Source organism: Streptomyces thermocarboxydovorans (assembly GCF_039524635.1).
Lineage (GTDB): Bacteria > Actinomycetota > Actinomycetes > Streptomycetales > Streptomycetaceae > Streptomyces > Streptomyces thermocarboxydovorans.
This window is the reverse complement of sequence record NZ_BAAAGU010000038.1, coordinates 1-56,110: the sequence shown is the minus strand read 5'-3', so window position 1 is coordinate 56,110 and position 56,110 is coordinate 1. Positions and strand designations below refer to the sequence as shown.

At 71.4% G+C, this 56,110-nt stretch carries 54 protein-coding genes, 1 pseudogene and 1 riboswitch (1 of these 56 cut by a window edge); of the genes and pseudogenes, 16 read left to right on the top strand and 39 right to left on the bottom strand.

All coding sequences use genetic code 11. The annotated features are described in order from the left end of the window. Together ABD198_RS18850 and ABD198_RS18845 are read right to left on the bottom strand one after the other, a co-directional pair. Nucleotides 1-468: the start of a polyamine ABC transporter substrate-binding protein gene (locus tag ABD198_RS18850; RefSeq protein ID WP_344002987.1), read on the bottom strand. It extends 780 nt beyond the left edge of the window; only the first 468 of its 1,248 coding nucleotides appear in the window; the start codon lies at nucleotides 466-468; its stop codon lies off the left edge, out of view. 49 nt (nucleotides 469-517) lie between these two features. After that, nucleotides 518-2,053, bottom strand: a complete 1,536-nt coding sequence (locus tag ABD198_RS18845; RefSeq protein WP_344002984.1) for a gamma-aminobutyraldehyde dehydrogenase — start codon at nucleotides 2,051-2,053, stop codon at nucleotides 518-520. 169 nt (nucleotides 2,054-2,222) lie between these two features. On the opposite strand from ABD198_RS18845, the gene ybiA reads away from it, so the two are divergent. Beyond that, complete coding sequence (ybiA, locus tag ABD198_RS18840) at nucleotides 2,223-2,822, top strand: riboflavin biosynthesis intermediates N-glycosidase (protein ID WP_344002981.1); 600 nt, start codon at nucleotides 2,223-2,225, stop codon at nucleotides 2,820-2,822. A gap of 111 nt (nucleotides 2,823-2,933) precedes the next feature. On the opposite strand, the gene ABD198_RS18835 is transcribed toward ybiA, so the two are convergent. Both ABD198_RS18835 and ABD198_RS18830 read right to left on the bottom strand, forming a co-directional pair. Beyond that, nucleotides 2,934-3,386, bottom strand: coding sequence for a DUF4190 domain-containing protein (locus tag ABD198_RS18835; RefSeq protein WP_344002977.1), 453 nt, complete (start codon nucleotides 3,384-3,386; stop codon nucleotides 2,934-2,936). A gap of 207 nt (nucleotides 3,387-3,593) precedes the next feature. Next, complete coding sequence (locus tag ABD198_RS18830; RefSeq protein WP_344002974.1) at nucleotides 3,594-4,334, bottom strand: DUF4190 domain-containing protein; 741 nt, start codon at nucleotides 4,332-4,334, stop codon at nucleotides 3,594-3,596. A gap of 169 nt (nucleotides 4,335-4,503) precedes the next feature. Between ABD198_RS18830 and ABD198_RS18825 the strand changes: the two genes are divergently transcribed. Both ABD198_RS18825 and ABD198_RS18820 read left to right on the top strand, forming a co-directional pair. Beyond that, nucleotides 4,504-5,565: an adenosine deaminase gene (locus ABD198_RS18825; protein ID WP_344002971.1), complete on the top strand. Its 1,062-nt coding sequence runs from the start codon at nucleotides 4,504-4,506 to the stop codon at nucleotides 5,563-5,565. Nucleotides 5,566-5,671: 106 nt separating this feature from the next. Then, nucleotides 5,672-6,391, top strand: coding sequence for a glycerophosphodiester phosphodiesterase (locus tag ABD198_RS18820; RefSeq protein ID WP_344002969.1), 720 nt, complete (start codon nucleotides 5,672-5,674; stop codon nucleotides 6,389-6,391). Here ABD198_RS18820 and ABD198_RS18815 read toward each other — a convergent pair. The 4 genes and pseudogenes from ABD198_RS18815 to ABD198_RS18800 form a co-directional block, all read right to left on the bottom strand. Then, nucleotides 6,354-6,878 (bottom strand): hypothetical protein, encoded by a 525-nt coding sequence (locus tag ABD198_RS18815; RefSeq protein WP_344002966.1) that lies wholly within the window; start codon nucleotides 6,876-6,878, stop codon nucleotides 6,354-6,356. The genes ABD198_RS18820 and ABD198_RS18815 overlap by 38 nt on opposite strands. A gap of 103 nt (nucleotides 6,879-6,981) precedes the next feature. Beyond that, a pseudogene (locus ABD198_RS18810) lies at nucleotides 6,982-7,116 on the bottom strand (HXXEE domain-containing protein); the annotation flags it as partial. Nucleotides 7,117-7,128: 12 nt separating this feature from the next. Next, nucleotides 7,129-8,307, bottom strand: coding sequence for a polyamine ABC transporter substrate-binding protein (locus ABD198_RS18805; protein ID WP_344002963.1), 1,179 nt, complete (start codon nucleotides 8,305-8,307; stop codon nucleotides 7,129-7,131). Between the two features lie 201 nt (nucleotides 8,308-8,508). After that, nucleotides 8,509-9,948, bottom strand: a complete 1,440-nt coding sequence (locus ABD198_RS18800; protein WP_344002960.1) for a gamma-aminobutyraldehyde dehydrogenase — start codon at nucleotides 9,946-9,948, stop codon at nucleotides 8,509-8,511. Between the two features lie 188 nt (nucleotides 9,949-10,136). On the opposite strand from ABD198_RS18800, the gene ABD198_RS18795 reads away from it, so the two are divergent. From ABD198_RS18795 to ABD198_RS18765, 7 genes are all read left to right on the top strand, one after another. Then, the gene (locus tag ABD198_RS18795) at nucleotides 10,137-10,655 is read left to right on the top strand and encodes an Lrp/AsnC family transcriptional regulator (protein WP_344002958.1); all 519 of its coding nucleotides are present in this window, start codon (nucleotides 10,137-10,139) and stop codon (nucleotides 10,653-10,655) included. Nucleotides 10,656-10,657: 2 nt separating this feature from the next. After that, the gene (locus ABD198_RS18790) at nucleotides 10,658-12,031 is read left to right on the top strand and encodes an aspartate aminotransferase family protein (RefSeq protein ID WP_344002955.1); all 1,374 of its coding nucleotides are present in this window, start codon (nucleotides 10,658-10,660) and stop codon (nucleotides 12,029-12,031) included. A 280-nt stretch (nucleotides 12,032-12,311) separates the two neighbouring features. Next, nucleotides 12,312-13,061, top strand: a complete 750-nt coding sequence (locus tag ABD198_RS18785) for an ABC transporter ATP-binding protein (protein ID WP_344002952.1) — start codon at nucleotides 12,312-12,314, stop codon at nucleotides 13,059-13,061. Beyond that, nucleotides 13,043-14,392 (top strand): hypothetical protein, encoded by a 1,350-nt coding sequence (locus tag ABD198_RS18780; RefSeq protein ID WP_344002949.1) that lies wholly within the window; start codon nucleotides 13,043-13,045, stop codon nucleotides 14,390-14,392. The genes ABD198_RS18785 and ABD198_RS18780 overlap by 19 nt, the downstream gene beginning before the upstream one ends. A gap of 120 nt (nucleotides 14,393-14,512) precedes the next feature. Then, the gene (locus tag ABD198_RS18775) at nucleotides 14,513-14,920 is read left to right on the top strand and encodes a VOC family protein (RefSeq protein ID WP_344002946.1); all 408 of its coding nucleotides are present in this window, start codon (nucleotides 14,513-14,515) and stop codon (nucleotides 14,918-14,920) included. Nucleotides 14,921-15,003: 83 nt separating this feature from the next. Then, entirely contained in the window at nucleotides 15,004-16,125 is a 1,122-nt protein-coding gene (locus ABD198_RS18770) for an LOG family protein (RefSeq protein ID WP_344002944.1), read from the top strand. Nucleotides 16,126-16,273: 148 nt separating this feature from the next. Continuing rightward, entirely contained in the window at nucleotides 16,274-16,990 is a 717-nt protein-coding gene (locus ABD198_RS18765; protein WP_344002941.1) for an LAETG motif-containing sortase-dependent surface protein, read from the top strand. A 108-nt stretch (nucleotides 16,991-17,098) separates the two neighbouring features. On the opposite strand, the gene ABD198_RS18760 is transcribed toward ABD198_RS18765, so the two are convergent. From ABD198_RS18760 to rlmN, 4 genes are all read right to left on the bottom strand, one after another. Then, nucleotides 17,099-18,130, bottom strand: a complete 1,032-nt coding sequence (locus tag ABD198_RS18760) for an ABC transporter ATP-binding protein (protein WP_344002938.1) — start codon at nucleotides 18,128-18,130, stop codon at nucleotides 17,099-17,101. Further along, nucleotides 18,131-19,792 carry an ABC transporter permease gene (locus ABD198_RS18755; protein ID WP_344002935.1) on the bottom strand — a complete coding sequence of 554 codons (1,662 nt, stop codon included), beginning with the start codon at nucleotides 19,790-19,792 and terminating at the stop codon, nucleotides 18,131-18,133. A 14-nt stretch (nucleotides 19,793-19,806) separates the two neighbouring features. Further along, nucleotides 19,807-20,931, bottom strand: coding sequence for a thiamine ABC transporter substrate-binding protein (locus tag ABD198_RS18750; protein WP_344002932.1), 1,125 nt, complete (start codon nucleotides 20,929-20,931; stop codon nucleotides 19,807-19,809). A gap of 78 nt (nucleotides 20,932-21,009) precedes the next feature. Then, nucleotides 21,010-21,115: riboswitch (TPP riboswitch) on the bottom strand. Between the two features lie 60 nt (nucleotides 21,116-21,175). Next, the gene (gene rlmN / locus ABD198_RS18745) at nucleotides 21,176-22,282 is read right to left on the bottom strand and encodes a dual-specificity RNA methyltransferase RlmN (protein WP_344002929.1); all 1,107 of its coding nucleotides are present in this window, start codon (nucleotides 22,280-22,282) and stop codon (nucleotides 21,176-21,178) included. A 326-nt stretch (nucleotides 22,283-22,608) separates the two neighbouring features. On the opposite strand from rlmN, the gene ABD198_RS18740 reads away from it, so the two are divergent. Further along, nucleotides 22,609-23,643: a hypothetical protein gene (locus ABD198_RS18740; RefSeq protein ID WP_344002927.1), complete on the top strand. Its 1,035-nt coding sequence runs from the start codon at nucleotides 22,609-22,611 to the stop codon at nucleotides 23,641-23,643. Nucleotides 23,644-23,860: 217 nt separating this feature from the next. Here ABD198_RS18740 and ABD198_RS18735 read toward each other — a convergent pair whose 3' ends face one another. The 5 genes from ABD198_RS18735 to rpsB form a co-directional block, all read right to left on the bottom strand. Next, nucleotides 23,861-24,991, bottom strand: coding sequence for a phosphatidate cytidylyltransferase (locus ABD198_RS18735; RefSeq protein WP_344002924.1), 1,131 nt, complete (start codon nucleotides 24,989-24,991; stop codon nucleotides 23,861-23,863). Next, a complete protein-coding gene (frr, locus tag ABD198_RS18730; RefSeq protein WP_167997729.1) occupies nucleotides 24,991-25,548 on the bottom strand; it encodes a ribosome recycling factor in 558 nt (185 codons plus the stop codon). The genes ABD198_RS18735 and frr overlap by 1 nt, the downstream gene beginning before the upstream one ends. A gap of 129 nt (nucleotides 25,549-25,677) precedes the next feature. After that, entirely contained in the window at nucleotides 25,678-26,436 is a 759-nt protein-coding gene (gene pyrH, locus ABD198_RS18725) for a UMP kinase (protein WP_344002919.1), read from the bottom strand. Nucleotides 26,437-26,623: 187 nt separating this feature from the next. Further along, nucleotides 26,624-27,460 (bottom strand): translation elongation factor Ts, encoded by an 837-nt coding sequence (gene tsf / locus ABD198_RS18720; protein ID WP_344002916.1) that lies wholly within the window; start codon nucleotides 27,458-27,460, stop codon nucleotides 26,624-26,626. 188 nt (nucleotides 27,461-27,648) lie between these two features. Then, entirely contained in the window at nucleotides 27,649-28,518 is an 870-nt protein-coding gene (rpsB, locus tag ABD198_RS18715) for a 30S ribosomal protein S2 (protein ID WP_344002913.1), read from the bottom strand. A gap of 321 nt (nucleotides 28,519-28,839) precedes the next feature. Between rpsB and ABD198_RS18710 the strand changes: the two genes are divergently transcribed. Beyond that, nucleotides 28,840-29,553, top strand: a complete 714-nt coding sequence (locus ABD198_RS18710; RefSeq protein ID WP_344002911.1) for a M23 family metallopeptidase — start codon at nucleotides 28,840-28,842, stop codon at nucleotides 29,551-29,553. 52 nt (nucleotides 29,554-29,605) lie between these two features. Here ABD198_RS18710 and ABD198_RS18705 read toward each other — a convergent pair whose 3' ends face one another. From ABD198_RS18705 to ABD198_RS18625, 17 genes are all read right to left on the bottom strand, one after another. Next, nucleotides 29,606-30,163, bottom strand: coding sequence for a TetR/AcrR family transcriptional regulator (locus ABD198_RS18705; protein WP_344003018.1), 558 nt, complete (start codon nucleotides 30,161-30,163; stop codon nucleotides 29,606-29,608). 138 nt (nucleotides 30,164-30,301) lie between these two features. After that, nucleotides 30,302-31,144, bottom strand: coding sequence for an RNA polymerase sigma factor WhiG (gene whiG, locus ABD198_RS18700; protein WP_344002908.1), 843 nt, complete (start codon nucleotides 31,142-31,144; stop codon nucleotides 30,302-30,304). A gap of 272 nt (nucleotides 31,145-31,416) precedes the next feature. Next, nucleotides 31,417-32,574: a DNA-processing protein DprA gene (gene dprA, locus ABD198_RS18695; RefSeq protein ID WP_344002905.1), complete on the bottom strand. Its 1,158-nt coding sequence runs from the start codon at nucleotides 32,572-32,574 to the stop codon at nucleotides 31,417-31,419. After that, a complete protein-coding gene (locus ABD198_RS18690) occupies nucleotides 32,571-34,196 on the bottom strand; it encodes a YifB family Mg chelatase-like AAA ATPase (RefSeq protein ID WP_344002902.1) in 1,626 nt (541 codons plus the stop codon). The genes dprA and ABD198_RS18690 overlap by 4 nt, the downstream gene beginning before the upstream one ends. A gap of 1 nt (nucleotide 34,197) precedes the next feature. Further along, complete coding sequence (locus tag ABD198_RS18685; RefSeq protein ID WP_344002899.1) at nucleotides 34,198-34,569, bottom strand: YraN family protein; 372 nt, start codon at nucleotides 34,567-34,569, stop codon at nucleotides 34,198-34,200. 110 nt (nucleotides 34,570-34,679) lie between these two features. After that, nucleotides 34,680-34,988, bottom strand: a complete 309-nt coding sequence (locus tag ABD198_RS18680) for a DUF2469 domain-containing protein (protein ID WP_344002896.1) — start codon at nucleotides 34,986-34,988, stop codon at nucleotides 34,680-34,682. A 56-nt stretch (nucleotides 34,989-35,044) separates the two neighbouring features. After that, the gene (locus tag ABD198_RS18675; protein ID WP_344002893.1) at nucleotides 35,045-35,569 is read right to left on the bottom strand and encodes an NUDIX hydrolase; all 525 of its coding nucleotides are present in this window, start codon (nucleotides 35,567-35,569) and stop codon (nucleotides 35,045-35,047) included. Next, the gene (gene lepB / locus ABD198_RS18670) at nucleotides 35,559-36,338 is read right to left on the bottom strand and encodes a signal peptidase I (RefSeq protein ID WP_344002890.1); all 780 of its coding nucleotides are present in this window, start codon (nucleotides 36,336-36,338) and stop codon (nucleotides 35,559-35,561) included. The genes ABD198_RS18675 and lepB (ABD198_RS18670) overlap by 11 nt, the downstream gene beginning before the upstream one ends. Nucleotides 36,339-36,565: 227 nt before the next feature. Continuing rightward, complete coding sequence (gene lepB / locus ABD198_RS18665) at nucleotides 36,566-37,543, bottom strand: signal peptidase I (RefSeq protein WP_344002888.1); 978 nt, start codon at nucleotides 37,541-37,543, stop codon at nucleotides 36,566-36,568. Next, on the bottom strand, nucleotides 37,434-38,522 hold the full coding sequence (gene lepB / locus ABD198_RS18660; RefSeq protein ID WP_344002885.1) for a signal peptidase I: 1,089 nt from the start codon (nucleotides 38,520-38,522) through the stop codon (nucleotides 37,434-37,436). The genes lepB (ABD198_RS18665) and lepB (ABD198_RS18660) overlap by 110 nt, the downstream gene beginning before the upstream one ends. After that, the gene (lepB, locus tag ABD198_RS18655; protein ID WP_344002882.1) at nucleotides 38,515-39,255 is read right to left on the bottom strand and encodes a signal peptidase I; all 741 of its coding nucleotides are present in this window, start codon (nucleotides 39,253-39,255) and stop codon (nucleotides 38,515-38,517) included. The genes lepB (ABD198_RS18660) and lepB (ABD198_RS18655) overlap by 8 nt, the downstream gene beginning before the upstream one ends. A gap of 51 nt (nucleotides 39,256-39,306) precedes the next feature. Further along, nucleotides 39,307-39,657, bottom strand: a complete 351-nt coding sequence (gene rplS, locus ABD198_RS18650) for a 50S ribosomal protein L19 (protein ID WP_344002879.1) — start codon at nucleotides 39,655-39,657, stop codon at nucleotides 39,307-39,309. Between the two features lie 132 nt (nucleotides 39,658-39,789). Beyond that, nucleotides 39,790-40,623, bottom strand: a complete 834-nt coding sequence (gene trmD / locus ABD198_RS18645) for a tRNA (guanosine(37)-N1)-methyltransferase TrmD (protein ID WP_344002876.1) — start codon at nucleotides 40,621-40,623, stop codon at nucleotides 39,790-39,792. Beyond that, complete coding sequence (gene rimM, locus ABD198_RS18640; protein WP_344002873.1) at nucleotides 40,620-41,171, bottom strand: ribosome maturation factor RimM; 552 nt, start codon at nucleotides 41,169-41,171, stop codon at nucleotides 40,620-40,622. The genes trmD and rimM overlap by 4 nt, the downstream gene beginning before the upstream one ends. A 109-nt stretch (nucleotides 41,172-41,280) precedes the next feature. Continuing rightward, complete coding sequence (locus ABD198_RS18635) at nucleotides 41,281-41,520, bottom strand: RNA-binding protein (protein ID WP_004924853.1); 240 nt, start codon at nucleotides 41,518-41,520, stop codon at nucleotides 41,281-41,283. A 2-nt stretch (nucleotides 41,521-41,522) separates the two neighbouring features. Beyond that, entirely contained in the window at nucleotides 41,523-41,942 is a 420-nt protein-coding gene (rpsP, locus tag ABD198_RS18630; protein ID WP_167997745.1) for a 30S ribosomal protein S16, read from the bottom strand. A gap of 863 nt (nucleotides 41,943-42,805) precedes the next feature. Further along, a complete protein-coding gene (locus ABD198_RS18625; protein WP_344002867.1) occupies nucleotides 42,806-43,402 on the bottom strand; it encodes a hypothetical protein in 597 nt (198 codons plus the stop codon). Nucleotides 43,403-43,940: 538 nt separating this feature from the next. Here ABD198_RS18625 and ABD198_RS18620 point away from each other — a divergent pair. Further along, nucleotides 43,941-44,789: a methyltransferase domain-containing protein gene (locus ABD198_RS18620; protein ID WP_344002864.1), complete on the top strand. Its 849-nt coding sequence runs from the start codon at nucleotides 43,941-43,943 to the stop codon at nucleotides 44,787-44,789. A 34-nt stretch (nucleotides 44,790-44,823) separates the two neighbouring features. Here ABD198_RS18620 and ffh read toward each other — a convergent pair whose 3' ends face one another. From ffh to ABD198_RS18600, 4 genes are all read right to left on the bottom strand, one after another. Beyond that, entirely contained in the window at nucleotides 44,824-46,380 is a 1,557-nt protein-coding gene (ffh, locus tag ABD198_RS18615; protein ID WP_344002861.1) for a signal recognition particle protein, read from the bottom strand. Nucleotides 46,381-46,460: 80 nt separating this feature from the next. Continuing rightward, nucleotides 46,461-48,938, bottom strand: coding sequence for a [protein-PII] uridylyltransferase (locus tag ABD198_RS18610; protein ID WP_344002858.1), 2,478 nt, complete (start codon nucleotides 48,936-48,938; stop codon nucleotides 46,461-46,463). A 23-nt stretch (nucleotides 48,939-48,961) separates the two neighbouring features. Next, a complete protein-coding gene (locus tag ABD198_RS18605; protein WP_344002855.1) occupies nucleotides 48,962-49,300 on the bottom strand; it encodes a P-II family nitrogen regulator in 339 nt (112 codons plus the stop codon). Then, nucleotides 49,297-50,574: an ammonium transporter gene (locus ABD198_RS18600; RefSeq protein ID WP_344002853.1), complete on the bottom strand. Its 1,278-nt coding sequence runs from the start codon at nucleotides 50,572-50,574 to the stop codon at nucleotides 49,297-49,299. The genes ABD198_RS18605 and ABD198_RS18600 overlap by 4 nt, the downstream gene beginning before the upstream one ends. A gap of 354 nt (nucleotides 50,575-50,928) precedes the next feature. On the opposite strand from ABD198_RS18600, the gene ftsY reads away from it, so the two are divergent. Then, nucleotides 50,929-52,134 (top strand): signal recognition particle-docking protein FtsY, encoded by a 1,206-nt coding sequence (ftsY, locus tag ABD198_RS18595; RefSeq protein ID WP_344002849.1) that lies wholly within the window; start codon nucleotides 50,929-50,931, stop codon nucleotides 52,132-52,134. A gap of 117 nt (nucleotides 52,135-52,251) precedes the next feature. Here the strand turns inward: ftsY and ABD198_RS18590 are convergent, their stop codons facing one another. Then, complete coding sequence (locus tag ABD198_RS18590) at nucleotides 52,252-52,917, bottom strand: bifunctional DNA primase/polymerase (RefSeq protein ID WP_344002846.1); 666 nt, start codon at nucleotides 52,915-52,917, stop codon at nucleotides 52,252-52,254. A 446-nt stretch (nucleotides 52,918-53,363) separates the two neighbouring features. On the opposite strand from ABD198_RS18590, the gene nsdA reads away from it, so the two are divergent. Continuing rightward, complete coding sequence (nsdA, locus tag ABD198_RS18585) at nucleotides 53,364-54,857, top strand: transcriptional repressor NsdA (RefSeq protein WP_344002843.1); 1,494 nt, start codon at nucleotides 53,364-53,366, stop codon at nucleotides 54,855-54,857. Between the two features lie 194 nt (nucleotides 54,858-55,051). Then, complete coding sequence (locus ABD198_RS18580) at nucleotides 55,052-56,023, top strand: LLM class flavin-dependent oxidoreductase (protein ID WP_344002840.1); 972 nt, start codon at nucleotides 55,052-55,054, stop codon at nucleotides 56,021-56,023. Nucleotides 56,024-56,110 lie beyond the last annotated feature (87 nt).

Here is a 56,110-nt window from a genome sequence, read left to right as displayed (position 1 = left end):
CACCCAGCCGAGCCGGATCAGCCGCGCGGCCAGCCAGTCGGTGAGGACGATGATGTCGCGGCCGGTGTCCTGGCCCGCGGCGAGCTGCGGCTTGATCTTGCCGAAGAACTCGGTGTTGTCGTTGATGTCCTCGGTGTACTTGACCTTGATGCCGGTCCGCTTGGTGAACGCCTCCAGCGTCGGGTGCTTGCTCCCGCTGTCGTCGACGTCCATGTACTCGGTCCAGTTGGAGAAGTTGACGGTCTTCTCCTCCTCGGAGTGGTCCTCCGCCGAAACGCCTCCCTCGGTGTTGCCGGCCGGAGGGATGCCGCAGCCGGTCAGCGCGGCGAGACCGCCGGCGGCGAGCGCGCCGCCCGCCGAGGCGCGCAGCAGCGACCGGCGGGTGAGGGCCGCCCGGCCGTTGCGGAAACTGCGCCGCATGGCGGCCACCTGGGCCGGGGAGAGGCGGTCTGGCTCGTACTGCTCCATGCGCGTGGTGCCCTTTCGGGAGGGGGCCGCGGGTCATGCGGCCTGGTTGCTAACGGTCCCCGAAGACGGTGCGGTGCCAGTCCTTGCGGACCACCGCGGTGTTGTCGAACATGACGTGTTTGATCTGCGTGTACTCCTCGAAGGAGTACGCGGACATGTCCTTGCCGAAGCCGGACGCCTTGTAGCCGCCGTGCGGCATCTCGCTGATGATCGGGATGTGGTCGTTGATCCACACACAGCCGGCGTTGATCTCACGGGTGGCCCGGTTGGCCCGGTACAGGTCGCGGCTCCAGGCGGAGGCGGCGAGCCCGTAGGGCGTGTCGTTGGCCAGCGCGAGGCCCTCGTCGTCGGTGTCGAAGGGCAGCACGACCAGGACCGGCCCGAAGATCTCGGACTGGACGACCTCGCTGTCCTGCGGCGCACCGGCGATGAGTGTGGGGCGATAGTACGCGCCGTTCCTCAGCTCGCCCAAGGGTGCTTCGCCGCCGGTCACCACACGGGCGTAGCCGCGGGCCCGGTCGACGAATCCGGCCACCCGGTCGCGCTGGGCGTGGGAGATCAGCGGGCCGAGGTCGGTGCCGGGGGCGAACGGGTCGCCGAGGCGCACGGTCTCCATCAGGGCGGCGGTGCGCTCGACGAACGCCTCGTACAGCGGGCGCTGCACATAGGCGCGGGTGGCGGCGGTGCAGTCCTGACCGGTGTTGATCAGTGCACCGGCTACCGCGCCGTTCACGGCGGCGTCCAGGTCGGCGTCGTCGAAGACCACGAACGGGGCCTTGCCGCCGAGCTCCAGGTGGAGGCGCTTGACGGTGGCGGTGGCGATCTCGGCGACGCGCTTGCCGACGGCGGTGGAGCCGGTGAAGGACGTCATGGCCACGTCCGGGTGGCCGACGAGGTGCTCGCCGGCCTCCTTGCCGGTGCCGGTGACGATGTTGATCACGCCGTCCGGGATGCCCGCGTCGGTGGCGGCCTCGGCGAACAGCAGCGAGGTCAGCGGGGTCAGCTCGGCGGGCTTGAGCACGACGGTGTTGCCCGCGGCGATCGCCGGGAGGATCTTCCAGGCGGCCATCTGCAGCGGGTAGTTCCAGGGCGCGATCGAGCCGACGACACCGATGGGCTCACGGCGGATGTAGGAGGTGTGGTCGCCGGAGTACTCCCCGGCCGACTGGCCCTGCAGGTGCCGGGCGGCGCCGGCGAAGAAGGCGATGTTGTCGATGGTGCCCGGCACGTCGAACTCGCGGGACAGCTTCAGCGGCTTGCCGCACTGCAGCGACTCGGCGCGCGCGAACTCCTCGGCGCGCTCGGCGACCACGGCCGCGAACCGGTGCATCGTCTCGGACCGCTCCGCGGGGGTGGCGTTCGCCCAGGCCGGGAATGCCTCGCGGGCGGCGGCGACGGCCGCGTCCACGTCCTCGGTGGAGGCGAGGTCGTAGGTGTAGACGCCCTCGCCGGTGGCCGGGTCGACGACCGTGTGGCTGCGCCCCGAGGTGCCCTTGGCGTACCGGCCCGCGATGAACTGCGCGCCATCGGCGAAACGGTCCTGGGCCGGGAATCGCTCCTGGGCAGCGTTGCCCGGTTTGTGCATGTCGCTCTCCTCCGTGTCCCCGTGAGGGGGCGGCGTGGCTCCAGCTCGATTTGACTGCCGATCCTGACAGAGCAACCGCACTGCAACAAGTGATTCCGTTGTTGCCTTTTGGTTACGCGACGGAATCTGTCGACCAGGTGTCGAGTGACCGCGGAAAAGGCCGGACGGAATGTCCGTGGCGCGTGCCACACTCGCGTGCATGGAGAGGATCAGGGGGGCCATCTCCTCGAGACAGGCGCTGATCGAGGCGCTGCGGTCCGGGGAGAAGGTCGAGTATCTGCACTTCTGGGGGCACCGCCCGCGGCCGGACGGCCGCATCGGGCCGAGCTGTCTGAGCCAGTGGTGGCCGTCGCCGTTCACGGTGGACGGCGTGGAGTACGCGACGGCCGAGCACTGGATGATGGCGGCGAAGGCCCGCCTCTTCCAGGACCGGGAGGCCGAGCGGCGCATCCTGGCGGCGGAGCATCCCGCGGAGGCGAAGAAGGCGGGGCGCCTGGTGCGCGGCTTCGACGAGGCGGTCTGGCGCGAGGAGCGCTTCGGCATCGTGGTGGAGGGCAGCATCCACAAGTTCGCGGCCCACGACGATCTGCGCCGGTTCCTGCTGAACACGGGCGAGCGCGTCCTGGTGGAGGCGAGCCCCGTGGACCGGGTGTGGGGCATCGGCCTCGCGGCGACGGACGACGGGGCGATGGACCCGGAGCGCTGGCGCGGCCCGAATCTGCTGGGCTTCGCGCTGATGGAGGCGCGCCGGCGGCTGCGCGGCGGCTGACCAGCGCCGGGAACCGCGTGACGCAAGGGCACAAGGGGCCGGGGCCCGCGCGGACCTCTCGTTGAGGTGTCCGCACGGGCCCCGGCCCCTTGCGACTGTGGCCGCGTCCGCTCAGCTCGCGGCGCCCATGAGGCTCGCGAAGAGCAGCAGGCCGAGCAGCGGCAGGATCACGGTGGCGACGATGCCGCAGACCAGCCCCGCCGTGGCCGCCCCCTTGTTGGTGGCCTCACCGCGGTTGGCCTTGCTGCGGCCGACGGCGCCGAAGATGATCCCGAGGATGCCCAGGATCACGCCGAAGAACCACAGGAAGAACGTGAGGCTGCAGACCACGCCGATGATGCCCAGCACCAGTCCGGCGGTGCCCATGCCGTTGCTGGGCTGGGCCGGCATCCCGTAGCCGCCCGACTGCGGGTAGGGCGCCGGGGGCGTGCCCTGCTGGCCCGGGGCGGCGGGGTAACCGTAGGACGGGGTGCCGGACTGCGGGTAGCCATAGCCCGGGGCCGGCTGCTGCGGGGGCTGGGACGGCGGCCCGAATCCTCCGGGCGTGGGATTGGTGCCGGACATGCAAAGATCTCCCCTCCGTTGAACGACCCTCGCATCCTAGTGATGCGCTCCCCCTCGTCGGAGGGGGTTCCGGATCCTGTTGCCCGGACCGGTGACGTGCCGGGACGGGCGCTTGTGTGTCGGTGTGCGGTGCGCGGGTGCCTCGGCGCGGCGGCGCGGGCGTCGCGGTGCGGCGTCGGGCGCCTCGGTGCGTGCCTCGGCGCGCGCTCAGTGGAAGGCCGGGGCGGTGACCGCCGGGCGGACGGCGCCGTAGTAGGGCTCGTCCTCCCAGCCGTCCGGCTCGCTGTTGATGGCCGCCGTGATGCCGATCGCTATCAGCACCACCACGACCAGGCCGAGGACCAGCCCGATGACGCCCATGATCAGACCGGCCTGGGCCTGACCGTGGTTGTCGGCGAGGCCCTCCTCGGCCTTACGGCGGCCCTTGACGCCGAAGACGATGGCGAGGACGCCGAGGACGACGGACACCACGCCGTACACGCAGAACAGGCAGCAGGCGAGGATGCCGAGCACCATCGAGGCGATGCCCAGACCGTTCTGCCGCTGGCCGGGCATGCCGGGCCAGCCGTAGCCCGCGGGGTAGCCGGGGTAGCCGTATCCGGTCGGCGCTCCGGGGCCGGTGGGGGCCACGGGCGGCGGAGGCACCGCGGAGCCCGAGCCGCCGTCGAACGGCGCGCTGCCGGCCGGGGACGTGGCCCCGGCCGGGGACGGCGGCGAGTGCGGCGGGGCGAAGCCGGCGCCCGGCATGGAGACGACGGTGGGCTGGTCGTGCACGGACAGCCCCTGCGGCGCGGGCACTCCGTCCGCCACGGTGGGCGTGCCGGACGACTGCGCGGGCACGGCGGGCAGGGGCGTGTCGTTCTTCTCCAGCGAGGTCCGGCGCTCCGGAGGCGCCCAGGGATCGTTGTTCCCCGCGTCGGGCCCGCCCGGCTGCGTCGCGTCCGTCATCTGGAGCTCCCCCCTGCGTCGATCGTCCCGCCATGCTACGGCCCGCCCGCCCACCGCCGCCGCCCGGGCCGTGAACGGACCGCCTACGATAACTGCGAGTCACCGATCAGCCGGTCATCCGCGTCCCGCCGCCCGGCGGCCCGGGGACGCCGCCCATGGGGAGGACTCCTTGACCGACCACCTCGTCGAGCCGCACGTCTCGCGCGGCCTGAGCGACTTCATCGCCGGGCTGCCGAAGGCCGAACTGCACGTCCATCACGTCGGCTCCGCCTCCCCCCGCATCGTCTCGGAGCTGGCCGCCCGCCACCCCGACTCCAAGGTCCCCTCGGACACCGAGGCCCTCGCCGACTACTTCACCTTCACGGACTTCGCCCACTTCATCGAGGTGTATCTGTCCGTCGTCGACCTGGTCCGCACCCCCGAGGACGTGCGGCTGCTGACCTACGAGGTCGGGCGTGAACTGGCCCGGCAGCAGGTCCGGTACGCCGAGCTGACCATCACCCCCTTCTCCTCCACCCGCCGCGGCATCGACGAGCGCGCGTTCATGGACGCCATAGAGGACGCCCGCAAGGCAGCCGAGAAGGAGCTCGGCCTGGTGCTGCGCTGGTGCTTCGATATCCCCGGCGAGGCCGGGCTGGAGGCCGCCGAGGAGACCACGCGGCTGGCGACCGACGACCGGCTGCGCCCGGAGGGGCTGATCTCCTTCGGTCTCGGCGGCCCGGAGATCGGCGTGCCGCGCCCCCAGTTCAAGCCCTGCTTCGACCGGGCCATCGCGGCCGGCCTGCGGTCCGTGCCGCACGCCGGTGAGACCACCGGGCCGCAGACGGTGTGGGACGCGCTGAACGAGCTGCGGGCCGAGCGCATCGGCCACGGCACCAGCTCCGCCCGCGACCCGGAGCTGCTCGCCCACCTCGCCGAGCGGCGCATCGCGCTGGAGGTGTGCCCCACCTCCAACATCGCCACCCGTGCGGTGGCCTCCCTGGACGAGCACCCGATCAAGGAGTTCGTGCGGGCCGGTGTCCTGGTGACGATCAACTCCGACGACCCGCCGATGTTCGGCACCGACCTGAACAACGAGTACGCGGTGGCCGCCCGGCTGCTGGACCTCGACGAGCGGGGGCTGGCCGCGCTGGCGAAGAACGCGGTGGAGGCCTCCTTCATGGACGCCGAGGGCAAGGCGAAGCTGTCCGCCGAGATCGACACGTACACGGACTCCTGGCTCGCCTCCTGACCATGCACCGGGCATGGACGTCGGGGGAGGCCGTCATGAAGGACGCCATGAAGGACGTCGCGGAGGGCGTCATGGAGGCCCTCACGGAGAAGAGGGAAGGGACGTCGTGGAGAAGGTGACCGCCGTCGCTCATCGCGGCGACCCCTACCGCTTCCGCGAGAACACCCTCGCCTCCCTGCGTTCCGCCCTGCGGCAGGGTGCCGACGCGGTGGAGATCGACGTACGGCTCACCCGGGACGGCGTGCCGGTGCTGCTGCACGACGCGACGCTGAAGCGCCTGTGGGAGCTGGACCGTCCGCTGAGGTCGCTGTCCTGGGAGGAGGTCAGGGCCGCGACCGGCGACGGCGTGCCGGCGCTCTCCGCCGCGCTGGAGGCGACCGAGGGCAGCCGGGTGATGGTGGACCTGCCCGGCACACCGGACGTCCGTGACGCACGCCGGGTGGTGGAGGCGGTCCGGGAGGCGGGTGCGCAGGACCGGGTCTGCTACTGCGCGGGCGCCGAGGCGATGCTCGCCGTCCGCGCCGCGGACCCGTCGGCGGAGATCGCCCTCACCCGCTCGACCCTGGCCCCGCCCCGGGCCGCCCTGCTGGAGGCGATCCGGCCGCGCTGGCTCAACTACCGCTTCACCCTGGTCGACCGGGCCCTCGCCGACCGGGTCCACCGCGACGGGTACCTGCTGTCGGTGTGGACCCCGGACACCCGCCGCTCCATGCGGCGGCTGCTGGCGCTGGGCGTCGACTCGGTCACCACCAACCGCATCGACGTGCTGTGTGCCCTGCGCGACGGCCTCACGCGGCGGGCACCGGCACGGCGCCGCTCGGGGTGAGCGACTCCAGCCGCCTGATCTTCCGCCGCACGATCCACAGCGGGATCACCCCGAACACCCCGAACGCCATGTCGATGACGCTCCACCACAGCGGAATTCCGCGGATCGGACCGCAGACGAGCGCGAGCGGGACGATCCCGGCGCAGGCGATCATCCCGAACTCGACGACCCAGATGTTGCGCACGGGGTCGCGGTAGGGCCCGTAGAAGGCGACAGCGATCACCAGGTGGGCGAAGGCGAGCCAGTCGGTGCCGTAGAGCAGGAACGGATACCCGGCGTCGGCGGTGTCCAGGCCGGTGCGCACCCGCTCGACCCACTCCATCAGGCCGGGCAGGTACTCCCCCGCGGCCAGCGACCGCAGCACCTCCTCGGCCCAGCGCAGCTCGTGCACCAGCGGGAAGGCCGTCACCCCGCTCAGCACCAGACCCACAACGAACACGACCAGCCACGCACGGATGCCCTTGAGCAGGGCGACTCTGTCGCTCATGACGACAACCTACACGCTTATTGAACGCGTTCAAAAAGCTTTCGGGCGATCACGTGCGACGCGGCCGTGGCTGCCCCCGCGAGCGCGAGGCCTGTGGCGAGGTCCGTGATCGCAGCTGCGGCACGTTCCTGCGCAACCACCCCGGCACCGTGGCGAGTTCCTCCGCGTCGTGCACCGCCCAGGCCGCCAGCAGCCCCAACGTGACGGCCCCGCCCACCCGTTCGGTCCCCGTCTCCATACGGCGAGTCTGCTACAGGCCCACGATCTTGTTCCACCGCTTGGCGAACTCCTGCCGCTCCCCCGGCTCGATGTCCCGGGCGATGGCCAGGCGCTTCCGCATCGCGGCGTCCGGGAAGATCAGCGGGTCCTCTGCGAGGGCCGCGGTCTCCTCGTCGTCGGAGGAGGCGAGGACGTCCTGCGCGGCCGGCACCGGGCAGACGTAGTTGACCCAGGCGGCCAGTTCGGCGGCGACCTCCGGGTCGTAGTAGTGGTCGATGAGCAGCTCGGCGTTGGCCTTGTGCCGGGCCAGGTTGGGAACCATCAGCGACTCCGACCACAGCTCGGCGCCCTCCTCCGGGACGACGAACTCGATGTCCGGGTCGTCGGCCTGGAGCTGGATGACGTCGCCGGAGTAGGCCTGGCAGGCCAGGACGTCCCCGCTGGACAGGTCCTTGATGTAGTCGTTGCCGGTGAAGCGGCGGATCTGGCCCCTGGCCACCTGCTTCTCCACCTGGTCGCACACGGTGTGGAAGTCGTCGGCGGTCCACCGGGTGATGTCGACGCCGTTGCCCTGCATCAGCAGCGCGAACGCCTCGTCCACGCCGGACAGCAGCGTCACCCTGCCCTTGAGGTCGGGCGCCCACAGGTCCGACACGCTGCGGATCTCCCGGCCCGCCCGGCGCCGGTTGTAGGCGATGCCGGTGATGCCGGACTGCCAGGGCACGGTGAACTTCCGCCCCGGGTCGAAGGCGGGCGAGCGCAGCAGCGGATCGAGATACTCGGTGACGTTCGGCTGCCGGGACCGGTCCATCTCCTGCACCCAGCCGAGCCGCACGAACCGCGCGCACATCCAGTCGCTGATGACGATGAGATCGCGGTCGGTCGGCTGGCGGTTCATCAGCGCGGGGCTGATCTTGCCGAAGAACTCGTCGTTGTCGTTGATCTCCTCGACGTACTCGACGGATATCCCCGTCCGCCGCTCGAACGCCTCCAGCGTGGGCCGCCGCGACGGGCGTTCCTCGGCGGTGTCGATGTACAGCGGCCAGTTCGCCCAGGTGAGCAGCTTCTCCCGGCGGGACAGATCAGCCGCGGCCCGCTCGGCGGCCGGCACATGCGCGGCAGGCACCCCGCAGCCGGTCAGCGAACCGAGCAGCACACCCCCGCCGAGCAGCAGCGAACGACGGGACAGGGAACGGGATGTGGTCACCATTGCCGCAGCATCCCCGTCCGGGCCCACCAGGGCAATCGACGGTACGTCAACCAAAGACGACCAACACCGACACCTTGTCGAACAGGGGCGCCCGCAACACCCCGAAGGGGCGCGGGGAACTGCGCGACCAGCCACGGCGAACCCGCCGGCCGCACACGCCCCCACGCCCCGACTGCGCTCGGACGCTGTAACGCTGTGCGCTTATGCGTCCAGCGAGGTCATCACGTGCTTGATCCGCGTGTAGTCCTCGAAGCCGTACGCCGACAGGTCCTTGCCGTACCCGGACTTCTTGAAGCCGCCGTGCGGCATCTCCGCGACCAGCGGGATGTGCGTGTTGATCCAGACGCACCCGAAGTCCAGCTTCTTCGACATCCGCATCGCGCGCCCGTGGTCCTTGGTCCACACCGAGGAGGCCAGCCCGTACTCGACGCCGTTGGCGTACTCGACGGCCTGGTCCTCGTCGGTGAAGGACTGGACGGTGATGACCGGCCCGAAGACCTCCTTCTGGATGATCTCGTCGTCCTGCTTGAGGCCGGAGACCACGGTCGGCGCGTAGAAGTAGCCCTTGTCGCCGACCCGCTTGCCGCCCGCCTCGACGCGCGCGTGCGCCGGCAGCCGCTCGATGAAGCTCTCGACCTGCTTGAGCTGGTTGGGGTTGTTGAGCGGGCCGTACAGCACGTCCTCGTCGTCCGGCATGCCGGTCTTGGTCTCGTTGGCGGCCTTGGCCAGCGCGGCGACGAAGTCGTCGTGGATCGACTCGTGGACCAGCACACGGGTGGCGGCGGTGCAGTCCTGGCCGGCGTTGAAGTAGCCGGCGACCGAGATGTCCTCGACGGCCTTGGCGATGTCGACGTCCTCGAAGACCACGACCGGCGCCTTGCCGCCCAGCTCCAGGTGGACCCGCTTGACGTCCTTGGCCGCGGACTCGGCGACCTGCATGCCGGCCCGTACCGAGCCGGTGATGGAGGCCATGGCCGGGATGGGGTGCTCCACCATCATGCGGCCGGTGTCGCGGTCGCCGCAGATGACGTTGAAGACGCCCTTGGGGAGGACGGAGCCGAGGATCTCGGCCAGCAGCACGGTGGACGCCGGGGTGGTGTCCGACGGCTTCAGCACGACCGTGTTGCCCGCCGCGATCGCCGGGGCGAACTTCCACACGGCCATCATCATCGGGTAGTTCCACGGCGCGACCTGCGCACAGACGCCGACCGGCTCGCGGCGCACGAAGGAGGTCAGGCCCTCCATGTACTCGCCGGCGCCCTTGCCCTCCAGCATCCGCGCCGCGCCCGCGAAGAAGCGGATCTGGTCGACCATCGGCGGGATCTCCTCGGTGCGGGTCAGCCCGATGGGCTTGCCCGTGTTCTCCACCTCGGCGGCGATCAGCTCCTCGGCCCGCTCCTCGAAGAGGTCCGCGATCTTCAGCAGGGCCTTCTGGCGTTCGGCCGGCGTGGTGTCCCGCCAGCCCGGAAAGGCCTCGGCCGCGGCCGCCATGGCGGCGTCCACGTCCGCCTGACCGGACAGCGGAGCGGTCGCGTACGCCTCGCCGGTCGCGGGGTTGACCACCTGGGTGGTCCGTCCGTCGGCGGCATCACGGAACTCACCGCCGATGTAGTTGCGCAGACGACGCAGCTCGGTGCTCACTGCAGGCCCTCCAGTGCTTCTTGTGGGTGTCCGAGATTGTCCAGCTGTCCAACCTCTGAGACACCACCCTAGTCAGAGGGCTGACGTTTTCAACACCCCCGCCGGGCACCGTTCTGCGAAATCCGCATGTTACGAACCCTTCAACAACGGATTTCATCGCCAACGCCTTGCGAAACTGTCGAGACGTCGTGCACAGTGACCTCGTGGCCAGTCGAAGCGCAGACCCGAAGGACTCCCGCGAGTCCCGCAACGGCGGCAGTCCCCAGCTGGACTCCGTCTCCCTCGCCATCATCGAGCAGCTGCAGGAGGACGGCAGACGTCCCTACGCGGCCATCGGCAAGGCCGTCGGCCTGTCCGAGGCGGCCGTGCGCCAGCGCGTGCAGAAGCTGCTCGACCAGGGCGTGATGCAGATCGTCGCCGTCACGGACCCGCTCACCGTGGGCTTCCGCCGGCAGGCGATGGTCGGCCTCAACGTGGAAGGTGATGTGGAGGCCGTCGCCGACGCGCTGACCGAGATGGCCGAATGCGAGTACGTGGTGATGACCGCCGGCTCCTTCGATCTGATGGTCGAGATCGTCTGCGAGGACGACGACCATCTGCTGGAGGTCATCAACAAGCGCATACGGGCCGTGCCCGGAGTGCGCTCCACCGAGAGCTTCGTCTACCTGAAGCTCAAGAAGCAGACCTACATGTGGGGAACCCGATAACCGTGAGCACCGACAGCCCCAACGACCTCAGCAAGTCCGCGTACGAGCACCTGTGGATGCACTTCACCCGCATGTCCTCGTACGAGAACGCCCCCGTCCCCACCATCGTCCGGGGCGAGGGCACCTACATCTACGACGACAAGGGCAAGCGCTACCTCGACGGTCTCGCCGGCCTGTTCGTCGTACAGGCGGGCCACGGCCGTACGGAGCTCGCGGAGACCGCCTCCAAGCAGGCCCAGGAGCTGGCCTTCTTCCCTGTGTGGTCCTACGCCCACCCCAAGGCCGTGGAGCTGGCCGAGCGGCTGGCCGACGAGGCCCCGGGCGACCTGAACAAGGTCTTCTTCACCACCGGGGGCGGCGAGGCGGTGGAGACCGCCTGGAAGCTCGCCAAGCAGTACTTCAAGCTCACCGGCAGGCCCACCAAGCACAAGGTCATCTCCCGCGCGGTCGCCTACCACGGCACCCCGCAGGGCGCCCTGTCCATCACCGGCCTGCCCGCCCTGAAGGCGCCGTTCGAGCCGCTGGTGCCCGGCGCGCACAAGGTGCCGAACACCAACATCTACCGCGCCCCGATCTTCGGCGACGACCCGGAGGCCTTCGGCCGCTGGGCCGCCGACCAGATCGAGCAGCAGATCCTCTTCGAGGGCCCCGACACCGTCGCCGCGGTCTTCCTGGAGCCGGTGCAGAACGCCGGCGGCTGCTTCCCGCCCCCGCCCGGCTACTTCCAGCGGGTGCGCGAGATCTGCGACCAGTACGACGTGCTGCTCGTCTCCGACGAGGTCATCTGCGCCTTCGGCCGCCTCGGCACCACCTTCGCCTGCGACAAGTTCGGCTACGTGCCCGACATGATCACCTGCGCCAAGGGCATGACCTCGGGCTACTCCCCGATCGGCGCCTGCATCATCTCCGACCGCATCGCCGAGCCGTTCTACAAGGGCGAGAACACCTTCCTGCACGGCTACACCTTCGGCGGCCACCCGGTCTCCGCCGCGGTCGCCCTGGCCAACCTGGACCTGTTCGAGCGCGAGAACCTCAACCAGCACGTGCTGGACAACGAGGGCGCCTTCCGCTCCACCCTGGAGAAGCTCCACGACCTGCCGATCGTCGGCGACGTCCGCGGCAACGGCTACTTCTACGGAATCGAGCTGGTCAAGGACAAGGCCACCAAGGAGTCCTTCAACGAGGAGGAGACCGAGCGCGTCCTGTACGGCTTCCTCAGCAAGAAGCTCTTCGAGAACGGCCTGTACTGCCGCGCCGACGACCGCGGCGACCCGGTCGTCCAGCTCGCGCCGCCGCTGATCTCCAACCAGGAGACCTTCGACGAGATCGAGCAGATCCTGCGCGCCACCCTCACCGAGGCCTGGACCAAGCTCTAGTCCGGGCCGCAGGCCGAGGCGCCTGGATCAAGCTCTGGTCCGGGCCTCGGGCCGAGGTGTAGTCCGGCCGAGGTACCGATCTTCCTCCTGGATGATCAACACCGGCCCCGGTGCCGCCCGTTCGAGTGAGAAACGGCGGCCCGGGGCCGCGTGCTGTCCGGCGTGCCGCCGCCTCCTGCCTAGCGTGCCCAGTGACCGATCGGCCCTGCCTTCGTTCCCCCGCACGAGGGAAAACCACGAACCGCGCACGGCATTTCCGATCCGAACCGAGGTGTACGCCATGGTGGCCCCACCGGACAACGACGTGCTCTGGGCACGCAGCCTGCAGTTCCGGCACGCGGACGGCTCCCCCGGGCTGAGCGGGGTCTCGCTCGGCGTCCGGGAGGGCGAGATCCTCGCCGTCGGCGGCCCGCGCGGCAGCGGCAAGACCACCCTGCTGCGCTGCCTCGCCGGTCTGACCCCGGTCCAGGGCGGCGAGGTCTGGTTCAACAGCGGACCCATGCACACCCTGGGCCCGGTCGCCCGGGAGCGGCTGCGCCGGGAGCGCTTCGGCTGGATCGACCCGGAGCCGGTGCTCGTCCCCGAGCTGAACGTCTGGGAGAACGCCGCGCTGCCGCTGCTGCTGCGCGGCACCGACCGCCGCCGCGCCAAGACCGCGGCACTGGAGTGGCTGGAGCGCCTGGACGTCGGCGACAAGGCCCGCAAGCACCCCGGCGAGCTGGTGCACGCCGAGCGCCAGCGGGTGTGCATCGCCCGCGCCCTGGCCCCCGCGCCGACCGTGCTGTTCGCCGACGAGCCGACCGCCCCGCTGCACCGCGCGGACCGCCGGCACGTGCTGCGCACGCTCACCACGGCCGCCCGCTCGCACGGCATCACGGTCGTCCTCGCCACCGCCGACCCGGACACCGCGGCCCTCGCCGACCGCACCGTGTCGCTGCTGGACGGGCGGCGGGTCCGCACCGTGCATCTGCCACCGGTCGCCGAGACCGCCGAGACGGAGGGCCGGGCCGCGTGCTCGCTCTCCGCCTGACCCGAAGCGCCCGGCCGGCCGTCCAGCTGCGCCGCCTGCTGGTCGCGGCCGCCTCGGCGGGGACCGGCTTCCTGCTCCTGGGCGCCCTCGGCCACGCGCTGAACCACCCGGACACCCCGTCCGTCTCGGCGCTGCGCCTGGCCTGGTGCGCCGCCCCGCTCGCGGCCACCGTGTACTTCGCGGTCGCGGTGGCCCGCACGGACCCCGCCACCCGGCCCCGGTCGGGCCTGTCCGCGCTCGGCCTCGGCCCGGCGCGCATGATGGCGATCTCCGCGGCGACCACGGCCCTCGCCTGCGCGCTGGGCTCGATGCTGGCGCTGCTGGTCTTCCTCCATCTGCGCGGCGACCTGACCGGCATGCCCTTCGACGGGGCCGCCGCCGACTTCCTCGCCGCGGGCCAGCCGCTGCCGCTCCCGGCCGCCCTCACCCTGCTCGCCGTGGTGCCGGTGTGCGCCTCGCTGGCGGTGGCGGTGGCGCTGCGCCCGCGCGAGCGGAGGCCCGGCGCCTCCCGCATGGCCCGGATGTACGGCCGCTTCGGCGCCTACCGGCGCACGCCGGTGCGGGAGACCTTCGGCGCGTACGGACGCTTCGGCACCCACCTGGGCAGGGCAGCACGCGGCGGGCGCACGGCCGGGGCAGAAGCCCGGAGCCACCAGGAGCAAGGCGGCCAGGAGCAGCCGGCCGAGACGGCCGAGGCAGCCGGGGCCCCCGAGACCTCGCCGGCCGTCCCCCCTGCCGCTCCCCTGGCGGCGCCGTCCGGACTGCCCTGGGGCATCGCCGTCCTGGCCGTGGGGCTGGCCGTGGAGGCCTACGTCAGCCGTACCGGCGGTGGCTCCGAGCCCGGCGGGCGGGCCGGGGCGCTGGCCGGGCTCGCGCTGACCGCCCTCGGTCTCGCCCTGGCCGGTCCGGGGCTCACCCACCTGTGCGGCAGGCTGCTGCAGGCGGTGCGCCCGGGCGCCCTGCGCCTGCTGGCGGGCCGGGCGCTGATGACGGAGGCGGTGCGCATCGGCCGCCCGCTGGGCGTGGTCTGCGCGGTGATCTCGGCCGCGTACGCCATGACCTCGCTCTACGACACCGACGACCCGTCCGTCGCCCCGCTCACCGCCCTCGGGACGCTCCTGGTGACCGGCTGCGCGGTGGCGACGCTGCTGACCGCCGCGGCCGAGGCCAGGCAGGCCCGCGCGCTCACCACGGACGCGCTGCTGCGCCTCGGCGCCCCCGCCGCGACCCTGCGCCGGGCGGTCGCGATCCGGTCCGCCGCGCTGGTCGCCCTGTTCGCTCCGCTGACGCTGGCCGTCGCCGAGCTGTCGGCGCTCCCGCTCGCCGCCTGACGCCGTCCGCCAGGAAGCTCCTCGCAAAAGTTCCCCGGGCAGCGATGACTTCCGCGGGGTCCCCCGGTCTACCCCCTCGAACACACACACGCTATGAAGCCGAACGGGAGAGACCCCGCCATGTACCAGCAGATGATCTTTGTGAACCTGCCCGTCAGCGACCTCGCCGCCTCGCGGAAGTTCTTCACCGAGCTCGGCTACTCGATCAACGAGCAGTTCAGCGACCAGAACGCAGCCTCGGTCGTGATCAGCGACAACATCATCGCGATGCTCCTCACCAAGGAGTTCTACTCCACCTTCACCAAGAAGGAGATCGTCGACGCGACCAAGGCCAGCGAGGTGCTGATCGCGCTGAGCGCGGAGAGCCGCGAGAAGGTGGACGAGCTGGTCGACAAGGCGATCGCGGCGGGCGGCTCCCCCAGCGGTGAGACCCAGGACCAGGGCTTCATGTACGGCCGCGCCTTCGACGACCTCGACGGCCACACCTGGGAGGTCGTCTGGATGGACCCGGCCGCGGTGGAGGGCTGAGATCACATCGGGGCGGCCTGCGATGGGACCGGCAGCCCAGGGCCGCACCGACCGATACGACCGGAAGGTCCTAGCATGGGCGGGTGCAGACGTCGCCCGCCCATGCCGCCCACCACGGTGACCGCGAGATCGAGACGCTCGAGGAGTTCGACGCGGTCGTCTCGGCGCGCGGCACCCTCGCCCGGTACCGGGTGCAGTCCGTCGATCTGACCGACCGGACAAGGGAGTTGCTGACCACGGACACCACGCAGGCGGTGTTCCTGGGCTGCCGGATGCGCGCCGAGGCCGAGGCCAGGCTCCGCGCCGCCGGCGCGCTGGTGCTTCCGCCGGTGCCCGGGCTGCCCTTCGACCCCTACCGGAGCCGTCTGTACCGCCCCGACGAGCTGTTCGCCTCGCTGGAGAAGGGCTACGAGGCGACACCGGACGCCCTCGCCTACGACTGGTTCCGGCGGACCACCGCCGACGGCGACATCTTCGCCTCGATGCTGCGCGCCGTCCACGACGACTCCATGTCCGACGCCCTCGACGAACTCCTGCGCACGGCGCGGGTGGTGGGCGTGATGGGCGGCCATGCGATGGCCCGCGGCACCGAGCGGTACCGGGGAGCCGCCCGCCTGGGACGCGCCCTGGCCCGGGACGGGTTCACGGTGGCCACGGGCGGCGGGCCCGGCGCGATGGAGGCGGCCAACCTGGGGGCGTACGCCGCCCCGTACGACGACGGGATGCTGGACGGGGCCTGCGAAGTGCTCGCCGCGGCGCCGTCGTTCACGCCGTCGGTCACCGACTGGGCCCGCGCCGCCTTCGAGGTGCGCACCCGCTGGCCGAAGGGCAACCATTCGGTCGGCATCCCGACCTGGTTCTACGGACATGAGCCGCCCAACGCCTTCGCGTCGCACATCGCGAAGTACTTCGCCAACTCCACTCGCGAGGACGGCCTGCTGGCCCGCTGCAACGCCGGCGTGGTCTTCCTGCCGGGCGCCGCCGGGACCGTGCAGGAGATCTTCGACAACGCGACCCCCAACTACTACGAGTCGCGCGGGGAACCCACCCCCATGGTGCTGGTGGACCGGGCGCACTGGACGGAGAAGCTGCCGGCCTGGCCGCTGCTGCGGTCGCTGGCGCGGGAGCGGTCCATGGACGCGCGGATCGCTTTGGTGGACCGGATCGAAGAGGCACCCGAAGCGCTGAAACGCATGAGCGATTAATGATTCGGCAAAGCCGTGGCCTGCGATCGGCATATGCGTTGACACTACTTATGCGACGCTTATAGACCTGGGTGCCGTCTGGGAGAGCTGATGTCTGGTCAACTCTCCTTCCACCCCCCGCATTTGCGCATCCCAGTGAAGGACAAACGTGACAGTTCTGTCCGTATCCCGTGGTGCGGCGTCGCGCCGTACCGTCGCTCGCACTCTGCGCGCCCTCGGAGTCGTCTCCGCATCGGCCGCGCTCGCGCTCTCGGCCACCGGCACCGCTGCCGCCTGCAGCATCAGTGACTTCTCGGCCGAGGCGAAGTGTGTCGGTGACAAAGGTGTCATCACCGTCACCGACGTCGATCCCCTGGGCGTCCCGGCCACCGTCACCGTGTTCCTGGAGAACAACGGCGCCGATGTGAAGAAGATCGGCGAAAAGGTGGTCAAGGGCTCCCGCGACGGCAACACCATCACCTTCGAGGAGGACTGGAAGCCCAACGTCGAGTACCGCATCCACGTCAAGGCCGACAAGTATGTGGACGCGGACATCAAGCCGAACCTGATCACCCCGGCCACGGCGTGCAAGAAGCAGGACGAGGGCAAGGAGGAGAGCCCGAGCCCTGAGCCCACTCCGTCGGACTCCGCCTCGGCCCCGGCCGGGGAGCCCGGCAGCCCGGCTCCGTCGGAGCCGGAGAGCTCCGCCCCCGCGGACACGGCGGACAACGTGCCGTCGCCCGCGGTCGGCGAGTCCAACCTCGCCGAGACCGGCGCCAACTCCAATACCGGCCTGATCGCCGGTATCGCGGGCGCGCTGGTCCTGGTCGGCGGCGGCGCGGTCTTCTTCGGCATGCGCCGCAAGGGTGCGGGCAGCGACCGCTGATTCGCACGGCTCAGAGGTTCTTGAGCAGTTGAGGTGGCCCGTCCCCGGCCGGGGGCGGGCCACCGGCATGCCCGACGGCATTCAGTCCCGTTGCACGAGGGCCGGCCCTCAGTCCAGGACGGCGACCTCCGCAGCGTCGAACTCGACCCCCACCTCGTCGCCGACCTCGGGTGCCGAGCGCAGGGGGCAGGCCGCCTCCAGGCGCGGGGCGTTCTCGGGCTGGAGGTGGACGGCGACATGGGTGCCGCGGAAAGTACGGGCGGCGACCGTGCAGCGCAGCCCCGCGTCGGCGGCGACCAGGCGGACCCCGGCGGGCCTGACCAGCAGGGTGCGGGCACCTGACGGGGCGTCGGCGGGCACCGGGACCTTGCCCCAGGGCGTCACGGCGACCTCCTCGCCGACCGTCGCCTCGACCACGTTCTCGAATCCGAGGAAGCGGGCCACGAACGCGTCCGCAGGCCGCTGCCACACCTGAAGCGGCGTGCCGGACTGGGCGATCCGCCCGTCCCGCATCACCACCACCCGGTCGGCCAGCGCGAACGCCTCGCCCTGGTCGTGGGTCACCGCGAGCACCGTGGTGCCCAGCCGGCCGAACAGCTCGCGCAGTTCGACGACCAGGCGTTCCCTGAGCGAGCGGTCGAGCTGCCCCAGCGGCTCGTCGAGCATCAGCAGCCGCGGGCTGGGGGCGAGCGCCCGTGCCAGCGCCACCCGCTGCTGCTCACCGCCGGACAGCGCGGCAACCGCCCGGCCCCCGGCGCCCGGCAGACCGACGAGGTCCAGCAGCTCCGCCACCCGTTCCGCCTGTTCGCGGCGCGAGGCGCCGCGCATCCGCAGCCCGAAGGCGACATTGCCGGCCACGTCCCGCTGCGGGAACAGCTGATGGTCCTGGAACATCAGCCCGACCCCGCGCTTGTGCGCGGGCACCGCCGACTGGTCGCGGCCGTCGAGCAGGACCCGCCCGGAGTCGAGGGGCTGCAGCCCGGCCACCGCCCGCAGCAGCGTGGACTTGCCGCTGCCGCTGGGCCCGAGGACGCAGACGATCTCGTGCTCGGCCACCGACAGATCCACGGAGTCCAGCGCCGTCCGCCCGCCGAAGCGTACGGTGGCGGCCTGAAGGCTCAGCAGGCTGTCCGCGGGCATCTAGAACTCCCCGGTCCGGTCGGTCCGCAGCCACTCCAGCACCAGCAGCGCCACCGCGCACACGATCATCAGTACTGTCGACAGGGCCATCGCCTGGCCGTAGTTGAGCTCCCCGGGCCGCCCCAGCAGCCGCGCCACCGCCACCGGCAGCGTCGGGTTGTCGGGCCGGGCGATGAACACCGTCGCCCCGAACTCCCCCAGCGACACCGCGAAGGCGAACCCGGCGGCGATCAGCAGCGCCCGCCGCACCATCGGCAGATCCACCTCCCGCCAGGCCCGCCACGGCGAGGCCCCGAGCACCGCAGCCGCCTCCCGCAGCCGTACGTCCACGGCCCGCAGCACCGGCAGCATGGTCCGTACCACGAACGGGACGCCCACCAGGGCCTGCGCCAGCGGCACCAGCATCCAGGAGGCCCGCAGATCCAGCGGCGGTTCGTCGAGCGCGATCAGGAAGCCGAAGCCGACGGTCACCGCGGACACTCCGAGCGGCAGCATCAGCAGCGCGTCGAAGCCGCGCACCAGCCGTCCCGCGTCCCTGCGGGTGAGCGCGACGGCGGCGAGACCGCCGACCACCACGGCGATGGCGGTCGCGGCGAACGCGTACTGCAGCGAGTTGCCGACCGCCTCGATCGGCGCGACCAGGAACACTCCCCCGTCCTCACGGGTCAGCGCCCGGTAGTAGCCGAGGCCCGCCGCGCCGAAGGACCGTTCCACCAGCACCGCGAGCGGCGCCACCAGCAGCACGGCGGCGGTGGCGACGACCGCGCCGAGCAGCGCCCACTGCCCGGCGCCGCGCGGCCGGCGCGCGGTCACCGAGGCGTCCACCAGCCTCAGCGCGCTCTCGCGCCGGCGCACGGTCCAGGCGTGCAGGGCGAGGATCGCGCCGACCGCGACGAACTGGATCATCGTCAGCACGGCGGCCGTGGGCAGGTCGAAGATCTCGGAGGTCTGCCGGTAGATCTCCACCTCCAGGGTGGAGAACGCGGGGCCGCCGAGGATCTGCACCACCCCGAAGGAGGTGAAGGTGAACAGGAAGACCATCAGCGCGGCGGCGGCCACGGCGGGCGCCAGCGCCGGCAGGGTCACCCGGCGCCAGGCCTTGGCGGGCGAGGCGCCGAGCATCCGGGCGGCCTCCTCCTGCCGGGGGTCGAGCTGCGCCCAGAGCCCGCCCACGGTGCGCACCACCACGGCGTAGTTGAAGAAGACATGGGCGAGGAGGATCGCCCACACGGTGGTGTCCAGCCGTACGCCCCACCACTCGTGCAGCAGCCCGCCCCGCCCGACCAGCGCCATGAACGCCGAGCCGACGACGACGGTCGGCAGCACGAACGGCACGGTGACCACGGCCCGCAGCAGCTGCTTGCCGGGGAAGTCGAAGCGGGCGAAGACATAGGCGCCGGGCAGCGCGATCAGCAGCGTCAGGGCGGTCGACACCAGCGCCTGCCAGGTGGTGAACCACAGCACCTGCCGCACGTCCGGCTGCGCCAGCACCTCGGCGAACCGGCCGAGCTGCCAGCTCCCGTCAGTCTTCAGCCCGCGGGCGACGATCGCGGCGACGGGGTAGGCGAAGAAGACGGCGAAGAACGCGACGGGCACGGCCAGCAGGGCCAGCCGTGCCGCCCGCCCCTTCGCCCGCCCCGCCGTCGACGGGGCGGGCGGCAAGGCTGTCCGCCGGTCTACTTCAGTACGAGCGAGGTCCACGACTTGACCCACTGGTCACGGTTGCCGGCGATCTTCGCCGGGTCCATGGTCTCCGGATCCTCGGCCTGCGGCCCGTACTGCGCGAACACCTTCGGCACCTGGGCGTCCTCGCGCACCGGGTAGACGAACATGTTGAGCGGCATGTCCTCCTGGAACCGCTTGCTCAGCAGGAAGTCGAGCAGCGCCTTGCCGCCCTCGGGGTTCCTGGCGTTGTTCAGCAGCCCGGCGTACTCGACCTGGCGGAAGCAGGTGCCCTCGGCGACACCGGTCGGCGCGGTCTTCGGCTTGGACTTGGCGTAGACGACCTCGGCGGGCGGGGAGGAGGCGTAGGACACCACCAGCGGCCGGTCGGCCCCGGCCTCCTTGCCGCCGGCGGAACCGGAGAACTCCTCGTAGTAGGCCTGCTCCCAGCCGTCGACCACCTTCACCCCGTTGGCCTTGAGCTTCTTCCAGTAGTCCTGCCAGCCTCCCCCACGCTCGGCCTCGCTCGCGCGGGAGGTGCCCCCATCGCCGTACTTCGCGGCGGTGCCGAGCAGGAAGCCCAGGCCGGGTGACGAGGTCGAGGCGTTCTCCGTGACCAGCAGGTTCTTGTACTCCGGCTTGATCAGATCATCGAACGTCTTCGGCGGGGTCAGCTTCTTCTTCTCGAACCACTGCTTGTCGTAGTTGACGCAGATGTCGCCGGTGTCGACGGGCGTGACCCGGTGCTTGTCCTCGTCGGCCCGGTACTCGGGCCGTATCGCATCGGAGCCCTTGGCCTCGTACGACTGGAACAGCCCGTTGTCGAGGGCGCGGGACAGCAGGGTGTTGTCGACGCCGAAGAAGACGTCGCCCTGCGGATTGTCCTTGGTCAGGATCGCCTTGTTCACCGCCTGCCCGGCTTCGCCGTCCTTGAGGACCTTCAGCTGGTAGCCGGACTGCTTCTCGAAGGCGGCGACGACGTCCTTGGACACGGCCCACGAGTCGTGGCTGACCAGCGTCACGGTCCTGGACCCGCCGGAGCCGGACCCCTGGTCGTCCCCTCCGGACGAGCCGCAGGCGGACAAGGTGATCAGGCCGAGCCCGGCGACCAGAACCGTGGCCTTCTTGGTGATGCTCACTGAATTCCTCCTGGAGGGACCAGGAAGAGACGCGGCCCTGCCCGGGACACCGGTGGCGTCCCGGGCAGGGTGCAACAGCTTGAGTGGTGACCGATCTCCCTACCCAGAATGACCTGGGCCAGGTTCGGAGGGTCTGCGGCCGGTGCCGCACTCTCAGCGCTGTGGCGCTCCCCTGTCGGATGTTTCTTACGTATGACGTTACGCAGGATATGAAGTTGTCGTGCCTGTGCTGACGCGAGTCACATTACCTCTCGCTCGCGGCGAGCTGACCACACGCCCCGTCGATCTCCTGGCCACGGGTGTCCCGGATGGTCACCGGCACACCGTGCGCGGCGATCGCCTCCACGAACGCCTTCTCGTCCTCCGGCCGGGAGGCGGTCCACTTGGAGCCCGGGGTCGGGTTCAGCGGGATGAGGTTCACATGCACCGGCCGCCCCTTCAGCAGCCGGCCGAGCCGGTCGCCCCGCCACGCCTGGTCATTGATGTCCCGGATCAGCGCGTACTCGATCGACAGCCGCCGCCCGGACTTGGCGCTGTACTCGAAGCCCGCGTCGAGCACCTCGCGCACCTTCCAGCGCGTGTTCACGGGGACCAGGGTGTCGCGCAGCTCGTCGTCCGGGGCGTGCAGCGAGATGGCGAGCCGGCACTTGAAGCCCTCGTCGGCGAAGCGGTGGATGGCCGGCACCAGCCCCACCGTCGACACGGTGATCCCGCGCTGCGACAGCCCGAGCCCGTCCGGCTCCGGGTCGGTGAGCCGGCGGATGGCGCCGACGACCCGCTTGTAGTTGGCGAGCGGCTCACCCATGCCCATGAACACGATGTTGCTGAGCCGCGCGGGCCCGCCCGGGACCTCGCCGTCCCTCAGCGCCCGCATCCCGTCGACGATCTGGTGCACGATCTCGGCCGTGGACAGGTTCCGGTCCAGCCCCGCCTGCCCCGTGGCGCAGAACGGGCAGTTCATGCCGCACCCGGCCTGCGAGCTGATGCACATGGTCACCCGGTCCGGGTACCGCATCAGCACGGACTCCACGAGCGTCCCGTCGAACAGCTTCCACAGCGTCTTGCGGGTGGCGCCCTGGTCCGTCGACAGATGCCGCACCACGGTCATCAGCTCCGGCAGCAGCGCCTCGCGCAGCGGCTCGCGGGACGCGGCCGGGATGTCCGTCCACTGCTCCGGATCGTGCGCGTAGCGCGCGAAGTAGTGCTTCGACAGCTGCTTGGCTCGGAACGGCTTCTCACCGACCGCGACGACCGCCTCCTTGCGCTCGGCGGGCGTGAGATCGGCAAGATGCCGCGGCGGCAGCTTCGCTCCGCGCGGCGCGACAAAGGTGAGTTCTCCGGGCTTAGGCATGGCCGTACCAGTGTCGCAGATCGACTTGGGTGACCTGCGGGTGTCGGCTGCCACGACTGTGGGTCGAGGCCCACTCCCACGAATCCCCCGAAACGCCCCCACACTGCGAGTGTCGTAGGTCACACACATTGCCCGGCCGTCTACGGGCGGGGGCTTGGGCTCGAGGACAGGAGTCGTCGACACACGGGTGCGCGGTCGTTCGCAATTCATATTCCTCCTGGGGCAGGTGAACAGCTGATCGACGTGCAGCGGTGTTCGGGCGAGAGGAGAATTTATGGGAGAGCGGATGCCCGGTCCCCGGCATTCTGCTGGCAGGGAGGTCACTCATGATGCCCATGGAGGAGCCTCGCTGGCTGGTCACCACTGTGGTGCGCGGAGAATGGACCATAGCCACTGCCAAGGCCGCTGCGACGAAAAGAGGGTGTCGCTTTGAAGGCGACAAAGCGGTAAAGGGGCCGGCTCACTTACGGCACATCTACGAAGGGCTCGTACAGAACGTGGCGGCGATCAAGAAGCTCGCCGCCGAATGGGAGAACAAGGGGCATCTCTGGCGGGCACGGAGGTCGACGGAGTACGCGGATGTGGCGATCAGCAATCTGCACGCGGCGGATGCCCATCTCATACAACTCCTGCCGTCCAGACTGCTGAAGGGCGAGATACCCAGAGTCCTCAGCATCGTGCGGGACTATTTGCCACCCGATGACGAGCGGCGCCGGAGGCTGAAGGAGAAGTTCTCCGGAAGGACGAAGGTCCGATGCCTGACCGGCACGGACCGGACTCAGATTTCCTCGGCACTTCGCGGCGCTTATGTGGCGAATGGATATGAGCGGGGAAGAGTCAGGACGTTCTACAGCATCCTTCTGCGCACTTCCCTGACCTTGCTGGCCATAGCCCTGGTGCTGGCCGTTCTGAACATAGTCGTCGGACCGACAATGCTGACGTGCTTCGACGCGGCCGGGACTCGCCCGGTATGCCCGTTGGGTGCCGACGAGAACAGGTACGACGTTCTCCTCATCGAATTCGTGGGCGGCAGCGCAGCGATGATCGGGGCTGTGCAGACGATCTCCAGAATGCAGCGGATCGAGGACCCGTACGCCCTGCACGTCGCGCAGGCCCTCATCAAAGTGTCCCTGGGGACTCTTACGGCCGTTTTCGGGCTCCTGCTGATTTACACCCTTCCCAGAGTCATCATCACGGACTCGTGGAACATCCTCGCGGCCGCGACGGTGTTCGGATACGGGCAGGAACTCTTCACGCACTTCGTCGACAAGAAGGCCGATGCGCTCCGCAGGGCCGCCCTTCCCCGAGCAGCCACACAGCTCCCCAGCGAAGGATCCGATCCGCCCCGCGGGCAGACCTGACAGGTCATGCCCGGCGCACCCCGCCCACCGGAGTGAGTGCTCACTCATTGACGGAGTGAGCACTCACTCCGTACTCGGGTGCCGAGCCGCCCGGGTAGCGGTCGGCGCGGATACGTGCGAGCGAGGGCCCGGACAGCAGACGAGTGAGGGCCCGGACAGCAGACAGCAGTGAGCCCCCGCCCTGATTCGATTCGGGCGGGGGCTCGACCGCGCGGCGTCAGCTGCCCACGAAGACCACCAGCAGGAGCCAGACCACCGGGGCCGTCGGCAGGAGGGAGTCCAGACGGTCCATGATGCCGCCGTGGCCGGGCAGGAGGGTGCCCATGTCCTTGATGCCGAGGTCCCGTTTGATCATGGACTCGCCGAGGTCGCCCAGAGTGGCGCTGGCGGCGACCGCGAGGCCCAGCAGCAGGCCCTGCCACCAGGTGCCGTCGTCGATCAGGAACTGCATGCACAGCGCGCCCACGACCATCGCGAAGGCGACCGCGCCCAGCAGACCCTCGCGGGTCTTGCCGGGGCTGATCCGCGGGGCGAGCTTGTGCTTGCCGAAGCGCCAGCCGACCGCGTAGGCACCGGTGTCGCTGACCACGGTGAGCAGCAGGAAGGTCAGCACGCGCCAGGGGCCGTCGTCCGCGGTGAGCATCATGGCGACGAACGTGGCGAGGAACGGCACGTAGAACGCGGCGAACACGCCCGCGGTGACGTCCTTGAGGTAGCCCTCGGGCGGCTGCGTCATCCGCCAGACCAGCACGGCCAGCGCGGTGAGCGCCATGGCGGTCCAGGCGCCCTCGGCGCCCCGGACGTATCCGGAGATCACCATGGCGGCGCCGCCGAGGGCGAGGGGCACCAGCGGCGCCTTGACGCCCTTGCGCTCCTCCAGCCGCTTGGTCAGCTCCCACAGGCCCACCACCACGGCCACCGCGATGACACCGACGAAGACGGCCTTCACCACGAACAGCGACGCGACGATCACGGCGCCGAGACCGACGCCGACCCCTATCGCCGCGCCCAGGTCGCGCCCGGCGCTCTTCTTCTGCGGCGGGGGCGCCGGCTGCGGGGCGTCGGACATGGGCTCCGGATTCTGCGGCACCTCCCCGGTGCGGGAGCGCGCCTGCGTCGTCTCGTCTCGGAACAGGGGGCCGCTCAGCCGAGTGGCCCCCAGTTCCGCATCCTGGTCTCCGCCGTGCACGGGCACGTCGGCCACGAAGGGCTGGGGGCGGGTCTGCTGCGCGTTGTGCGCATCGTACGCGGGACCCGCCGGGAGAGCCCCCTGGGCGGGCCCCTGGTCGGACGGCCCCCAGTACCCGGACCCGGTCTGCGGCGGCGTCCCCCAGGAAGAGTCGTTCATCAGACCTCGAGCAGCTCTGCTTCCTTGTGCTTCAGGAGCTCGTCCACCTGGGCGACGTACTTGTGGGTGGTGTCGTCCAGCTCCTTCTCCGCACGGCGGCCCTCGTCCTCGCCGATCTCGCCGTCCTTGACCATCTTGTCGATGGCGTCCTTGGCCTTGCGGCGCACCGAGCGGATGGACACCTTGGCGTCCTCGCCCTTGGCCTTGGCGACCTTGATGTACTCGCGGCGGCGCTCCTCGGTCAGCTCGGGGAACACCACCCGGATGATGTTGCCGTCGTTGCTCGGGTTGACGCCGAGGTCCGAGTCGCGGATCGCCTGCTCGATGTTGCGCAGCGCGCTCTTGTCGAAGGGCGTCACCACGGCCATGCGCGGCTCGGGCACGGAGAACGAGGCCAGCTGGTTGATCGGCGTCGGTGCACCGTAGTAGTCGGCCACGATCTTGTTGAACATCGCCGGGTGCGCACGACCGGTGCGGATCGCGGCGAAGTCCTCCTTGGCGACCACGACGGCCTTCTCCATCTTCTCCTCGGCCTCGAGGAGGGTCTCTTCGATCACCACTTGCTCCTGCGTGTCTTGAGTAGGCCCGGCTGCGGTTCCGTTGTCTCGGCGGCGGCCGGCTGCGTCGCGTCTTCTTTCTGCACGGTTCCCGACCGGCGGGCCATTGTCCACCCCCGGTCGGAGTGATCAGCCGCGGCTGACCTGGTCACCCACCAGCGTGCCGATCTTCTCACCCTTGACCGCGCGCGCGATATTGCCCTCCGCGAGCAGTTCGAAGACGACGATCGGGAGATTGTTGTCGCGGCACAGGGTGACCGCCGTGGCGTCGGCGACCTTCAGGTCGCGCGTGATGACCTCCCCGTAGCCGAGGTGGTCGAACTTGACCGCGTCGGGGTTGGTTTTCGGGTCGGAGTCGTACACCCCGTCCACGCCGTTCTTGCCCATGAGCAGCGCCTCGGCGTCGATCTCCAGGGCCCGCTGGGCGGCGGTGGTGTCGGTGGAGAAGTACGGCATGCCCATACCGGCGCCGAAGATGACCACGCGGCCCTTCTCCAGGTGCCGGACGGCGCGCAGCGGGATGTAGGGCTCGGCGACCTGCCCCATGGTGATCGCGGTCTGCACCCGGCAGTCCACGCCCTCCTTCTCCAGGAAGTCCTGGAGGGCGAGGCAGTTCATCACGGTGCCGAGCATGCCCATGTAGTCGGAGCGGGCGCGGTCCATGCCGCGCACCTGGAGTTCGGCGCCGCGGAAGAAGTTTCCGCCGCCGATGACGATCGCGATCTGTGCGCCGTCCCGGACTACGGCAGCGATCTCGCGTGCGATGGCGTGCACCACGTCGGGGTCGACGCCCAGTCCCCCGCCACCGGAGAACGCCTCTCCGGACAGCTTCAGCAGAAACCGGCCGCGTACTTTGCCGTCGTCGCTCTTCTCAGCCTTGATGGTCATGGTCGGATTCCGCCTCTTTCACGTGTTGCACATACAAGGAGGCCATTGCCGGTCAGGGTTTCGTATCCCGTGCGGCAATGGCCTCCTCGTCAGATCTGCTGTCGTCCCGCACGCGCAGGTGCGTGACGCCGTGTCCGGACGACTGCTGTCGACCCTATCGGGGCCGAGCGCCCGTCGCGGTACGGACTCAGATGCCGACCTTGATGCGCGTGAAGCGCTTCAGGGTGACACCGGCCTCGTCCAGAACCTTCTGGACGGACTTCTTGTTGTCCAGCGCGTAGGGCTGGCCGAGCAGCGTCGCGTCCTTGAAGAAGCCGTTGAGGCGACCCTCGACGATCTTCGGCACGGCGGCCTCGGGCTTGCCCTCGGCGCGGGTGGTCTCCTCGGCGATGCGGCGCTCGGCCTCGACGACCTCGGCCGGCACGTCCTCCTTGGAGAGGTACTTCGGCGCGAACGCGGCGATGTGCTGGGCGATGCCCTTGGCGACCTCGGGGTTCGGCTTGTCGAACTCGACGAGTACACCGATCTGCGGCGGCAGGTCGGGCATGGTGCGGTGCATGTACGCGGTGACGTAGCCGTCGGAGAACTGCGCGAAGCGGTCCAGGACGATCTTCTCGCCCAGGTTGGCGTTGGCCTCGTCCACGAACGCCTGGACGGTCTTGCCGGGCTCGATCTCGGAGGCGAGCAGGGCCTCGATGTCCGCCGGGGAGGTCTTCGCCACGTGCTCGGCGATGGCGTTGGCCACGGCCAGGAACTTCTCGCCCTTGGCGACGAAGTCCGTCTCGCACTTCAGCTCGACGAGGACGCCGGAGGAGTTGTCGTCGGCGATGATCGAGACCACGGCGCCGTTCTCGGCGGAGCGGCCCTCGCGCTTGGCGACGCCCTTCTGGCCCTTGATGCGGAGCGCCTCGACGGCCTTCTCGATGTTGCCCTCGGCCTCGTCCAGCGCCTTCTTGCAGTCCATCATGCCGGCGCCGGTGAGCTCCCGGAGCTTCTTGACGTCGGCGGCGGTGTAGTTCGCCATGAGTCTGTGAGTCTTTCTCGAAGTCTGGAGGTTCGAAGGCCTGCGGCGGTGGGCGCTGCGCTGCGGTATGCAGTTCTGCGTTCGCGCCGCCGGCCTACGGGTGGACGGCGGGAGCGGACTTCACCGCGCCCGGGGGCGCTGTGTGTCGGTTCCGGCTCCCGCCGTCATCGCTGACGCTGACGGGAAGGTCAGGCCTTGTCGCCCTCGGCGGCCGGGGCGGCGGGGGCCTCGGCCGGCTTCTCGGCCTCGGCGGGGGCGTCGCCGGCCGGGGCGGCCTCGGCCTTCTTCTTCTCGCCCTCGAGCAGGTCGCGCTCCCACTCGGCGAGCGGCTCGCCCGCGGCCTTCTCGCCCTTGCCCTCGGCGGCACCGCTGCGGGCGATGAGGCCCTCGGCGACGGCGTCGGCGATCACGCGGGTGAGCAGGGTGACGGAGCGGATCGCGTCGTCGTTGCCCGGGATCTTGTAGTCGACCTCGTCGGGGTCGCAGTTGGTGTCGAGGATGGCGACGACCGGGATGTTCAGCTTCCGGGCCTCGCCGACCGCGATGTGCTCCTTCTTGGTGTCCACGATCCAGACGGCGCTGGGCACCTTCTGCATCTCGCGGATACCGCCGAGGGTCTTCTCCAGCTTGGCCTTCTCGCGGGAGAGGACCAGCAGCTCCTTCTTGGTGAGGCCGGAGGCGGCCACGTCCTCGAAGTCGATCTGCTCGAGCTCCTTCAGGCGCTGCAGGCGCTTGTAGACGGTCGAGAAGTTGGTGAGCATGCCGCCCAGCCAGCGCTGGTTGACGTAGGGCATGCCGACGCGGGTGGCCTGCTCGGCGATGGCCTCCTGCGCCTGCTTCTTCGTGCCCACGAACATGATCGTGCCGCCGTGGGCGACGGTCTCCTTGACGAACTCGTAGGCACGGTCGATGTACGACAGCGACTGGAGCAGGTCGATGATGTAGATGCCGTTGCGCTCCGTGAAGATGAAGCGCTTCATCTTCGGGTTCCAACGACGGGTCTGGTGACCGAAGTGGACGCCGCTCTCCAGCAGCTCCCGCATCGTGACGACGGCCATGGCCGTTTCTCCTTGAATTTCTCGGTTGTGCCGCGGGGGCCGGACGGCTCCCGCGCCTGACGCCCGCAACGCGCCGTGCCACGAGGGACCGAGGGGCGCTGACACCGGGGGACGGCCGTGACCGGACCGGATGTCGGGGCGTGCGAAGTCGACCCAGTGGCCCGGGTCGCCACCAGAAGTGTACGGGACCCGCGGGGCCCCGGGTGACGCCGTTGTCCACAAGCCGCCGCCTGTCCACAGGTCCCGGCCATGATCGGGCATTCCGGCGACGCTTGCGGCATGCGAATGAGGCGATGTACGAGAGCGGTGATCCGGTCGGCCGTGCTGACGGCCCTGACCTGTGTGCTGCTGCTGTCCCCTCCCCCGGCCCGGCTGCTCGCGGCGGGGGCGGGGGACGTGGCGGGGGTGCCGGGGGTGGCGGCCTCGCCGGAGATGCCGGACGCGGAGGATGCACCGGGCCCGCGGGAGGCGCCGGACGAGGCGGAGGCATCGGACTCGGCTGAGGCACCGGACACGGCTGAGGCACCGGACGCGGCGAGATCGGGTCACCCGGCGGAGACGGACGTTCCGGCGGTCGGCCGGGCGTGGCCGGTAGGGGTACGCCCTCCGGTGCTGCGCGGCTGGGAACCACCGGCGACGCCCTACGGCCGGGGTCATCGCGGCGTCGACCTGGCCGCGCCCGCGGGGACACCGGTCCGGGCGGTCGCGGCGGGCCGGGTCTTCTTCGCGGGCCGGGTGGCTGGAAAGGGCGTGCTCTCGGTGGAGCTGTCCGGCACCGGCGATCCCCCGCTGCGGACGACCTACGAGCCGGTCCGGGCGTCGGTGCGCAAGGGCGACGAGGTGACCGCGGGCGAGGTGATCGGCGTGGTGGAGCCGGGCGGCTCCCACTGCACCGCCCCCTGCCTCCACTGGGGCCTGCGAAGAGAGGACACCTACTTGAACCCCCTCAGCCTGCTGCCGCCGTGGCTGCTCCACCGGGGACCGTCGAGACTGCTGCCGGTTCCGGGGGCGCCGCTGCCGGGCGATCCGGCGTGAGCCGACGTGGAGGCGTGAGGAAGGCCGGCGTGAGCCGGGGGCGGGGCGGCGGTCAGCCCCGGACGCCCCGGAGGGCCATGGAGACCGCGGCCTCGGTGATGGTCTCGGGGTCTTCCGCCGCGCCGAGCTCGATGCGGCGGACCGCCGCGTCGACGATGCCCTGCAGGAGCATGGCCGCCAGGCGGGGCTGGTCGTGGTTCAGTTCGGCGAGGGCGTCGACGATCATCGCGATCAGGCTGCCGTGGGCCGCGCGGATCTTCTCGCGGGCGCCCGCGTCCAGCTCGCCGGCGGAGATGGCGACGACGGCGCGGTGCCTGCGGTCCCCGACCAGGGCGAGCTGGGTGCGGACATACGCCTCGATCTTGGCCTCGGGGCCGTCCACCGCGGCCATCGCCGCCTCGACCTCGGCCGCCCAGACCGGGAAGTCGACCGCGCACAGCTCCTCGACGACCGCTGCCCGCGACCGGAAGTACTCGTAGACCGAGGAGCGCGCGAGGCCCGTGCGCTCGGCGAGGGCCGGGAAGGTCAGCGCCTCCGTACCGCCCTCGGACAGCAGGGAGCGTGCCGCGTCCAGCAGGGCGGCACGCTGCATCGACCGGTGCTCGGCCACGGAGGCCGCTCGAATCCTTGGCACGTCAACCACTGTACGGACGCGCCCCGCACGGCGGGAGTCACTCGGGCGGAACCGCGGGGCGCCTCCGCGCCCGGCCTGCGCGGGACGTGTCCGGAGCCCTCGGCGGGCGCCCGGTCAGCGGCCGAAGCTCGCCAGCTTGGCCCGCAGCTGGAGCACGGACTTGGTGTGGATCTGGCTGACCCGGCTCTCGGTCACACCCAGCACATTGCCGATCTCGGCGAGGGTGAGCCCTTCGTAGTAGTACAGGGTCACCACGGTCTTCTCCCGCTCGGGGAGCGTGTTGATGGCCCGCGCCAGGAAGCGCCGCAGCTCCCGGTCCTCGGCCACCTCCACCGGGTTGTCGGCGGCGGTGTCCTCGAGGGTGTCCATCAGGCTGAGCCGGTCGCCGCTCTCCCCGCCGGCGTGCAGCAGCTCCTCCAGGGCGACGACGTTGGCGAGCGACAACTGGCTGAAAACGGCGTGCAGTTCGTCCACGGCGATGCCCAGCTCGCGGGCGACCTCGCTCTCCGTGGGGGTGCGTCTGAGCCGTGCCTCCAGGGTGGCGTAGGCCCGCTCCACGTTGCGGGCCTTCTGCCGCACCGAGCGCGGGATCCAGTCCAACGCCCGCAGCTCGTCGATCATCGCGCCCCGGATCCGGGTGATCGCGTAGGTCTCGAACTTGATCTCCCGGTCGACGTCGAACTTCTCGATCGCGTCGATCAGCCCGAACACCCCGGAGGAGACGAAGTCCGCCTGGTCCACATTGGGCGGCAGGCCCACGCTGACGCGGCCGGCGACGTACTTCACCAGCGGCGAGTAGTGCAGGATCAGCTGCTCGCGCAGCCGCTCGTCCCCCGTCTCCTTGTACGACCGCCACAGTTCGTCGAGCGTCGAGGGGGCGGGCGGCCGCACGCTGCCACCGTCACGGGCGGCTGGGGGGAGCGCCGCCCGGTCGGACCCGGAGGTGTGCTGGGGCATTCGTCGCCTTGTGCCGTTCTGCTGCGGAGTGCTGCTGCCTGGGTGAGCTGTCGGTCTGATGTCGAGTTGCCTGTTCGTGTCGGGATCCTCGTGAGCGTAGCGTGACTGCGGCGTCGCGGTGCGCGAACAACGAGGGCAGGGGCGTGCGCAGATACGTTCCGAGGGCCGTCCCGCCGGGGCACATCCGTCGCTCTGCGTGATCACCCCGATGTCCCAACTGGCTTATTTTCCCAGGCGTGTCGGGGTTCCCCCGGACGGCCGAACACGCTCCGTCAAAGCGCGCTGGGATCGGTTCGGATCGAGATCTTCGCCTGGCGTGTCAACTTCCAGCCGTCGTCGTGTCGTTCGACGTAACCAAGTGCTCGTAGTTCGTACAGCCTCGCGACGGCGTCGTCCTGGCTGGTCTGGGCGCCGCGGGCGATGTCGGAGACGGAGGCCGGGGCGCGGGCCGGCAGGGCGGCGAGCACCTGGCGGGTGGCGGCCGGGAGCAGGTCGCGGGGCAGCACGGGGCCGTGCCGCTCGGGGGCGAGTTCGCCGATGCCGCCGACCAGCTCGATGATCTCGGCGGCGTCGGTGACCAGCACGGCGTCCTGTCTGAGCAGCTCGTGCACCCCGGCGGACAGGGCGCTGGTGGCCGGTCCCGGTACTCCCATCGTGTGACGCGCGAGGCGCTGTGCTGCCCGGGCGGTGACCAGGGCTCCGCTGCGGTGGGCCGCCTCGACGACGACGGTGCCGCGGGTGAGGGCGGCGATCACACGGTTGCGGAGGATGAACCGGCCGGCGGTCGGATGGTCCCCAGGTGGCAGTTCGCCGACGACGAGTCCCTGGCCGGCGATCCGGTCGATCAGGGCGGTGTGTCCGCGCGGGTAGGGCCGGTCGATCCCGCAGGCGAGGACGGCGACGGTGGCGCCGTTCGCGCCGAGGGCGCCGCGGTGGGCGGCGCCGTCGATGCCGTAGGCGCCGCCGGAGACCACGACCCAGCCGCGTTCGGCGAGGTCGGCGGCGAGCATGGCGGCCATGTGGGCCCCGTACTCGGTGCAGGCGCGGGCGCCGACGACGGCGACGGAGCGCAGCGCCCACATCCGCAGGTCGGCCGGTCCGCGCACCCACAGGCCCAGCGGCCGGGCGTCGCCGAGATCGTCGAGCTGGCGGGGCCACTCAGCCCCGCCGGGCGGCACGAACCGCATCCCGGCCTCCTCTGCCACGGCGAGATCCCGGTCCGGTGCGGCCCGCTCGGCGCGGGCCCGCAGCCCCTCCCACCGTCTGCGGCTGACGCCGGGCAGGGGCGGGCCGTGGCCCTGCAGCCGGGCCGCGACCTCCGGGGCCCCGAGTTCGCGCATCCACAGCCCGGCAGTGGCGTCGCCCGGCTCGACGACGCGGGTGAGGAACACGCGGGCGCGCAGCTCGTCGAGGCGTTCGGCGGGGCTCATGCCGTCGCTCCGATGGCCATGGGCACTCCCCTGGGGACTCCGGTGCGCAGCTGCAGGGCAAGGGCGACGTCCGTGGCGTCGGGGCGGTCGTGGCCGACCAGGTCGGCGACGGTCCAGGCGACCCGCAGGACCCGGTGGATGCCGCGTGCGGTGAGCACCCCGCGCTCCAGGCTCCGCTCGGCCTCGTCCATGGCGCCGGGGGCGGCGTGGAAGCGGCTGCGCAGCTCGCGTCCGGGGATCTCGCTGTTGGTGCGCCACGGGGTGCCGGCGAGCCGTGCGGCGGCGCGCTCCCGGGCGGCCCGTACCCGGTCGGCGACCTGGGCGGTGGATTCGCCGCGGGCACCGGTCGCGGTGAGTTCGGACCGGGTGACGCGGTCGACCTCCACGCGCAGGTCCACCCGGTCCAGCAGCGGGCCGGAGAGCCGGGCCTGGTAGCGGCGGATCGCCGAGGGCGGGCACTCGCACTGGTCGTCCTTGAGCGAGAAGCGCCCGCACGGGCAGGGGTTGGCGGCCAGCACCATCAGGAACTTCGCCGGGAAGCGGACGACTCCGGCGCTGCGCGCGACGACGACGTGCCCGGCCTCCAGAGGCTGGCGGAGGGCGTCCAGAGCCTGGCTGCTGAACTCGGGGCTCTCATCCAGAAAGAGCACGCCGCGATGAGACAGCGACACCGCGCCGGGCCTGGCGATTCCGGGGCCGCCGCCGACAAGCGCCTGCATGGTGGCCGAGTGGTGCGGCGCGCAGTAGGGCGGCACGTCGATCAGGGGTTTGCCCGGTGGCAGCAGGCCCGCCACCGAGTGGACGGCGGTGACCTCCAGTGCCTCCTGGCGGTCGAGCCGGGGAAGGATCGCGGGCAGCCGCTCGGCCAGCATGGTTTTGCCCGCACCTGGCGGACCCTCCAAGAGCAGGTGGTGGCCTCCGGCGGCGGCCACCTCCACGGCCGTGCGGGCAGAGGTCTGGCCGACGACATCGGCGAGGTCGTGGCCGTGGTCGTGCTGGGCGGCGCCGACGGTGTGCATGCCGGTGGCGGCGCCGGTGCCGGGGACGCGGAGCCCGGCGAGCAGCGGGTCGGGCAGGCCGTGCTCGGGCTGCTCCTCCTCGGGGACGGGCTCGTCGGCGAGCACCGCGATCAGCTGGCGCAGGCTGCGGATGCCGAGGACGGAGATCCCCGGCACCAGGGAGGCCTCCGCCGCCGCGCACTCGGGCACGACGACCTGTTCGTAGCCGGCGTCGGCGGCGGCGAGCACGGCCGGGAGCACGCCCCGCACGGGCCTGACCCGGCCGTCCAGGCCCAGCTCGCCGATCATCACGATGTCGGCGAGGACCCGCGGGTCGATCCGCTCGGCGGCCCCGAGGACCGCTGCCGCGACCGCGAGGTCGAAGCCGCTGCCGCTCTTCGGCACGGACGCGGGGCTGAGGCCCACGGTGAGCTTCTTCTGCGGCCAGGGAGCTCCGGAGTTCACCACGGCGGCGCGGACCCGGTCCTTGCTCTCGGTCAGGCTCTTGTCGGGGAGGCCCACCAGGGTGAAGGCCGCGACGCCCGGTTCCAGGCCGGCCTGGACCTCCACGACGACGCCCTCCACGCCCACCAGGGTGACCGAGCAGGTGCGGGCGAATGCCATGTCAGGCCACCCCCCGGACGTGCTCGACGCGCGGCGCGCCGCGGGCCGGGAGCTGGATGCCGACCAGGTCGATGCGGACGCCGCCCGGTGGGGCTCCGCCGTGCTGCTGGAGCCAGCGTTGCGCGAGATCCCGCAGGCGGGTCGCCTTGGCGGGTGTGATGGCCTCCATCGGGTGCTGGAAGGGGCCGGTCCTGCGGGTCTTCACCTCGCAGACGACCAGGACGTCCCCGTCCCTGGCCACGATGTCGATCTCACCGGTCCTGCCGCAGCGCCAGTTGCGCTCCAGGACCGTCATCCCGGCCTGCTTCAGCCTTCGTGCGGCCAGCGTCTCGCCGTACCTGCCGAGTGCCCTGCGGGTCTGCTGTGCGTTCATGTCGGCACCACCTCTCGGCGCCAACGGTCACGCACCCACCGCCGCCGAGTGGATCTTGGTGCGTTACTCGGCGGTTGTGGACAACTCCGTCACCCTCCGGGCTGACCCCTTCAGCCGCTGGGCAGCTCCAGATCGCTCTTGCTGAGCTCCTCGATGTTCACATCCTTGAACGTCAGTACGCGCACCTGCTTCACGAAGCGGGCCGGCCGGTACATGTCCCACACCCACGCGTCCGCCATGGAGACCTCGAAGAAGACCTCGCCCTGGACCGAGTGCACCTGCATCTCGTAGTCGTTGGTCAGATAGAAGCGCCGCTCGGTCTCGATCACGTATTTGAACAGACCGACGACATCGCGGTACTCCCGGTAGAGCTTGAGCTCCATCTCGGTCTCGTACTTCTCGAGGTCCTCGGCGCTCATGGCATGTTCCCCTTCAGCCGTGCGATCCCACCATTGTGCGCCAGTCCCGTGGGCCCCTAGACGATTTCGGTGTCCAGGGTCACGGGTCCGGCGGGGGGACCTTCGTCGAGCAGCGTGCGCAGCAGCTCGGCGAGTCTGGTCGGATACACCGTCTCATGCGCCCGGCTCAGTTCCGGGCACGTCCACCAGCGCGCACCGGCGACGCTGCGCCGCTCCAGCTCGGTCAGCGCCGTGGCGGCGGTGACCGTCTGCGAGGTCCGGGCCAGGTAGTACCACTCGTCCTGGTCCCAGCGGCGGCCGGCGAACGGGAAGGAGCACCTGCGCCGCCACAGCACCGGACCGAGCTCCACGTCGGTGATGCCGGTCTCCTCGGCGAGTTCCCGCAGGGCGGCCTGTTCACGGGTCTCGTCGCCCTCCACGCCCCCGCCGGGGGTGAACCACCAGTCGTCGGCCGGGTTGCCCGGTTCGTGGCCGTGCAGCAGCAGAATGCGGTCCTGCGGGTCGAGCAGCACCACTCGGGCGACCTTGCGCAGTCCGCCCTCGTAGGTGTCGGCCACCGGGGCGGCCGGGTCAGTGGCCACGGGCCGGCTCCGCGTTCCCCCGGGTCCGGGCGCGGGAGGCCGCGGACCGCTTGGCGAGCGGACCGTAGGCCGCCCCGCCGAGGATCAGCACGGTCCCGGCGATCACCAGCGCGACCATGGTGGGCAGCGGTCCCGGCTGCGACACCGGGCCGAGCTTTTCGAAGCCGCTGGGGGCCGGCAGCATGCCGTTCATCGGCCAGACCACGGCCTCGACCCGGCCCTGCACGGCCTTGCGGGAGACCGTGCCGTTGGCCGCGTCGGTGAGGTGGGCGGTGGAGTCCACCGAGCCGGACCGCTCGTCACCGAGCAGGAACAGCCTGCCCTCGGGCACGGTCACCGACGGGAAGTTCGCCAGCCGGCCGGCGGTGTCCTCGGCGAGATACGGTTCGTCGATCTCCTTGCCGTTGACCTTCAGCTTGCCGCCCTGACAGCAGGACACGGTGTCCCCGCCGACGGCGACCACACGCTTGACCACGGGCACGTCCGCCCAGGTCGCCTCGTTGAAGACCACGACGTCGCCGCGGCGGATGTCGTCGGCGTCGATGCGCTGCGCCAGCACCCGGTCGCCCGCGCCGATCGTCGGCGTCATGGAGGTGGTGGGCACGGTGTACGGCCGGTACACCACGGCCGCCCAGGCGAAGCCGCCGAGGAACAGCACCATGCCCAGCGCCACGGCCACTCCCGACAGGCGCTGCCCGAGGCGGCTGCCCGCCGGCTTGGTGCCGGTGCTGCCGCCAGAGGCCGTACGCGTCGTGCTCTGACCACTCATGGGCCGCACCCTACCCGGCGGTACCGGGCCCGGTCAGCCCATCACCGGGTCAAGACCCCGCCCCGGGCAGGACCTCCCCAGGGCGGGCTCAACGGGCCCAGAAGACGAACGGGCACAGAAAGCTGAACGGCGCAGAAGGCCGAACGGGCCGAGACGGCTCAGCGGGCCCAGGAGCTCGGCAGGCCCATGGACCCCGGTAAGCCCGGGCGGGCGGCAGCCCGAAGGGCTCAGCCGACCCTACGATCCGCAAGCCGCCGGCGCCGCCACAGCACCAGCGGCACCGCACCCGCGAGCGCCAGCCCCTGCGGCGCCACGGTGAGGGCGGCCGCGGCCGGCGTCTGCGTGCCGATGCCCGGCTGCTCGAAGGTGTCCGGTACCGGCAGGGTGTCCCAGCGGCTGACCGGCCAGGCGATGACGATGGCCCGGCCGACCACGTCCTTCACCGGCACCATGCCGTTGTTCTTGTCGGCCTGGTTGTAGCGCGAGTCGCGGCTGTTCTGCCGGTGGTCGCCCATGACCCAGATGTGACCCTCGGGGACCTTCACCTTGAACTGGCCGCCCTGGTCGTCCTGGCTGCACGGGGTGTTGCCGGGGTAGACGTGCGGCTCGTTCAGCGCCTTGCCGTTGACCTTCAGCGGGCCGGTGCCCTTGCACTCGATGGTGTCGCCGCCGACGCCGATGACCCGCTTGATCAGGTCCTTCTCCTCCGAGGACGGCATCAGACCGACCCAGCTGAGCACCCGCTGGAGCGGGTTGGGCGTGGGCGTCGGCTCGCCCGCCAGCCAGTTGTCCGGGTCGTGGAAGACCACGACCTCGCCGCGCTCCGGCTCGGAGCCGAACCACGGGGTGAGCTTGTCGACCAGGACCCGGTCACCCTGCTGGAGGGTGTTCTGCATCGAGTCGGAGGGGATCGAGAACGCCTGCACCAGAAATGTCTTGATCAGCAGCGCCAGCACCAGCGCGATACCGATCAGGATGGGCAGCTCCTTCCAGAAGGAGCGCGGCTTCTTCGTCTTGGGCGCGTCGCCTCTCCCGCCGCCATCCGCCGTCGGGGGCTGCCCGTCGACCGGGCCGCCGCCGCTCGCGCCCGGGATGTCATTCCCGCCGGTCATGGGACCGTCCGCGGCCCGGACGGACTCCACGGAGCCTCCGCGGTGCTCCTCGCCGCCCTGTCCGGACCGTGCGCCTACCGCCACATCCCCCACGCCAACTCCTTACTCTGTGCCGCCGCCTGCCCCGTCCACGGCGCAGGCCCACCACTCCCATAACGAGCGGGAGTTCCGCAGGGCTCGGGAGCTGAGCGATTCCGTTCGGATCGTCGGAGGCAACCCTATGCGACGACGGGCCTGCGGCCGTCGACCCGGCGGCCGGGTCGGTCACCGAGGCGTAGGTTTTCGGCTCCTCCAGGGTGTTCCAGCGGCCGAGCGGCCAGGCGATGACCATGGCGCGGCCGACCACCTCGTCCTCGGAGACGGTGCCGCCGTAGTCGGTGTCGATGTGGGAGCGGGAGTCGGCGGAGTCGGCCCGGTGGTCGCCCATCACCCACAGCCGACCCTCGGGCACGGTGATGTCGAAGGGCGTGGTGGAGGGGGCGTTGCCCGGGTACAGGTAGTCCTCGTTCAGCGGTACGCCGTTGACGGTGACCCGGCCCTGCGGGTCGCAGCACTGGACGCGGTCGCCGCCGACGCCGATGACCCGCTTGATCAGGTCCTTCTCGTTGTCGGACGGCAGCAGTCCGATGAAGGTGAGCCCGTCCTTGATCTGTTTGATCCCGACCGGGTCCTCCTTCTTGGGCGCGGTCTGCTCGTCCCGCAGCCAGCCGCCCGGGTCCTTGAAGACCACGACGTCCCCGCGCTGCGGCTTGGACCCGAACCAGGGGGTGAGCTTGTCGACCAGGACCCGGTCGCCGATCTGGATCGTCTGCTCCATGGAGCCGGACGGGATGACGAAGGCCTGGACGAGGAAGGTCTTCAGCACCAGCGCGATCAGCACGGCGACCCCGATGAGGAGGGGGATCTCCTTGACCGCGCTGCGCCTGCGGCGCCGCTTGACCTTGCGCTGCAGCTTGCGGCGCTCGGCGCGGCTGCGCCCGCGGGCGGGGGCGGCCGGCCGGCGGGCGCCGGTGGGGAGCAGGTTCTCCGCGGCGCTCGCCGGGACGCCGCGCGGCTTGCCGCGGCTACCCATGCGCGCCTCCCGCGGTGGTCGCCCGGTCCGCTGCGGCGGAGGGCACCTGCGCGTAGGCGTCCGGCCGGTGCAGCCGCGTGGCGCGGTCGAACGGCCAGACGATCCCGTCGGCCCGGCCGATCACCCTGTCCTCGGGGATCATGCCGCCGCCGGGCGAGCCGAGGTGATCGCGGGAGTCGCGGGACTCGGCGCGGTGGTCGCCGAGGACGAACAGGCGTCCTTCGGGCACCGCCACGTCGAAACGCACCGTCGAGGGGCTGTCGCCGGGGAACAGCAAGCCCGCCTCGTCGACCGCACGGCCGTTCACCCGGATCCTCCCCTCCTGGTCGCAGCAGACCACATGGTCACCGCCCACGCCGACGACGCGCTTGACGTAGTCGGCTTCCCCGAAATACCCGGAGCCGTCGAACACAATCACGTCTCCGCGCTGCGGCCCTGCTCCGAAACGGTATGCCAACTTATTTACGAGAACACGGTCTCCGACCCTCAATCCCGGTTCCATCGACCCGCTGGGGATCTGGAACGGGCGGACGACGAGGGTGTTCAGCCCCAGCACGGTCAGCAGGCAGAGCAGCACGGCCAGGGTGATCCGCCCGCCGGGGACGTGATCCGCGAGGCGCGACAGCAACGCGGAACGCGACCGGCCCTCCGGGCCCGGCGTCCCCGAGGTCTCCTCGGGTGCGGCCGGGCGGGAGGAGCGGTCGCGCTCCGTCTGCTGTGCTTCGGTGTCCATCGGAGCCAGATGCTATCCGGCCCCGCTGTCACCGGGGGAAAGCGCAGGCGCTCAGCTCTCGCGCTTCTCCTTGATCTTCGCGGCCTTGCCGCGCAGGTCACGCAGGTAGTACAGCTTGGCGCGGCGCACGTCACCCTTGGTGACGAGCTCGATCTTCTCCACGATCGGGGTGTGCACCGGGAAGGTGCGCTCGACGCCGACGGAGAAGGAGACCTTGCGGACCGTGAAGGTCTCGCGCACGCCGGAACCCTGGCGGCGGATCACCACGCCCTTGAACTGCTGCACACGGGAGCGGTTGCCCTCGATGACGCGCACGTGGACGTTGACGGTGTCACCGGGACGGAAGTCCGGGACGTCGCTGCGCAGCGACGCGGAGTCGACGGAGTCGAGCAGGTGAGACATTTCGTCTGCTTTCTTCGTTGATGCCGCAGGTCATCAACGGCAACTAGGAATCGGATCACAGATGTGCGGTCCCGGGCGGGCGTCGTGTCCCCCTGCGGCAGGGGCGCACGCCGGACGACGCACAGCAGCGGCCTATTGTTCCACGCCGCCGGTCCTGCGCCAAAATCGGCCGTAGGGCTCCCCCGCCGGGTCCGGTTCCCAGCCGAGGACGGACAGCATCTCGCGGTCCTTCTTGTCGAACGCCTTGGGGTCGCAGCGTTCGATGAGGTCGGGCCGGTTGGCGGTGGTGCGGCGCAGCGCCTCGTCGCGCCGCCAGCGGGCGATGCGGGCGTGGTGGCCGCTGAGCAGCACCTCGGGGATCTCCCGGCCGCGCCAGACAGGCGGCTTGGTGTAGACGGGGCCCTCCAGGAGGTTGGCCATGGCGCCGGGCGCGAAGGAGTCGTCGCGGTGCGAATCGGCGTTGCCGAGGACGCCGGGCAGCAGCCGGGCCACGGCCTCGGTGATGACGAGCACGGCGGCCTCGCCGCCGGCCAGCACGTAGTCGCCGATGGACACCTCGTAGACCGGCATGCGGGTGGCGTACTCGTCGACGACCCGGCGGTCGATGCCCTCATAGCGGGCCGGGGTGAAGATCAGCCAGGGGCGCTCGGAGAGGTGGACGGCGAGCTCCTGGGTGAAGGGGCGGCCGCTGGGGGTGGGGACGATCAGGGCCGGCTGGTGGGAGCCGGTCTCGTAGCCGTCCGCCAGCACCGTGTCCAGTGCCTCGCCCCAGGGATCGGTCTTCATCACCATGCCGGGGCCGCCGCCGTAGGGGGTGTCGTCCACGGTGTGGTGCCGGTCGTAGGTCCAGGTGCGCAGGTCGTGGACGTGGACGTCGAGCTGTCCGCGGGCGCGTGCCTTGCCGACGAGGGAGACGTTCAGCGGTTCGAGGTACTCGGGGAAGATCGTGACGACGTCGAGCCTCATGCGCCGGCGTCCTTGTCACGGGAGGAGGCGATCTCCGCGCGGTCGTCGACGAGTCCCGGGGGCGGATCGATGACCGCCCGCTGCCTCTCCAGGTCGATCTCGGTGACGATCTGCGCGACGAACGGCACGAACACCTCGCTGCCGTCCGGGCGCTCGACCACGAACAGGTCCTGGGTGGGCAGGTGCGAGATCTCGCTGATCCGGCCGACCGTCTCGCCGTCCTTGGTGACGACGTCGAGGTCGATCAGCTGGTGGTCGTAGTACTCGTCCTCCTCGTCGGGCAGTTCGTCGGGGTCGACCTCGGCGATCAGGAGGGTGTTGCGCAGTGCCTCGGCGGCGTTGCGGTCGCGCACGCCCTCGAAGCGCAGCAGGAGGCGGCCGCTGTGGACGCGGCCCGACTCGATGGTCAGCGGCCCGGCGGACGGCGGGTCGGTGGCCAGGACGGCGCCGGGGGCGAGCCGCAGTTCCGGCTCGTCGGTGCGCACCTCGACGGTGACCTCGCCCTTGATGCCGTGGGCGCGGCCGATGCGAGCGACTACCAGCTGCACGGTGCTTGGTTCTCCTGATCTACGGCCGGCTGCCGCGAGGGCGCCGGTACGACTGCGGGCCGGGGACGGCCCTTCGGCCCTCCCCGGCCCGAGCCGGATGCGATAAGCGTCAGCGGACGTGATCCACGTCGACGAGGTCGACCCGGATCCCGCGGCCGCCGATGGCGCCCACGACGGTACGCAGAGCGCGTGCGGTGCGGCCGTTGCGGCCGATCACCTTGCCGAGGTCGTCCGGGTGCACCCGGACCTCGAGCACACGTCCACGGCGCAGGTTGCGCGAGGCGACCTGCACATCGTCAGGGTTGTCGACGATGCCCTTCACGAGGTGCTCGAGAGCCTCCTCGAGCATGCTCAGGCCTCGGTCGACGCGGACTCGGCCTGGGCCTCGTCCTTCTTCTCAGCCTTCTTCTTCGGGGTGATCGCCTCACCCTTGCCCTCGTCCTCGCCGGTGAGCGCCTCGAACGACGGGCGAGCGGGCTTCTCCTCCGGCTGCAGCAGAGGCGCCGGGGCGGGCTCGCCCTTGAACTTCTGCCAGTCGCCGGTCTTCTTGAGGATGGCGAGCACGGGCTCGGTCGGCTGGGCGCCGACGGAGAGCCAGTACGCCACACGCTCGCTGTCGACCTCGATCACCGACGGGTTGTACGTCGGGTGGTACTTGCCGATCTCCTCGATGGCCCGGCCGTCACGGCGGGTACGGGAGTCGGCGACGACGATGCGGTAGTGAGGCGAACGGATCTTGCCCAGACGCTTCAGCTTGATCTTGACTGCCACGGGAGTGGGTTCTCCTGGATTTGACGTGGTTGGGCACGGCGAGCTGGCCGCGTGGGGTTGCGGTACCCGAGTGCCCGATGGACGCGTCAGCCGGAGGAGAGAGGGGTCCTGTGCGGCTGTCGAGTACAGCTAGCCATTGTGCCATACCCTGCGGGGCTGCTTGGCCGAGGGGGTGGGCGGGGGTGGGGTTGGCTTGATCGGTTCGGGGAGTTGCGGTGGGCCGGGGGCTGGTCGAGTCGGTGCGCGGTGTTGCCGTGGGCCGGGGGCTGGTCGAGTCGGTGCGCGGTGTTGCCGTGGGCCGGGGGTGGGTCGCGCGGCCCGCCGCCGACGGGGGTGCCGCCCGCGCCCACCCTCCCCCACTCTCGGCTTCGCTCGAGCGGGGGACCCCCATCGCCCCAGGCGGCACGACTGCCCGCGGATGGGCGGGCAACGACTGGGGTCGGCCGAGCGCACGGCTCGACCCGCGGCACAGCCGCCCACGGCGGGGCGTAGCCCGGCCTGCGGCACGAGTGTGGTCCCTGCAGGCGCCCCCGGCGACGTGTCGCGAGGCGGCGCGGATTGCGCGGCTCGGTTCGCGGCGCGATGGGCGGAGGGGCGGATGCCGCCGCCCTGCGGCGCGACGCGGCTGCCTTACGCGCGAAAGCGGGCGCGTGCCAGGGCGGCGGTGCGGGGCCTGGGCCCCGCGAAAACGGCAGGCGTGAGTGCCCCGGCGGCGCGAGGGGCCGGCGGGGTTGAGGGGCGCGGGCCGGGGCGGGCGGAGCCAAGCGGCTCCGGGGGAGCAGAGCTCCGCCCGCCTCGGGCGGGAGTGACGTCAGGGTGGGTCGTCCGGTAGCCACGAGATACCGGGGGGACTTTGCCTGGCGTCAGGCCGCGCCCGCTACCTCCGGGATGCGGAACGGCTTGCCGCAGCCGCCACAGACGATGGGGGCCTGGGCGAGGACCGACGGGACCACGCGGACGTTGCGGCCGCAGTCGCAGACGGCCTTGACGCGCACGCCGCCTCCGGAGGAGCCGTGCCGGGCGGCCGGGCCCCGGAAGCTGCGGGCGCTGTCACCCGCCGTGGCCGCGGAGTGCGCCTTCAGGGCGCGGTGCAGCCGCTCGATCGTGGGACGGTACCGCCGCTTCGCCTCGGGCGTGAGCGTGACCAGCGAGAAGCCGCTGCTGGGATGCGGCTCGTCGGGGTGGTCAAGGCCCAGCTCCTCGGCGATCGCGAGGAAGCGGCGGTTGTGGTACCGGCCGGCCCGGGATGTGTCGCGCACGCCGCGCGCGGCGGCGATGCCATGGACTGCCTCGTGCAGCAGTCGCTCGAAGGAGAGCTCGTGACCGCACGCGGACGACGACTCCCCGATCAGGGACTCGGGCGCGGCCAGATCGGGCAGCTCGGGGTGGTGCCGCTGAATGTCGGCCCACGCCTGCGCCAGCTCTGCGGCGAGTACAGGTGGTGTCTGTGTCGTGCTCACGTAATGACAACGAGCCTGGGTGCCTCTGTGTTCCGATTCCGGGGCATCCCAAATAATTTGCACGTACCCGTCAGTTGCCGCTGATGCGTCCCGACGAGGGCGGGTGCGTTGATCTGCGGAGAAGCCTCGCAGCTCGCCACAAGCCGGTGCGTAGGCTGACGTACGGCGCGGCGTGTAGGCGGTGTCCGCACGCCGGGGCGGCGGTGACGCCGCGGTGCGCAAGAGGTGTTTCGGTCGCTCTCGCGGCTCAGGGGCACATCTCGTACGGGATGCCCTCAGGCCGGGAGAGTACCGGGTCCTCTCCCGGCGCCCGGCACCGGCCCCCCGCCCCGCATCCGGGCGCGGCGAGGATGCCACCGGATTTCCGGAATGTGAATTCTTGCCAGTGGCACGAGCTACTCCCAAGCCGCCCCCGCATTCCACTGGACGCCGGGTCCGGGCGAGAGTTACCTGACATACGGGGGTAGTGCGAGCGCACTGCACGGGGGCCAAGGAATCGGGCACGGCGGCAACTCTCGGCTGATTGGGGCGCTTACCTATGACACCTACGCTCGTGCGGCAGCATCCGCCTCACGCGGGGGCCCGCCCCCGTGTGGACCTGCGTGCACGCGCGCGTGACTGGTCCGAGATCCAGGAGCGGATGCTCGTACCGCTCATCGAGACCGTCTACGAGCGCCTGGACATCGGACCGGCGACCCGCCTGCTGGGCCTCGGCTGCGGGTCCGGGCTGGCGCTGCTGATGGCGGCCTCCCGGGGTGCCTCGATCACCGGTGTCGACACCTCCGCCGACCGGCTGGACCTCGCGCGGCAGCGGCTGCTCCCGGACGGCCGTGAGGCTCCCGCGCGGGCCGAGACCCGGATCGTGGACGGTCCGGTGCGGGCCGCCGCCCGCCCGGAGACCGGCGGGTACAACGTGGTCACCGCCTTCGAGCCGATCGGCTGCCGCTCGGGGGACGCGGAGGGGCTGGGTGAGCTGCTCGCCGAGGCGACGCCGCTCGCCGAGCGCGGAGCGGCCGTGGTGCTGGCCGGCTGGGGTCCGCCGGAGCGCTGCACCACGGCGTCCGTGCTCCGGGTGGCCACCAAGCTGGCGGAGCCGCTGCGCAGCGCCTGGCGTCCGGCGCACCGGGACGACCTGGAGGAGGTCGCCCAGCGGGCCGGGCTGCGGCCGGACGGCTCCGGACGGGTGGCCTGCCCCTTCGGATACGCCGATGTCGACAGCGCGGTGCGCGGCCTGAAGTCGACGGGGCTGTTCGACGCGGCGATCAGCGCCACCGATCAGGTGCAGGTCGACAAGGAGCTGACCGAGGCGCTGCACCCGTACCGGCGGCCGGACGGCACGGTGTGGATGCCGAACATCTTCCGCTATCTGATCGCACGGACCGGCTAGGGTTTGAGGCCCCTGGGCGACCGTCCCGCGGGCCTCAGCCCATGAACTTCCTGAACTCCTCCGGGAGCTCGAAGTCCTTGGCGCCCTGCTGCGGCAGGCCGAAAGGGCTCGCGCCCTCGGCCGCGGCGGCGCGGCGCGCGGCGGCCTCCTGCTCCTGCTGCTTGCGCTTCATCGGGTTGCCGGAGCGCTGCTTGCCCTTGGCCTGCTTCTGCTTCTTCTTCGACCGGCCGGGGCCGCCACCCATCCCCGGCATGCCCGGCATCCCGGGCATCCCCGGCATGCCGCCCTGGGCCAGGCGGGACATCATCTTGCGGGCCTCGAAGAACCGCTCGACGAGGTTCTTCACCGCGCTGACCTCGACGCCGGAACCGCGGGCGATACGGGCGCGGCGCGAGCCGTTGATGATGGTCGGGTCCTGGCGCTCGGCCGGGGTCATCGACTTGATGATCGCGGCGGTGCGGTCGACGTCCCGCTCGTCGAGGTTGTTGATCTGGTCCTTGATCTGGCCCATGCCCGGGAGCATGCCGAGCAGCTTGGAGATGGAGCCCATCTTGCGGACCTGCTCCATCTGGGCCAGGAAGTCGTCCAGGGTGAAGTCCTGGCCCTTCTTGGACGCCAGCTTGGAGGCCATCTTGGCGGCCTCTTCCTGGCTGAACGTCTTCTCCGCCTGCTCGATCAGGGTGAGCAGGTCACCCATGTCGAGGATGCGGGAGGCCATCCGGTCCGGGTGGAAGGCGTCGAAGTCGTCGAGCTTCTCGCCATTCGACGCGAACATGATCGGCTTGCCGGTGACCTGGCGGATGGAGAGCGCGGCACCACCGCGGGCGTCGCCGTCGAGCTTGGAGAGCACCACGCCGTCGAAGCCGACGCCGTCGCGGAAGGCCTCGGCGGTGTTGACCGCGTCCTGGCCGATCATCGCGTCGACGACGAAGAGGATCTCGTCGGGCGAGATCGCGTCCCGGATGTCGGCGGCCTGCTGCATCATCTCCTGGTCGATGCCCAGACGGCCGGCGGTGTCGACGATGACGATGTCGTGGACCTTGGACTTCGCGTAGTCGATGGAGTCCTTGGCGACCTTGACCGGGTCGCCGACGCCGTTGCCCGGCTCGGGCGCGTAGACCGCGACGCCGGCGCGCTCGGCGACGACGCTGAGCTGGTTGACGGCGTTGGGCCGCTGGAGGTCGGCGGCCACCAGCAGCGGGGAATGGCCCTGGTCCTTGAGCCACTTGCCGAGCTTGCCCGCGAGGGTGGTCTTACCGGCACCCTGCAGACCGGCCAGCATGATCACGGTCGGCGGCTGCTTGGCGAAGCGCAGGCGCCGGGTCTCGCCGCCGAGGATGGTGATGAGTTCCTCGTTGACGATCTTGAGGACCTGCTGGGCGGGGTTGAGCGCCTTGGAGACCTCGGCGCCGAGGGCGCGCTCCTTGACGGCCTTGATGAAGGAACGGACGACGGGCAGGGCCACGTCCGCTTCAAGGAGCGCGATACGGATCTCGCGCGCCGTGGCGTCGATGTCCGCTTCGCTCAAGCGCCCCTTGCCGCGCAAGTTCTTGAAGGTCGCTGAGAGGCGATCGGAGAGAGTATCGAACACGGCGGCGTCGGTCCTCGGAGTCGATGGCTAGGGAATCGCCCTCAAGGGTATCCCGGCGGCACAAGTCGCCGGGGGTGTCGTCACCCACGCAGGGTCTGTTCCAGTTTGCCCGCCACCGTGACGGCCTCCTCCCCCGGCAGCGGGGCGCCTTCCGGGCCGGTGACGTAGAACGCGTCCACGGCGTTCGCGCCCAGGGTGCTCACATGCGCGCTGCGCACCCGCACGCCCGCGTCCTCCAGGGCGCGGCCGATGCGGAACAGCAGGCCGGGGGCGTCCTGGGCGCGCACCTCGATGACGGTGGCCAGGCGGGAGGCGGCGGGGGCGACGGTCACCCGGGGCGGGGGCGGGACGACGCCGCGGCGGCGCGGGTAGGCGGCGTCGCGTTCGGCGAGGCGGGCCGCGATGTCCAGGGTGCCGTCCAGGGCGCGTACCAGGTCGGAGCGGAGCCGGGCGGCCTGCGGCAGGGAGCCGTACTCGGCGGCGACCCGCCAGTCGAGCAGGAGCACCCGGCCGTCGACGCCGTCGGGGAGGGCGACGGCGCGCAGCTCGGCGGTGCGCACGGTCAGGCGGTGCATGGCGAGCACTCCGGCCACCGCGGGCAGCACGCCCGGCTGGTCGGGCACCGCGACGAGCAGCTCCACGCCGAGCGGCTCCGGTTCGCCGGGCCCCTCCCCCTCGCGGGACTGCTCCGGCCCGGCGGGCTGTTCCGGCCCGGCGGGCTGTTCCGGCTGGGCCCTCAGGGCCAGCACGGGGCCGCCGGTGGCCGCCGCCTCCAGGGCCAGGCGTTCCTGCTCGGCGGTGGTCGCCGCGTCCCCGGGGTCGTCCGGCTCGTCCCCGGAGAGCAGCGCCGAGACGCGTTTGACCAGGTCGGTGACGAGCGTGGCGCGCCAGGAGGACCAGGCGGCCGGCCCGGTGGCCAGGGCGTCGGCCTCGGTGAGGGCGTGCAGCAGCTCCAGGGTGCTCTGGGAGCCGACGGCGTCCGCGACCGCGCGGACGGTGGCCGGGTCGTCGAGGTCGCGCCGGGTCGCGGTCTCCACCAGCAGCAGATGCCGGCGCACCAGGGTGGCGATCACCGCCACGTCGCGCTGGTCGAAGCCGATGCGGGCGGCCACGTCGCGGGCGATGGTCCCCCCCGCCACCGAGTGGTCGCCGGGCCAGCCCTTGCCGATGTCGTGCAGCAGCGCGGCGACCAGCAGCAGGTCGGGGCGGCTGACGCGGCGGGTGAGCGCGGAGGCGCGCACGGCGGTCTCGATCAGGTGCCGGTCGACGGTCCACAGGTGGACGGCGTTGCGCTGCGGGCGGCAGCGGACCCGCTCCCAGTCGGGCAGCAGGCGGCTGATCAGTCCCTCGGCCTCCAGCGCCTCCCACACCTCGACCGTGGGGCGGCCGGAGCCGAGCAGGGTGATCAGCTGCTCGCGGGCCTCGGCGGGCCAGGGCGTGGGCAGGGGGCGCACGGTGGCGGCGAGGCGCCGCACGGCGTGCAGCGAGAGCGGGAGCCCGGCCTGTGCGGCGGCGGCCGCGGCGCGCAGCGGCAGGACCGGGTCGGGGCGTGCGGTGCGGGCGAGCACCACCTCGCCCTCCTGCTCCACGACCCCCTCGGCGAGCGGGGACCGCTCGGGGACCGGCTTGCCGCCGCCGAGCATGGCCCGCAGCCGGGGCCGTACGGCGCGCGAGCGCAGCACGCGGCCCACCTCGCGCCAGGTGACGTCGGAGGCGTAGGCGATGACGCGGGCCGCCTCGTAGACCTGGCGCAGCAGGGCGTCGGCGTCGAGCAGGCCGAGTTCGGCGGCCACCTGGTCGTGCTCCTGGAGTGCCAGCCGGTCGGTGGCGCGGCCGGTCGTCAGATGCAGTGCGTCGCGGACGTCGAGGAGCCGGCGGCGGGCCTCGTCGAGGCCCTCGCGGGGGGCGTCGGCGAGCCAGGAGGCGGCCACGGCGCGCAGCGCGGTGGCGTCGCGCAGCCCGCCGCGGGCCTCCTTGAGGTCGGGTTCCAGCAGGTACCGCAGCTCGCCCGCGCGCTCGGCGCGCTCGGCGCACAGTTCCCGCAGCTGGGGCAGGCGTTTGGGGGCCTGGTTGCGCCAGTCGGCGAGCACCGCGGTGCGCAGTGAGGTGGTCAGGCCCAGGTCTCCGGCGATGTGCCGGGCGTCCAGCAGGCCCAGCTGGACCTTGAGGTCGCCGTCGGCGGTCTTGCGGACCTCGGCGGGGGTGCGCACCGAGTGGTCCAGGGCGAGGCCGAGGTCCCAGACCGGGTACCAGAGCCGGTCGGCGAGGGCGGCGACGCCCTTGGGGTCGCTGCCGTCGTGCAGCAGGAGCAGGTCGAGGTCGCTGCGCGGGGACAGCTCCGCGCGCCCGTAGCCGCCGACGGCGACCAGGGACACCCCGCGCGGCTGCGGCGCGCCCGCGGCGAACAGCCCGGTGAGCCACTGGTCGGTGAGGTCCGCGAGGGCGGCACGGCGCGGCGGCCCGGACCGCGCCCCCTCGGTGAGGAGGTGCAGCCGGGCCGCCGCGTAGCCGCCGGGTCCCGAGTCCTGTGTCTGGTTCGTCACGTTCGTACCCGCCACCCGGCGACTCCCGTTCTCGTGTGTCAGAGCGCGTCGGGGCCGCGCTCGCCGGTCCGGACCCGTACGGCCGTCTCGACCGGGACGGACCAGACCTTGCCGTCACCGATCTTTCCGGTGCGGGCCGCCTTGACGATCACCTCGATGAGCTGTTCGGCGTCGTCGTCCTCGACCAGCACCTCGATGCGGATCTTGGGCACCAGGTCGACGGTGTACTCGGCGCCGCGGTAGACCTCGGTGTGGCCGCGCTGGCGGCCGTAGCCGCTGGCCTCGGTGACGGTCAGACCGTGTACGCCGAAGGCCTGCAGGGCCTCCTTGATCTCGTCGAGCCGGTGCGGCTTCACGACGGCGGTGATGAGCTTCATGCGTCCACCTTCTTGGACTCGGCCGGGGCGACGGGGGCGGTGGCGGCGGTGCGGGCGCTGCCGCCGCCGGCACCGCTGAAGTCGTATGCGGTCTCGGCGTGCGCTGCCTGGTCGAGACCGGCGACCTCGTCGTCCTCACTCGCCCGGAACCCGATGGTCTTCTGGATCAGGGAGGCGAGGACGAACGTCACCACGAAGGTGTAGCCCATGACGGACACGGCACCGATGGCCTGCGAGACGAACTGCTCCCAGCCGCCGACCCCGTCGATGGCGAGGAAGCCGACCATCAGGGTGCCGATCACGCCGCCCACGAAGTGGACGCCGACGACGTCGAGCGAGTCGTCGTAGCCGAGCTTGTACTTGAGGCTGACGGCCCAGGAGCAGACCGCGCCGGCGACGACACCGATGAGCAGCGCGCCCAGCACGTTGACGTTGCCGCCCGCGGGGGTGATGGCGACCAGACCGGCGATGGCTCCGGAGCAGGCGCCGAGCGTGGTGAAGGCACCGTGGCGGATCCGCTCGTAGATGAGCCAGCCGAGCACCGCGGCGCCGGCGGCGACCTGCGTGTTCAGCGCCATGCTCGCCGCCGTGCCGTCGGCCGCGAGCTCGGAGCCCGCGTTGAAGCCGAACCAGCCGAACCACAGCAGTGCGGTGCCGAGCAGGACCAGCGGCAGGTTGTGCGGGCGCATGGGGTCCTTCTTGAACCCGATCCGCTTGCCGACCACGAGGACCGCCGCCAGGGCGCCGATACCGGCGTTGATGTGGACCGCGGTACCGCCCGCGAAGTCGATGATCGCCGGGTCCAGCTCGGCGAGCCAGCCGCCGCCCCACACCCAGTGGGCGACCGGGAAGTAGACGAGCGTGACCCACAGGGCGATGAAGACCACCCAGGAGCCGAACTTCACCCGGTCGGCGAGCGCACCGCTCATCAGGGCGGGGGTGAGGATGGCGAACAGCATCTGGAACAGCACGAAGGCGAAGACCGGGATGTCCCGGCCGGCGAAGTTCTCCATCAGACTGTCGCCGGTGATGCCGTCCAGGCCGAGCAGGTCGAGGTTGCCTGCAAAGCCGCCGACGTCACCGCTGAACGCGAGCGAATATCCGTAGAGCACCCACAGGACGCTGACGACGCCCAGCGAGACGAAGGACATCATGAGCATGTTCAGCGTGCTCTTGGTGCGGACCATGCCCCCGTAGAAGAGGGCGAGGCCCGGCGTCATCAGCATGACCAGCGCGGCGCTGATCAGGACAAATGCGGTATCTCCAACATTCAAGGCCTGAGACTCCTTCTGGCGGAACGGCCCTGTGCGGATGCCTGGGGGCGGTGGGCCGACTGTGCTCAGGAGACTGGCTCAGGCCGGTTTCACCCAGCGCGCAGAGATGTTTCCGCGATGTGACGAACGCCGTGACCGCGTTACGGCGAGGTGAAACCAGCTTCTGCGCGCGGTCCCGAGGACGCGGCCCAGGTCGGCCATCGGGGCTGTCCGATTCACGACCACGGGTGCGGGACCGTTCCGTTGCCCCCGGAGCGCGTCCGGATAGGGGCCCGTTCAGGCAGGTGGCCCCGGCGAGGGGGCCGCGCGTGCACCGGCGGGCCGATCGGGGGGCCGGTCCATACTGGACGCGTTATGGACATCGTCATCCTTGCTGTAGTCATCGCCGTGGTCGTGCTCGGCGCGCTCGGCGGGCTCATCGTCGGCAGTCGGCGCAAGAAGCAGCTGCCTCCGCCGCCGCCCGCCACGCCCGACATCACCGCCCCTCCCGCCGAGCCGCATGTCGGCGACGAGGCCGAGACGCCGCGGGAGGAACCGCGGCGCACCATCGAGGAGGTTGATCTTCCGGACGGCGGCGGCGCTCCCGTCACCGTCGAGGAGCCGCCCGCCCCCGAGGCTCCGCCCATCGAGATCCCGGAGCCCACCGCCGGCCGGCTGGTCCGGCTGCGCGCCCGGCTCTCCCGTTCGCAGAACGCCCTGGGCAAGGGCCTGCTCACCCTGCTGTCCCGCGAGCACCTCGACGAGGACACCTGGGAGGAGATCGAGGACACCCTGCTCACCGCCGACGTCGGTGTGCAGCCGACGCAGGAGCTGGTCGAGCGGCTGCGGGAGCGGGTCAAGGTGCTGGGCACCCGCACCCCCGAGGAGCTGCGCGGCCTGCTGCGCGAGGAGCTGATCAAGCTGGTCGGTCCCGACATGGACCGCACCGTGCACACCGAGAACGAGGCCGGCGGCCCCGGCATCGTGATGGTCGTCGGCGTCAACGGCACCGGCAAGACCACCACCACCGGCAAGCTCGCCCGTGTCCTGGTGGCCGACGGCAACACCGTGGTTCTCGGCGCCGCCGACACCTTCCGCGCGGCCGCCGCCGACCAGCTGCAGACCTGGGGCGAGCGGGTGGGCGCCCACACCGTGCGCGGTCCCGAGGGCGGCGACCCGGCCTCCGTGGCGTTCGACGCGGTCAAGGAGGGCATCGAGATGTCCGCCGACGCCGTGCTCATCGACACCGCCGGCCGGCTGCACACCAAGACCGGCCTCATGGACGAGCTCGGCAAGGTCAAGCGGGTCGTGGAGAAGCACGCCCCGCTGGACGAGGTGCTGCTGGTGCTGGACGCCACCACCGGTCAGAACGGTCTGGTGCAGGCCCGGGTCTTCGCCGAGGTCGTCGACATCACCGGCATCGTGCTGACCAAGCTGGACGGCACCGCCAAGGGCGGCATCGTGATCTCCGTCCAGCGCGAGCTGGGCGTCCCGGTCAAGCTGGTCGGCCTCGGCGAGGGCGCCGACGACCTGGCCCCGTTCGAGCCGGAGGCCTTCGTGGACGCGCTCCTCGGGGACTGAGCACTCCGACCCCACGGCCACTCACAGCGAAGGAAGCGCCCGCTCCCGGAACTCCGGGGACGGGCGCTTCGCTGTGCAACCGTGCGGAGAAACGGCGCCGCTGCGGCAGGGGGCGTGCTACGCCCGCGACCGGTGGGCCACGTAGGCCAGGGTGCCGAGGAGGAGGCGGGCCTGCGGGGGGCGGGTGGCGGAGTCGAGGGCGGGCGGGCGCAGCCAGCGGACCGGGCCGAGTCCGCCGCGGTCGGAGGGCGGGGCCGTGATGTACGAACCCAGGCCGAGGCCGCGCAGGTCGAGGGCGGCCGGGGCGTCCCAGCCCATGCGGTAGAGCAGCTCGGGCAGCGCGTCGGCGGCGCCGGGGGCGACGAGGAACTGGGCGCGTCCGTCCGGGGTGGCGGCGACCGGTCCGACCGGCAGGCCCATGCGCTCCAGCCGGGCCAGGGCGTGCCGCCCGGCGGACTCCGCCACCTCCAGGACGTCGAAGGCCCGGCCGGCCGGAAGCATCAGCGAGGCCCCGGGGAACTCGGCCCACACGGCGGTCACCTCGTCCAGGGTCGCCCCGGCGGGGATCACCGGCGCGAAGTCCAGCGGATGCGCGCCCGGTGCCCGGCAGTCCGTCCGGCCGCAGGAGCAGACCCCGGCGGTGGCGCGGGCGCCCGGCACCACGTCCCAGCCCCACAGCCCGGTGTACTCCGCCGCTGCGGTGCCGTCCGAGGGACGGCTCCGGCGGCGCGAGCCGGACCGGATGTCGCGGATGCCCCGACTGATACCGATCGTGAAGCCCATGCCCCCTCCAACGGGTCCGACGCACCGGTGGTTACGCAGCGGACAGAGAATGTGACTCTCCGTTCGCGGCTTCCCCGCGCCGCTCGGTTCAGTCGGCGCCTCGTCGCGCCAGGGGTGGTGAGCCGGAGGCCGCGCGCCCCCGCTTGCGTCCCTGCACCCACTCCTGACTGTCCTATGTCAAGTGAATCGTGCGCCGGCGACCTTGAGTTCACACAAAGGGGTGGCGAATGGTGGCGATTACGCATTCGCCATGGCTGTACGGGTGATCGTGAGATTACGTTGAGTGCACGACTTCTTGGGGCACATGCACTCCTGGGTATGCCGGAGGCAACTCGGGTTTCCGTTCGAAGGGTGACAACCGCCGGACGGGCGGCCCCGACAACCGGCATTCTGATAAGGCTTGGCGCACTCGGCGGCAAGTGGTCTTCAGGGATGGGGGCGTTCCAGTGAGCGGCAACGGCGGTGGCGGAGCGAGCGCTGCGAGTGCGGAGAAACGCCCGAACGAGCTTCTCACCTCGTGGTTCGTCCGCAGCGGCTGGTCCAAGGGCGAGCTCGCCCGTCAGGTCAACCGCAGAGCACGCCAGTTGGGCGCCAACCACATCTCCACCGACACCTCCCGCGTGCGCCGCTGGCTGGACGGGGAGAACCCGCGCGAGCCGATCCCCAGGATCCTGTCGGAGCTGTTCTCCGAACGCTTCGGCGTCGTCGTCTCCGTGGAGGACCTGGGCCTGCGCAACATGCGCCCCTCACCCTCCGCGACCGGCGTCGACCTGCCGTGGACGGGCCCGCAGACCGTGGCCCTGCTCAGCGAGTTCTCGCGCAGCGACCTGATGCTGGCGCGGCGCGGCTTCCTCGGGAGCTCGCTCGCCCTCTCCGCGGGCCCGTCCCTCATCGAGCCCATGCAGCGCTGGCTCGTCCCCACGCCGTCCGCCCCGCAGCAGCACCCCGAGCCGGAGCCGGCCTCCTTCTCCGGCCGGCGGGGACGGCTGTCCAAGCCGGAGCTGGACCTGCTGGAGACGACCACGGTGATGTTCCGGCAGTGGGACGCCCAGTGCGGCGGCGGTCTGCGCCGCAAGGCGGTCGTCGGCCAGTTGCACGAGGTGACCGACCTGCTCCAGGAGCCCCAGCCGGAGGCCACCACCCGCCGCCTGTTCAAGGTCGCCGCGGAACTGGCCGAGCTGGCCGGCTGGATGTCGTACGACGTGGGGCTCCAGCCCACCGCGCAGAAGTACTTCGTGCTCGCCCTGCACGCCGCCAAGGAGGCGGGCGACCGGTCGCTCGGCTCCTACATCCTGTCCAACATGAGCCGCCAGATGATCCACCTCGGCCGCCCCGAGGACGCCCTGGAGCTCATCCATCTCGCCCAGTACGGCAGCCGGGACTGCGCGAGTCCGCGCACCCAGTCGATGCTGTATGCGATGGAGGCCCGCGCCTACGCCAACATGGGCCAGCCCGGCCGCTGCAAGCGGGCGGTGCGCATGGCCGAGGACACCTTCGCCGAGGCCGACGAGTGGGACGAGCCGGACCCCGACTGGATCAAGTTCTTCTCCGAGGCCGAGCTCTACGGGGAGAACTCCCACTCATTCCGCGACCTCGCCTATGTGGCCGGCCGCAGCCCCACCTACGCCTCGCTGGCCGAGCCGCTGATGCAGCGGGCCGTGGAGCTGTTCGCCCGGGAGTCCGGCGAGCACCAGCGCAGCTACGCCCTCAACCTGATCGGCATGGCCACCGTGCATCTGCTGCAGCGCGAGCCGGAGCAGGGCGCGGCGCTGGCCACCGAGGCCATCAAGGCCGCCAAGAAGGTGCGTTCGGAGCGCGTCAACACCCGCATCCGGAAGACCGTGGACAACGCGGTCCGGGATTTCGGGGGCGTCGCCGAGGTCGTCGACCTCACGGAACGGCTCGCGGCCGAGCTGCCCGAGACCGCCGAGGCCGTCTGAGGCCACCCGGAGCACTCTCCAGACCCCGGCCGCGGCCGGCCCTCCCGAACTGCCCGACTCGGCTCCCCCATGCCAGTCATTCGGAAGGCCGGCCGCGGTCGGCCGCCCCTGCTCGCCGGCACCCTGGCGATCTGACGGTGCGTCAGCTACGGTTCGCTCCGTCACCGGCTCGGCGGTGGAGGGGGACGAAGGGCATGCCCGTCACGGTCGTACGGTTCAATCTGGTCGCCCGGGGCGCGTCCCCGGCGGAGCTCTCCGCCCGCTACCGGGCCGCCCTGGCGATGGCGGTGTACGCGGACGACCGCGGGATCACCACGGTGCAGACGGAGGAGCACCACGGGGTGCCCGACGACTGGCTGCCCGCACCCTTCGCCTTCGCGGGCGCCGTGCTCGGCGCGACGCGGCGCCTGACCGTCACCGTCTCCGCGATGATCGGCCCGCTGTACGACCCGCTGCGGCTGGCCGAGGAGATCGCGGTGCTGGATCTGCTCAGCGGCGGCCGGCTGGTCACCGTGGCCGGGATCGGCTACCGCCCGGAGGAGTACGAGCGGGCCGGCGTGGACTTCGCCGAGCGCGGCAGACTCCAGGACGAGCTGCTGGACACGCTGCTGAAGGCCTGGACCGGCGAGGAGTTCACCTACCGCGGCCGCACGGTGCGCGTCACCCCGCGCCCGTACTCGGAGCCGCATCCGCCGCTGCTGGTGGGCGGCTCGTCGCGGGCCGCTGCCCGCCGCGCCGCCCGGTTCGGGCTGCCGTTCTTCCCCAGCGCGCATCTGCCGGAGCTGGAGGCGTACTACAAGGCGAGGCTCGCGGAGTACGGCACCAGCGGCTGGATGATGATGCCGTCCGCCGAGACGTCGCTGCTGCATCTCGCGGAGAATCCCGAGCAGGCATGGGCGCGCTACGGCAGGCACTTCCTGCACGAGGCGCGGACCTACGCCTCCTGGCAGCCGGCCGGGGCCCGCTCGGCGGTGCGGTCGGCCGCGGCGACGGTGGAGGAACTGTGCGCGGAGGGTGTGTACCGGATCGTCACGCCCGAGGAGTGCCTGGCACTGGAGCGCGGGACCTATGTGCTGCATCCGCTGGCGGGCGGGATGCCGGTGGACGAGGGGTGGCGGAGCCTGCAGCTGTTCGCCGAGCGGGTGCTGCCGCGGCTGGGGGAATGACCCCATGTCTGACTAGGGTCCGTCTTCAAACGGATCTTGCCCAGAGTAGGAATGACGCGAGCGAGACCGCTGCTTCGTAGGAGGTGG

What these genes read in the sequence shown, in the direction of transcription:
- ABD198_RS18685 (WP_344002899.1), bottom strand. Translation starts at nt 34,569, where the DNA reads ATGAACGCACAGCAGACCCGCAGGGCACTCGGCAGGTACGGCGAGACG.
- trmD (WP_344002876.1), bottom strand. Translation starts at nt 40,623, where the DNA reads ATGAGGCTCGACGTCGTCACGATCTTCCCCGAGTACCTCGAACCGCTG.
- ABD198_RS18845 (WP_344002984.1), bottom strand. Translation starts at nt 2,053, where the DNA reads ATGCACAAACCGGGCAACGCTGCCCAGGAGCGATTCCCGGCCCAGGAC.
- tsf (WP_344002916.1), bottom strand. Translation starts at nt 27,460, where the DNA reads ATGGCGAACTACACCGCCGCCGACGTCAAGAAGCTCCGGGAGCTCACC.
- rlmN (WP_344002929.1), bottom strand. Translation starts at nt 22,282, where the DNA reads ATGCCTAAGCCCGGAGAACTCACCTTTGTCGCGCCGCGCGGAGCGAAG.
- lepB (WP_344002885.1), bottom strand. Translation starts at nt 38,522, where the DNA reads ATGGGTAGCCGCGGCAAGCCGCGCGGCGTCCCGGCGAGCGCCGCGGAG.
- ABD198_RS18760 (WP_344002938.1), bottom strand. Translation starts at nt 18,130, where the DNA reads ATGCCCGCGGACAGCCTGCTGAGCCTTCAGGCCGCCACCGTACGCTTC.
- ABD198_RS18680 (WP_344002896.1), bottom strand. Translation starts at nt 34,988, where the DNA reads ATGAGCGCCGAGGACCTCGAGAAGTACGAGACCGAGATGGAGCTCAAG.
- ABD198_RS18830 (WP_344002974.1), bottom strand. Translation starts at nt 4,334, where the DNA reads ATGACGGACGCGACGCAGCCGGGCGGGCCCGACGCGGGGAACAACGAT.
- dprA (WP_344002905.1), bottom strand. Translation starts at nt 32,574, where the DNA reads ATGAGCCCCGCCGAACGCCTCGACGAGCTGCGCGCCCGCGTGTTCCTC.
- ybiA (WP_344002981.1), top strand. Translation starts at nt 2,223, where the DNA reads ATGTCCGTGGCGCGTGCCACACTCGCGTGCATGGAGAGGATCAGGGGG.
- lepB (WP_344002890.1), bottom strand. Translation starts at nt 36,338, where the DNA reads ATGAGTGGTCAGAGCACGACGCGTACGGCCTCTGGCGGCAGCACCGGC.
- ABD198_RS18785 (WP_344002952.1), top strand. Translation starts at nt 12,312, where the DNA reads ATGGTGGCCCCACCGGACAACGACGTGCTCTGGGCACGCAGCCTGCAG.
- ftsY (WP_344002849.1), top strand. Translation starts at nt 50,929, where the DNA reads ATGGACATCGTCATCCTTGCTGTAGTCATCGCCGTGGTCGTGCTCGGC.
- ABD198_RS18815 (WP_344002966.1), bottom strand. Translation starts at nt 6,878, where the DNA reads ATGAGCGACAGAGTCGCCCTGCTCAAGGGCATCCGTGCGTGGCTGGTC.
- rplS (WP_344002879.1), bottom strand. Translation starts at nt 39,657, where the DNA reads ATGTCTCACCTGCTCGACTCCGTCGACTCCGCGTCGCTGCGCAGCGAC.
- lepB (WP_344002882.1), bottom strand. Translation starts at nt 39,255, where the DNA reads ATGGACACCGAAGCACAGCAGACGGAGCGCGACCGCTCCTCCCGCCCG.
- rpsB (WP_344002913.1), bottom strand. Translation starts at nt 28,518, where the DNA reads ATGGCCGTCGTCACGATGCGGGAGCTGCTGGAGAGCGGCGTCCACTTC.
- ABD198_RS18620 (WP_344002864.1), top strand. Translation starts at nt 43,941, where the DNA reads ATGACACCTACGCTCGTGCGGCAGCATCCGCCTCACGCGGGGGCCCGC.
- ABD198_RS18590 (WP_344002846.1), bottom strand. Translation starts at nt 52,917, where the DNA reads ATGGGCTTCACGATCGGTATCAGTCGGGGCATCCGCGACATCCGGTCC.
- pyrH (WP_344002919.1), bottom strand. Translation starts at nt 26,436, where the DNA reads ATGACCATCAAGGCTGAGAAGAGCGACGACGGCAAAGTACGCGGCCGG.
- ABD198_RS18690 (WP_344002902.1), bottom strand. Translation starts at nt 34,196, where the DNA reads ATGGCATTCGCCCGCACCTGCTCGGTCACCCTGGTGGGCGTGGAGGGC.
- ABD198_RS18635 (WP_004924853.1), bottom strand. Translation starts at nt 41,520, where the DNA reads ATGCTCGAGGAGGCTCTCGAGCACCTCGTGAAGGGCATCGTCGACAAC.
- ABD198_RS18835 (WP_344002977.1), bottom strand. Translation starts at nt 3,386, where the DNA reads ATGTCCGGCACCAATCCCACGCCCGGAGGATTCGGGCCGCCGTCCCAG.
- ABD198_RS18605 (WP_344002855.1), bottom strand. Translation starts at nt 49,300, where the DNA reads ATGAAGCTCATCACCGCCGTCGTGAAGCCGCACCGGCTCGACGAGATC.
- ABD198_RS18740 (WP_344002927.1), top strand. Translation starts at nt 22,609, where the DNA reads ATGATGCCCATGGAGGAGCCTCGCTGGCTGGTCACCACTGTGGTGCGC.
- ABD198_RS18775 (WP_344002946.1), top strand. Translation starts at nt 14,513, where the DNA reads ATGTACCAGCAGATGATCTTTGTGAACCTGCCCGTCAGCGACCTCGCC.
- whiG (WP_344002908.1), bottom strand. Translation starts at nt 31,144, where the DNA reads ATGCCCCAGCACACCTCCGGGTCCGACCGGGCGGCGCTCCCCCCAGCC.
- ABD198_RS18735 (WP_344002924.1), bottom strand. Translation starts at nt 24,991, where the DNA reads ATGAACGACTCTTCCTGGGGGACGCCGCCGCAGACCGGGTCCGGGTAC.
- ABD198_RS18580 (WP_344002840.1), top strand. Translation starts at nt 55,052, where the DNA reads ATGCCCGTCACGGTCGTACGGTTCAATCTGGTCGCCCGGGGCGCGTCC.
- ABD198_RS18805 (WP_344002963.1), bottom strand. Translation starts at nt 8,307, where the DNA reads ATGGTGACCACATCCCGTTCCCTGTCCCGTCGTTCGCTGCTGCTCGGC.